Source organism: Corynebacterium sp. HMSC05D03 (assembly GCF_001807205.1).
Taxonomy (GTDB): domain Bacteria; phylum Actinomycetota; class Actinomycetes; order Mycobacteriales; family Mycobacteriaceae; genus Corynebacterium; species Corynebacterium aurimucosum.
On the sequence record NZ_KV788158.1, the window covers coordinates 56713 to 109187 of the forward strand.

General features: G+C 58.5%; 75 protein-coding genes and 1 tRNA gene (1 of these 76 running past the window's edge). 64 read left to right on the forward strand and 12 right to left on the reverse strand.

Translation table 11 applies throughout. From position 1 onward, the window contains the following. Positions 1–249, reverse strand: partial view of an oligoribonuclease gene (gene orn / locus HMPREF3147_RS00835; RefSeq protein WP_246815673.1) — the 5' end (the start) only. 384 nt of this gene lie to the left of the window's left edge; 249 of the gene's 633 nt are visible here — the first part of the coding sequence; it begins with the start codon at positions 247–249; its stop codon lies off the left edge, out of view. 269 nt (positions 250–518) lie between these two features. Between orn and HMPREF3147_RS00840 the strand changes: the two genes are divergently transcribed. Next, entirely contained in the window at positions 519–2063 is a 1545-nt protein-coding gene (locus HMPREF3147_RS00840; protein WP_070443432.1) for an alanine/glycine:cation symporter family protein, read from the forward strand. Positions 2064–2110: 47 nt separating this feature from the next. Here the strand turns inward: HMPREF3147_RS00840 and cmrA are convergent, their stop codons facing one another. After that, on the reverse strand, positions 2111–2923 hold the full coding sequence (cmrA, locus tag HMPREF3147_RS00845) for a mycolate reductase (RefSeq protein WP_070443433.1): 813 nt from the start codon (positions 2921–2923) through the stop codon (positions 2111–2113). A gap of 127 nt (positions 2924–3050) precedes the next feature. Here cmrA and HMPREF3147_RS00850 point away from each other — a divergent pair, with 127 nt between their 5' ends. Continuing rightward, positions 3051–3236 carry a PspC domain-containing protein gene (locus HMPREF3147_RS00850; protein WP_070443435.1) on the forward strand — a complete coding sequence of 62 codons (186 nt, stop codon included), beginning with the start codon at positions 3051–3053 and terminating at the stop codon, positions 3234–3236. Here HMPREF3147_RS00850 and HMPREF3147_RS00855 read toward each other — a convergent pair whose 3' ends face one another. The 5 genes from HMPREF3147_RS00855 to HMPREF3147_RS00875 form a co-directional block, all read right to left on the reverse strand. Then, on the reverse strand, positions 3237–3869 hold the full coding sequence (locus HMPREF3147_RS00855; RefSeq protein ID WP_070443437.1) for an alkaline phosphatase family protein: 633 nt from the start codon (positions 3867–3869) through the stop codon (positions 3237–3239). A 136-nt stretch (positions 3870–4005) separates the two neighbouring features. Next, positions 4006–5106, reverse strand: a complete 1101-nt coding sequence (locus tag HMPREF3147_RS00860; protein WP_070443439.1) for a tyrosine-type recombinase/integrase — start codon at positions 5104–5106, stop codon at positions 4006–4008. 104 nt (positions 5107–5210) lie between these two features. Next, entirely contained in the window at positions 5211–5681 is a 471-nt protein-coding gene (locus HMPREF3147_RS00865; RefSeq protein ID WP_070443441.1) for a hypothetical protein, read from the reverse strand. A gap of 72 nt (positions 5682–5753) precedes the next feature. Further along, positions 5754–6152, reverse strand: coding sequence for an ImmA/IrrE family metallo-endopeptidase (locus HMPREF3147_RS00870; RefSeq protein ID WP_246815675.1), 399 nt, complete (start codon positions 6150–6152; stop codon positions 5754–5756). After that, positions 6136–6687 (reverse strand): helix-turn-helix domain-containing protein, encoded by a 552-nt coding sequence (locus HMPREF3147_RS00875; protein ID WP_141740692.1) that lies wholly within the window; start codon positions 6685–6687, stop codon positions 6136–6138. The genes HMPREF3147_RS00870 and HMPREF3147_RS00875 overlap by 17 nt, the downstream gene beginning before the upstream one ends. Positions 6688–6828: 141 nt before the next feature. Between HMPREF3147_RS00875 and HMPREF3147_RS00880 the strand changes: the two genes are divergently transcribed. From HMPREF3147_RS00880 to HMPREF3147_RS01135, 57 genes are all read left to right on the forward strand, one after another. Continuing rightward, positions 6829–7089, forward strand: coding sequence for a helix-turn-helix domain-containing protein (locus HMPREF3147_RS00880; protein ID WP_070443447.1), 261 nt, complete (start codon positions 6829–6831; stop codon positions 7087–7089). Between the two features lie 51 nt (positions 7090–7140). Next, positions 7141–7935, forward strand: a complete 795-nt coding sequence (locus HMPREF3147_RS00885; RefSeq protein ID WP_070443449.1) for an antA/AntB antirepressor family protein — start codon at positions 7141–7143, stop codon at positions 7933–7935. A gap of 48 nt (positions 7936–7983) precedes the next feature. Further along, positions 7984–8208, forward strand: a complete 225-nt coding sequence (locus HMPREF3147_RS00890) for a hypothetical protein (RefSeq protein WP_070443451.1) — start codon at positions 7984–7986, stop codon at positions 8206–8208. A gap of 523 nt (positions 8209–8731) precedes the next feature. Continuing rightward, the gene (locus HMPREF3147_RS12390; RefSeq protein ID WP_083276396.1) at positions 8732–8908 is read left to right on the forward strand and encodes a helix-turn-helix domain-containing protein; all 177 of its coding nucleotides are present in this window, start codon (positions 8732–8734) and stop codon (positions 8906–8908) included. A gap of 255 nt (positions 8909–9163) precedes the next feature. Beyond that, the gene (locus HMPREF3147_RS12780) at positions 9164–9334 is read left to right on the forward strand and encodes a hypothetical protein (protein WP_168160889.1); all 171 of its coding nucleotides are present in this window, start codon (positions 9164–9166) and stop codon (positions 9332–9334) included. Positions 9335–9584: 250 nt separating this feature from the next. Then, positions 9585–9773, forward strand: a complete 189-nt coding sequence (locus HMPREF3147_RS00895) for a hypothetical protein (protein WP_070443453.1) — start codon at positions 9585–9587, stop codon at positions 9771–9773. After that, positions 9770–10663 (forward strand): YqaJ viral recombinase family protein, encoded by an 894-nt coding sequence (locus tag HMPREF3147_RS00900; protein WP_070443455.1) that lies wholly within the window; start codon positions 9770–9772, stop codon positions 10661–10663. Before HMPREF3147_RS00895 ends, HMPREF3147_RS00900 begins: the two co-directional genes overlap by 4 nt. After that, on the forward strand, positions 10664–10831 hold the full coding sequence (locus HMPREF3147_RS12785) for a hypothetical protein (RefSeq protein ID WP_168160890.1): 168 nt from the start codon (positions 10664–10666) through the stop codon (positions 10829–10831). A 2-nt stretch (positions 10832–10833) separates the two neighbouring features. Then, positions 10834–11661, forward strand: a complete 828-nt coding sequence (locus tag HMPREF3147_RS00905; RefSeq protein WP_070443456.1) for a hypothetical protein — start codon at positions 10834–10836, stop codon at positions 11659–11661. Beyond that, positions 11662–12135 (forward strand): single-stranded DNA-binding protein, encoded by a 474-nt coding sequence (locus HMPREF3147_RS00910; protein ID WP_070443458.1) that lies wholly within the window; start codon positions 11662–11664, stop codon positions 12133–12135. A gap of 9 nt (positions 12136–12144) precedes the next feature. Continuing rightward, the gene (locus HMPREF3147_RS00915; RefSeq protein ID WP_070443460.1) at positions 12145–12339 is read left to right on the forward strand and encodes a hypothetical protein; all 195 of its coding nucleotides are present in this window, start codon (positions 12145–12147) and stop codon (positions 12337–12339) included. Next, complete coding sequence (locus HMPREF3147_RS00920; protein ID WP_070443462.1) at positions 12339–12545, forward strand: hypothetical protein; 207 nt, start codon at positions 12339–12341, stop codon at positions 12543–12545. Before HMPREF3147_RS00915 ends, HMPREF3147_RS00920 begins: the two co-directional genes overlap by 1 nt. Before the next feature lie 8 nt (positions 12546–12553). Then, positions 12554–12988: a dUTP diphosphatase gene (gene dut / locus HMPREF3147_RS00925; RefSeq protein ID WP_070443464.1), complete on the forward strand. Its 435-nt coding sequence runs from the start codon at positions 12554–12556 to the stop codon at positions 12986–12988. Beyond that, entirely contained in the window at positions 12972–13733 is a 762-nt protein-coding gene (locus tag HMPREF3147_RS00930) for a DNA-methyltransferase (protein ID WP_070443466.1), read from the forward strand. The genes dut and HMPREF3147_RS00930 overlap by 17 nt, the downstream gene beginning before the upstream one ends. Next, on the forward strand, positions 13730–13882 hold the full coding sequence (locus HMPREF3147_RS12790) for a hypothetical protein (RefSeq protein WP_168160891.1): 153 nt from the start codon (positions 13730–13732) through the stop codon (positions 13880–13882). The genes HMPREF3147_RS00930 and HMPREF3147_RS12790 overlap by 4 nt, the downstream gene beginning before the upstream one ends. Further along, entirely contained in the window at positions 13860–15014 is a 1155-nt protein-coding gene (locus HMPREF3147_RS12795) for a hypothetical protein (RefSeq protein ID WP_070443469.1), read from the forward strand. Before HMPREF3147_RS12790 ends, HMPREF3147_RS12795 begins: the two co-directional genes overlap by 23 nt. Beyond that, on the forward strand, positions 15011–15412 hold the full coding sequence (locus tag HMPREF3147_RS00940) for a RusA family crossover junction endodeoxyribonuclease (RefSeq protein ID WP_168160892.1): 402 nt from the start codon (positions 15011–15013) through the stop codon (positions 15410–15412). Before HMPREF3147_RS12795 ends, HMPREF3147_RS00940 begins: the two co-directional genes overlap by 4 nt. Continuing rightward, positions 15409–15558, forward strand: a complete 150-nt coding sequence (locus HMPREF3147_RS12800) for a hypothetical protein (RefSeq protein ID WP_168160893.1) — start codon at positions 15409–15411, stop codon at positions 15556–15558. The genes HMPREF3147_RS00940 and HMPREF3147_RS12800 overlap by 4 nt, the downstream gene beginning before the upstream one ends. Next, the gene (locus tag HMPREF3147_RS00945; RefSeq protein ID WP_070443471.1) at positions 15555–15935 is read left to right on the forward strand and encodes a hypothetical protein; all 381 of its coding nucleotides are present in this window, start codon (positions 15555–15557) and stop codon (positions 15933–15935) included. The genes HMPREF3147_RS12800 and HMPREF3147_RS00945 overlap by 4 nt, the downstream gene beginning before the upstream one ends. After that, the gene (locus tag HMPREF3147_RS00950) at positions 15932–16282 is read left to right on the forward strand and encodes a hypothetical protein (protein ID WP_070443473.1); all 351 of its coding nucleotides are present in this window, start codon (positions 15932–15934) and stop codon (positions 16280–16282) included. Before HMPREF3147_RS00945 ends, HMPREF3147_RS00950 begins: the two co-directional genes overlap by 4 nt. Next, entirely contained in the window at positions 16275–16448 is a 174-nt protein-coding gene (locus tag HMPREF3147_RS12805) for a hypothetical protein (RefSeq protein WP_168160894.1), read from the forward strand. Before HMPREF3147_RS00950 ends, HMPREF3147_RS12805 begins: the two co-directional genes overlap by 8 nt. 368 nt (positions 16449–16816) lie before the next feature. Beyond that, positions 16817–17155 (forward strand): hypothetical protein, encoded by a 339-nt coding sequence (locus HMPREF3147_RS00960; protein ID WP_070443477.1) that lies wholly within the window; start codon positions 16817–16819, stop codon positions 17153–17155. Further along, positions 17148–17459, forward strand: coding sequence for a hypothetical protein (locus tag HMPREF3147_RS00965; protein WP_070443479.1), 312 nt, complete (start codon positions 17148–17150; stop codon positions 17457–17459). Before HMPREF3147_RS00960 ends, HMPREF3147_RS00965 begins: the two co-directional genes overlap by 8 nt. Beyond that, positions 17452–17802, forward strand: coding sequence for a hypothetical protein (locus tag HMPREF3147_RS00970; RefSeq protein WP_070443481.1), 351 nt, complete (start codon positions 17452–17454; stop codon positions 17800–17802). The genes HMPREF3147_RS00965 and HMPREF3147_RS00970 overlap by 8 nt, the downstream gene beginning before the upstream one ends. Continuing rightward, positions 17795–18142, forward strand: coding sequence for a hypothetical protein (locus HMPREF3147_RS00975; protein WP_246815677.1), 348 nt, complete (start codon positions 17795–17797; stop codon positions 18140–18142). Before HMPREF3147_RS00970 ends, HMPREF3147_RS00975 begins: the two co-directional genes overlap by 8 nt. Further along, a complete protein-coding gene (locus HMPREF3147_RS00980) occupies positions 18129–18371 on the forward strand; it encodes a hypothetical protein (protein ID WP_141740693.1) in 243 nt (80 codons plus the stop codon). The genes HMPREF3147_RS00975 and HMPREF3147_RS00980 overlap by 14 nt, the downstream gene beginning before the upstream one ends. Beyond that, positions 18368–18583, forward strand: a complete 216-nt coding sequence (locus HMPREF3147_RS00985; RefSeq protein WP_070443485.1) for a hypothetical protein — start codon at positions 18368–18370, stop codon at positions 18581–18583. The genes HMPREF3147_RS00980 and HMPREF3147_RS00985 overlap by 4 nt, the downstream gene beginning before the upstream one ends. Next, positions 18580–18996, forward strand: a complete 417-nt coding sequence (locus tag HMPREF3147_RS00990; RefSeq protein ID WP_070443487.1) for a hypothetical protein — start codon at positions 18580–18582, stop codon at positions 18994–18996. The genes HMPREF3147_RS00985 and HMPREF3147_RS00990 overlap by 4 nt, the downstream gene beginning before the upstream one ends. After that, positions 18993–19235: a hypothetical protein gene (locus HMPREF3147_RS00995; RefSeq protein ID WP_070443488.1), complete on the forward strand. Its 243-nt coding sequence runs from the start codon at positions 18993–18995 to the stop codon at positions 19233–19235. Before HMPREF3147_RS00990 ends, HMPREF3147_RS00995 begins: the two co-directional genes overlap by 4 nt. Beyond that, positions 19232–19534, forward strand: a complete 303-nt coding sequence (locus tag HMPREF3147_RS01000; RefSeq protein ID WP_070443490.1) for a hypothetical protein — start codon at positions 19232–19234, stop codon at positions 19532–19534. The genes HMPREF3147_RS00995 and HMPREF3147_RS01000 overlap by 4 nt, the downstream gene beginning before the upstream one ends. Next, the gene (locus HMPREF3147_RS01005; RefSeq protein WP_070443492.1) at positions 19531–19767 is read left to right on the forward strand and encodes a hypothetical protein; all 237 of its coding nucleotides are present in this window, start codon (positions 19531–19533) and stop codon (positions 19765–19767) included. The genes HMPREF3147_RS01000 and HMPREF3147_RS01005 overlap by 4 nt, the downstream gene beginning before the upstream one ends. Next, positions 19764–20216 carry a hypothetical protein gene (locus HMPREF3147_RS01010; RefSeq protein ID WP_070443494.1) on the forward strand — a complete coding sequence of 151 codons (453 nt, stop codon included), beginning with the start codon at positions 19764–19766 and terminating at the stop codon, positions 20214–20216. The genes HMPREF3147_RS01005 and HMPREF3147_RS01010 overlap by 4 nt, the downstream gene beginning before the upstream one ends. Positions 20217–20448: 232 nt before the next feature. After that, positions 20449–21168, forward strand: a complete 720-nt coding sequence (locus HMPREF3147_RS01015) for an AAA family ATPase (protein ID WP_070443496.1) — start codon at positions 20449–20451, stop codon at positions 21166–21168. Between the two features lie 158 nt (positions 21169–21326). Continuing rightward, positions 21327–21650: a P27 family phage terminase small subunit gene (locus HMPREF3147_RS01020; RefSeq protein ID WP_070443498.1), complete on the forward strand. Its 324-nt coding sequence runs from the start codon at positions 21327–21329 to the stop codon at positions 21648–21650. A 16-nt stretch (positions 21651–21666) separates the two neighbouring features. Continuing rightward, positions 21667–23220 carry a hypothetical protein gene (locus tag HMPREF3147_RS01025; RefSeq protein ID WP_141740694.1) on the forward strand — a complete coding sequence of 518 codons (1554 nt, stop codon included), beginning with the start codon at positions 21667–21669 and terminating at the stop codon, positions 23218–23220. Positions 23221–23233: 13 nt separating this feature from the next. Continuing rightward, positions 23234–24565 carry a phage portal protein family protein gene (locus tag HMPREF3147_RS01030; RefSeq protein WP_070443501.1) on the forward strand — a complete coding sequence of 444 codons (1332 nt, stop codon included), beginning with the start codon at positions 23234–23236 and terminating at the stop codon, positions 24563–24565. Beyond that, positions 24562–25986, forward strand: a complete 1425-nt coding sequence (locus tag HMPREF3147_RS01035; protein WP_070443503.1) for a head maturation protease, ClpP-related — start codon at positions 24562–24564, stop codon at positions 25984–25986. The genes HMPREF3147_RS01030 and HMPREF3147_RS01035 overlap by 4 nt, the downstream gene beginning before the upstream one ends. Before the next feature lie 9 nt (positions 25987–25995). Further along, a complete protein-coding gene (locus HMPREF3147_RS01040) occupies positions 25996–26412 on the forward strand; it encodes a hypothetical protein (RefSeq protein WP_070443505.1) in 417 nt (138 codons plus the stop codon). A 31-nt stretch (positions 26413–26443) separates the two neighbouring features. Further along, entirely contained in the window at positions 26444–27391 is a 948-nt protein-coding gene (locus tag HMPREF3147_RS01045) for a phage major capsid protein (protein WP_070443507.1), read from the forward strand. Further along, entirely contained in the window at positions 27391–27723 is a 333-nt protein-coding gene (locus tag HMPREF3147_RS01050) for a DUF7302 family protein (RefSeq protein ID WP_070443509.1), read from the forward strand. Before HMPREF3147_RS01045 ends, HMPREF3147_RS01050 begins: the two co-directional genes overlap by 1 nt. A gap of 15 nt (positions 27724–27738) precedes the next feature. Then, entirely contained in the window at positions 27739–28176 is a 438-nt protein-coding gene (locus tag HMPREF3147_RS01055) for a Gp19/Gp15/Gp42 family protein (RefSeq protein WP_070443511.1), read from the forward strand. Then, positions 28161–28493 carry a hypothetical protein gene (locus HMPREF3147_RS01060; RefSeq protein WP_070443513.1) on the forward strand — a complete coding sequence of 111 codons (333 nt, stop codon included), beginning with the start codon at positions 28161–28163 and terminating at the stop codon, positions 28491–28493. Before HMPREF3147_RS01055 ends, HMPREF3147_RS01060 begins: the two co-directional genes overlap by 16 nt. After that, the gene (locus HMPREF3147_RS01065; protein ID WP_246815678.1) at positions 28493–28777 is read left to right on the forward strand and encodes a hypothetical protein; all 285 of its coding nucleotides are present in this window, start codon (positions 28493–28495) and stop codon (positions 28775–28777) included. Before HMPREF3147_RS01060 ends, HMPREF3147_RS01065 begins: the two co-directional genes overlap by 1 nt. Positions 28778–28783: 6 nt before the next feature. Further along, positions 28784–29173 (forward strand): hypothetical protein, encoded by a 390-nt coding sequence (locus HMPREF3147_RS01070; RefSeq protein WP_070443515.1) that lies wholly within the window; start codon positions 28784–28786, stop codon positions 29171–29173. Continuing rightward, positions 29170–29874: a hypothetical protein gene (locus tag HMPREF3147_RS01075; RefSeq protein ID WP_070443517.1), complete on the forward strand. Its 705-nt coding sequence runs from the start codon at positions 29170–29172 to the stop codon at positions 29872–29874. The genes HMPREF3147_RS01070 and HMPREF3147_RS01075 overlap by 4 nt, the downstream gene beginning before the upstream one ends. 104 nt (positions 29875–29978) lie before the next feature. After that, complete coding sequence (locus tag HMPREF3147_RS01080) at positions 29979–30335, forward strand: hypothetical protein (protein WP_070443519.1); 357 nt, start codon at positions 29979–29981, stop codon at positions 30333–30335. Between the two features lie 32 nt (positions 30336–30367). Continuing rightward, a complete protein-coding gene (locus HMPREF3147_RS01085; protein WP_070443521.1) occupies positions 30368–30691 on the forward strand; it encodes a hypothetical protein in 324 nt (107 codons plus the stop codon). 37 nt (positions 30692–30728) lie between these two features. After that, positions 30729–35891 (forward strand): phage tail tape measure protein, encoded by a 5163-nt coding sequence (locus HMPREF3147_RS01090; protein WP_070443523.1) that lies wholly within the window; start codon positions 30729–30731, stop codon positions 35889–35891. Further along, the gene (locus HMPREF3147_RS01095) at positions 35891–36739 is read left to right on the forward strand and encodes a hypothetical protein (RefSeq protein ID WP_070443524.1); all 849 of its coding nucleotides are present in this window, start codon (positions 35891–35893) and stop codon (positions 36737–36739) included. The genes HMPREF3147_RS01090 and HMPREF3147_RS01095 overlap by 1 nt, the downstream gene beginning before the upstream one ends. A 3-nt stretch (positions 36740–36742) precedes the next feature. Continuing rightward, positions 36743–38377 (forward strand): Gp37-like protein, encoded by a 1635-nt coding sequence (locus HMPREF3147_RS01100; RefSeq protein WP_070443526.1) that lies wholly within the window; start codon positions 36743–36745, stop codon positions 38375–38377. A 2-nt stretch (positions 38378–38379) separates the two neighbouring features. Then, the gene (locus HMPREF3147_RS01105; protein WP_070443528.1) at positions 38380–38973 is read left to right on the forward strand and encodes a hypothetical protein; all 594 of its coding nucleotides are present in this window, start codon (positions 38380–38382) and stop codon (positions 38971–38973) included. Next, complete coding sequence (locus HMPREF3147_RS01110; protein WP_070443530.1) at positions 38963–39445, forward strand: hypothetical protein; 483 nt, start codon at positions 38963–38965, stop codon at positions 39443–39445. Before HMPREF3147_RS01105 ends, HMPREF3147_RS01110 begins: the two co-directional genes overlap by 11 nt. A 17-nt stretch (positions 39446–39462) precedes the next feature. After that, complete coding sequence (locus HMPREF3147_RS01115; RefSeq protein ID WP_141740695.1) at positions 39463–41298, forward strand: polysaccharide deacetylase family protein; 1836 nt, start codon at positions 39463–39465, stop codon at positions 41296–41298. A gap of 72 nt (positions 41299–41370) precedes the next feature. Beyond that, positions 41371–42819, forward strand: coding sequence for a GH25 family lysozyme (locus HMPREF3147_RS01120; RefSeq protein WP_070443645.1), 1449 nt, complete (start codon positions 41371–41373; stop codon positions 42817–42819). After that, positions 42816–43181 carry a hypothetical protein gene (locus HMPREF3147_RS01125; RefSeq protein WP_070443535.1) on the forward strand — a complete coding sequence of 122 codons (366 nt, stop codon included), beginning with the start codon at positions 42816–42818 and terminating at the stop codon, positions 43179–43181. The genes HMPREF3147_RS01120 and HMPREF3147_RS01125 overlap by 4 nt, the downstream gene beginning before the upstream one ends. Further along, positions 43178–43606, forward strand: a complete 429-nt coding sequence (locus tag HMPREF3147_RS01130; RefSeq protein ID WP_070443537.1) for a hypothetical protein — start codon at positions 43178–43180, stop codon at positions 43604–43606. The genes HMPREF3147_RS01125 and HMPREF3147_RS01130 overlap by 4 nt, the downstream gene beginning before the upstream one ends. Before the next feature lie 4 nt (positions 43607–43610). Next, positions 43611–43967, forward strand: a complete 357-nt coding sequence (locus HMPREF3147_RS01135) for a hypothetical protein (protein ID WP_070443540.1) — start codon at positions 43611–43613, stop codon at positions 43965–43967. Between the two features lie 54 nt (positions 43968–44021). Here the strand turns inward: HMPREF3147_RS01135 and HMPREF3147_RS13095 are convergent, their stop codons facing one another. The 5 genes from HMPREF3147_RS13095 to HMPREF3147_RS01160 form a co-directional block, all read right to left on the reverse strand. Next, on the reverse strand, positions 44022–44618 hold the full coding sequence (locus tag HMPREF3147_RS13095) for a MucR family transcriptional regulator (RefSeq protein WP_070443543.1): 597 nt from the start codon (positions 44616–44618) through the stop codon (positions 44022–44024). Continuing rightward, positions 44618–45283: a hypothetical protein gene (locus HMPREF3147_RS01145; protein WP_070443544.1), complete on the reverse strand. Its 666-nt coding sequence runs from the start codon at positions 45281–45283 to the stop codon at positions 44618–44620. The genes HMPREF3147_RS13095 and HMPREF3147_RS01145 overlap by 1 nt, the downstream gene beginning before the upstream one ends. Before the next feature lie 83 nt (positions 45284–45366). Continuing rightward, complete coding sequence (locus HMPREF3147_RS01150) at positions 45367–45555, reverse strand: hypothetical protein (protein WP_070443546.1); 189 nt, start codon at positions 45553–45555, stop codon at positions 45367–45369. Positions 45556–45830: 275 nt separating this feature from the next. Continuing rightward, positions 45831–45904 (reverse strand) — tRNA-Arg (locus HMPREF3147_RS01155). A 60-nt stretch (positions 45905–45964) separates the two neighbouring features. Then, positions 45965–46246, reverse strand: coding sequence for a LysR family transcriptional regulator (locus HMPREF3147_RS01160; protein ID WP_070443549.1), 282 nt, complete (start codon positions 46244–46246; stop codon positions 45965–45967). A gap of 76 nt (positions 46247–46322) precedes the next feature. Between HMPREF3147_RS01160 and HMPREF3147_RS01165 the strand changes: the two genes are divergently transcribed. From HMPREF3147_RS01165 to HMPREF3147_RS01185, 5 genes are all read left to right on the forward strand, one after another. After that, positions 46323–48395, forward strand: coding sequence for a bifunctional copper resistance protein CopD/cytochrome c oxidase assembly protein (locus HMPREF3147_RS01165; protein ID WP_070443551.1), 2073 nt, complete (start codon positions 46323–46325; stop codon positions 48393–48395). 221 nt (positions 48396–48616) lie between these two features. Beyond that, the gene (locus HMPREF3147_RS01170) at positions 48617–49261 is read left to right on the forward strand and encodes a single-stranded DNA-binding protein (RefSeq protein WP_070443557.1); all 645 of its coding nucleotides are present in this window, start codon (positions 48617–48619) and stop codon (positions 49259–49261) included. An 80-nt stretch (positions 49262–49341) separates the two neighbouring features. Continuing rightward, positions 49342–51012, forward strand: coding sequence for an energy-dependent translational throttle protein EttA (gene ettA / locus HMPREF3147_RS01175; protein WP_070443559.1), 1671 nt, complete (start codon positions 49342–49344; stop codon positions 51010–51012). A gap of 49 nt (positions 51013–51061) precedes the next feature. Beyond that, the gene (locus HMPREF3147_RS01180; RefSeq protein ID WP_070443562.1) at positions 51062–51520 is read left to right on the forward strand and encodes an acyl-CoA thioesterase; all 459 of its coding nucleotides are present in this window, start codon (positions 51062–51064) and stop codon (positions 51518–51520) included. Further along, a complete protein-coding gene (locus tag HMPREF3147_RS01185) occupies positions 51520–52176 on the forward strand; it encodes a DUF8185 domain-containing protein (RefSeq protein WP_070443584.1) in 657 nt (218 codons plus the stop codon). The genes HMPREF3147_RS01180 and HMPREF3147_RS01185 overlap by 1 nt, the downstream gene beginning before the upstream one ends. Positions 52177–52475: the final 299 nt, after the last annotated feature.

The window sequence follows — 52475 nt, forward strand, 5'->3', positions numbered from 1 at the left end:
GATTGCAGATTCCCGAATCTCCTTGTCCAGCCCAGACTTCGCGTGCATCTCGGTGACGAAGTCATCCATCTGCGCGAGTTCTTCCTCCGTGGCGTGGACGACGAGGTCAATGCCCTCGTCGAGAATGTTCAGTTCGGCGTCGGTAATCACGGCGGCAACTTCCACGATCACGTGGCGCTTCGGATCAAGCCCGGTCATCTCCAGGTCGATCCAGACGAGGCGGTCGTTCTTAGCGGGGATATCACTCATGTCTTCCACCATAGTTTCTCTTGGGGCGTGGTCGGGAACGCGCGCTCTTGGCTCGGTGGGGGTAAGTGGGGGTGGGGGAAGAGTGTGCTTATCGAAATCGGTCTCTTAATCGATATGTGCTGGGGATTTGTGCTGGATGTCAATGTTGAGGGTGGCGCCTTCTCAACTTTTTTATGATTTCACGCACGAAAGTCGTCGTGGAAGGGGCATTATTAGGTCAGCCTTTAACGTGACGGCACTCACATATTGCGAAGGACGGTAACCTACCGATGTCAGCCTTTCTCGACACCCTCAACTCTTTGATTTGGTCACCAGCACTAGTCTTCCTGTGTCTTGGCGCGGGAATCTATTTCACCGTGGCCACCAAGTTCTTGCAGGTACGCTGCATTCCGGACATGATTAAGCAGCTGAAGGATGGTGAAAGCTCCGATTCGGGTGTCTCCTCCTTCCAGTCGCTGATGATTTCGCTAGCGGGCCGTGTCGGCGTGGGCAATATCGCTGGTGTAGCGACGGCTATTGCCTTCGGTGGACCAGGTGCGGTGTTCTGGATGTGGGCCGTGGCCCTGCTGGGATCTGCCACCTCGTTTGTGGAATGTACTCTGGCGCAGGTTTATAAGGAGAAGGACCAGGACACCGGTGAGTACCGTGGTGGCCCGGCTTATTACATCGAGAAGGCCTACAAGCACACTAAGGCCGGACCATTCATGGTGGTTTATGGCATCGTCTTCGCCATTGCGATGATCCTGGCCACCAGCTACTTCCTGCCTGGTATCCAGGCGAACGGCGTGGCCGCTGCAGTCCAGAACGCTTGGGGTATTGAAGTCGGCTGGTCTGCCCTGGTTCTGGGCGGGATTCTAGCCATCATCATTATCGGTGGTGTCAAGCGCATCGCGAACTTCGCGTCCCTCGTGGTTCCGTTCATGGCGGCTGCCTACATTCTCTTTGCCATCATCATTCTGATCATGAACTTTAACCAGATTCCCGAAGTCTTCGGCATGATCTTTAAGTCTGCTTTCGGCGCCGAGCAGGCCTTCTCCGGCCTGTTGGGCTCGGCCATCATGTGGGGAGTCAAGCGCGGTATTTACTCCAACGAGGCTGGTCAGGGTACCGGTCCGCAGTCTGCTGCGGCCGCGGAGGTGTCCCACCCAGCTAAGCAGGGGTTCGTTCAGGCTTTCGCGGTGTACATCGATACCCTCTTCGTATGCTCCGCAACCGCCTTCATCATCATCTCTACCGACATGTACAAGGTCTTCGAGGGCGAATCTGAGGACGGTCCCGTGCGTTATGCCGGCTCTATCCCGGATGGTGTTGAGGTGGGCCCGGGCTTTGTCCAGCACGGTCTAGACACCCTGTTGGCAGGTTTCGGACCGAGCTTCATTGCCATCGCCATCGCGTTCTTTGCCTTTACTACCGTCTTGGCCTACTACTACATGGCAGAGGTCAACCTGACCTACTTCAACCGCTGGATCAGCAACAAGACCACCCGTCGCGCGCTGGTGTGGCTCCTGCGCATTCTCCTCGTGGTCTCCGTGATTGTCGGAGCTACCACGACTCCGGGTGCAGCCTGGGCGCTGGGTGATATCGGCGTTGGCGCGACTGCATGGCTTAACATCATCGCCATCCTCTTCCTGCAGGTCCCGGCTCTCAAGTGCCTCAAGGACTACAGCGCACAGAAGGCTGCTGGCAAGGACCCGCAGTTTGACCCAGAGGCGTTGGGAATCAAGAACGCAGAGTTCTGGGTAGAGCGCAAGGCTGCCCGGCAGGAAGCCGCGCAGAAAGCTATCGCGGAGCAATCGCCGCTCCAAGGTAAGTAAAGCAATGCCCGCTCTCTTTAAAACAGGAGAGCGGGCATTGTGGTGTTCTAAGCCATCTTCGAATAGAAGCTACCGATGAGCGGTGCAGCAATTGGGGTGGGCACAATCTTACCCAGCGCGTTCATTGCTTTCGAAAGTGGCCCGGGGACCACGCGGCGCTGGTTGCGGGCCATGGCCTCCAGAGTTTCTTCAGAGCAAGACTCGTAGGTGGTCCACAAGAAATCCGGGACGACCTTGTCCACGATCGATTGCTCTTCTTCGGGGATGACGGCATCGCGCACCGGGCCAGGGGCAAGCAGCGTGCAGGTCACGCCGGAGCCCTTGAGCTCGTAGTGCAGGGCCTCAGTAAAGGCGTTGACGCCGGCCTTGGTGAAAACATAGGTGGCGTTGTTTGGAATGGAAACGTTGCCCGCCGCCGAGCCCACGTTACAAATAGCGCCGCTGCGCCGCGGCAGCATTTGCTCCAGAGCAGCGCGCGTCAGACGGTGAACGGCCTTGCCGTTGAGGTCGAACTGCCGGGTTTCATAGTCCCAGTCCTGATCCATGAACTTGCCAAAGCTGGCGATACCCGCTGAGTTGACGATGATGGAGATTTCCTTGCCCGCCATGAACTCGATGACGCGGTCCACGTCCGCTTCCTCGGAGAGGTCCGCTGCCAGCGCAATGGCGTCCACTTCGTGGCGTGAGCGCAGGTCCGCAGCAATGGATTCGAGGACGTCTTCGCGGCGTGCGACGAGGATGACGTTGTAGCCGCGGGCGGCCAGGTCCTTGGCCATCGCAGCGCCAATTCCCTGGCTAGCGCCGGTCAGCAGCGCATAGGAGGAGCGGGTAGGGGCGGGCAGCCCAGGGGAGTGAGCCATAAGCGGCATCCTTTCTCTCAGGGTGGGAAGTCTCCACCCAGCGTAGAGCAATCAGGGTTTAAATCAGGGTAAACACCGATGAATCCTCAGTCCCAACTCTGGATAATGGAAGGTGAAAGGAGAGATCATGAACAACCAACGTTTGACCCGTTCCACAACTGACACGATGCTCGGAGGTGTGTGCGGCGGCATCGCACACACCTACAACCTTGATCCGACCCTGGTGCGCATTCTCTTCGTTGTTGCGACCCTACTGGGCTTCTCAGGCATTCTGCTCTACCTCATACTCTGGGTTGTCATCCCAGTGGAGTAGTTACTGCAGCGGGCCCAGAGCCATGAACCGCTTCCACGTTTCCCACTCTTCGCGCAAGCGTGGCAAGGCGCTGGGTGGGGTGGCGGAGTCGTCGACAAGCACGGCGTCCTGCATGCGCACGCCGTTGTCGAAGAAGAGAGCCGCGTGCCCGGATGCCCCGTAGCGGAGGACCGGCACCAAGTTGAGCCCATCGAAAGACAGCGGGGCGTTGGGGCGCACATCGAGCCCCGCGATCGCCGCGAGCGTGGGTGCCAAGTCGAGCGGGGAGACGAGCTCTGTGCACTCTCCGGATTCTGCAACCCCGGGCCACAGGAGGGACATGGCGGCCTTATCTCCCTGCAGGGAAGACACCGCCACCACACCATCGAGGGTGTCCAGTAGCTGGGGGTTCGGCTGTTCGAGAAGACGAAAGACCTGCGAAGAAGCTGGCTGGGTATCCTCCCGAACCTCGAAGCCAGCGGCCTTGAAAATCTCCGTGATGCGCGTTGTGGCTCCGCGCTGTGGATATTGTCCGGTGAGCACCGCGCGGCGTGATGCCGCATAGCTTGGTGCCGGTACCCACGCGTTAGCGAAGCGCATACCGCGCAGCGCTGATTCCGGGGCGTGGTCAAAAGTCGCGAGGGTGATGTCCATGGAAGAGAGTCCAATCTGTGCCCAAAGGCCACTTTCTGAGGCTTAGTGAAGCCCTAGAAAGTGGCCTTGACCTGCGTGCCCCCAGCAGGATTCGAACCCGCGACAAACACCCCATTGCCCAGCGTAAACTCCTCTTCTACGCCAATTTCCACGACAATTCCACGACCTCTGAAAAACTTTCATCCATACGGCCTGCCACCGCATCCAAATCGTCCTCCCACAAATCAGCATACGTATCCAACGTCATCGCCGCACTCGCGTGGCCAAGCTGACGCTGCACCACCTTCGGATGCGCCCCCGACGAAATCATCAACCCCGCCGCCACATGCCGCAAACCATGAGGCGTCACACGTGGGAAATCATCATCCCTCGCCATACACCGGCCAAGCGCGCAATAAAACCACGTATGATTCGACGGCACCCGCAACGGCGACCCATCAGACCTACACCACACCCAAGAATCCTGAGCCTTCCCGTCCATCAACGGCACCAGCATATCCATCACAAACCTAGGCACAGCTACCACCCGCGCCTCATGAGTCTTAGGCGTACCCACCTCCACCCCAGACCCCACAGTCACCGCGTTACGCCGCACAGTGATACGCCCACGCAGCACATCCACGTCCTGGACTTGCAGCCCAGCAAGCTCACCCCACCTCAGCCCCACGGTGCCTAGCAGCCACACGATTGGCGCATTGTCCCCACACTCGTCAGCGAACATGGCTAACTGCTCCCAACTCAGATACACCTTCCTCGCTTTCGCCTTCCTAGGAAGCGCCACACCCTTCGCCGCGTTAGTCTTCACAATCCCATCACGCACAGCCATATCAAGGATTTGCGACAGCATTGCATGATTCTTCCTCACGATTGATGCGGAACGATCCGTGCTTGATAGCCAGTGCTGAATCTCCGACGACAGCACGGCCCTGACTGGTGTGTCTCCCCATCGTGGTTCGACGTGGATACGCCAAGTCTGCTCCGTTGTCCGCATCGTGGATGGTTTCAGGTGTGTTTGCATCGCGAGCCAGCGCTCACCGAGTTCCTTAATTTTGACGCGCCCGGCATTGGGGTCTATCCAATCACCTTCGCGGATAGCGGTGGCGTTCTTATCGGCCCATGCTTGTGCCGCGCTTTTTGTTCTGAATCCTTGCTTTGTGCGGTTCTTACCGTCAGGGGAGCGGTATTGTACTCGCCACGCCCTGCCCTTCGCGGTCTTGTAGGGCTTAATCGATGCCATAAGATAGACACGTCCTTCCTGATTGTTGGTTGGATATTCCGGCTCCTGGTGCTCGCGACTTCCACATGTTGAGCGCCAAGGGCCGGTCTTGTTTTGTTGGGTGATTAGTCGGCGTAAACCACCTGTATTTCTGTGGTGACTGGACCAAAGTTCACGCCTACTCCAACCTTGCCGCCATGCTTTGGCTTCGTCTCTGTCGACTGGGAGAAGAGGTCAATGAGGTACTTCTCATTGCTTGTGAAGGTTCCGCCGCTGCCCTCGGTCATGCCCGCTTCACCGAGCTTGGTGTAAATGGCGTCACGCTCCGGGCCGTACTCCGCCTTGACGTACTTCTGGGCCAGATTGTTGAGGGTGGGGTCGACGGTGTACCCGTCCCTTTCCATGTTCTTGATGACAGCGGCCCGGACGCGCTGTTCGGGAGTGCTAGCGACACTCGTTGAGCTGGACTCGTTGGAGCTGCCGCCGGGAGCTGCTGAGATACCTGCGATGACGCCGATGATTGCGAGGATGGCGGCGACCGCTCCACCGATGGTTTGGAGGTCTATGCCTTTGAGCATGTTGTTGAAGTTTGGCATTGAGGGAGCCTTTCGGAGAGTTGAGGGTGGTCAAGTTTAGGGACGTTGGCGTGGGTGCTGTGGTCCAGCTGATTACGCGGCTTGTTTCTCGTGGAGAGATTGCCAGGTTCTTAGAATGTGTTTCGTTACTTCGAGCTCGTCCGCTATAGCGGGCAGGTGGCCTTGGTGCCACGCGGCTGCTGCTTCAAACTCATTGGGGGAGATTAGGAGCCGGGCGGCGTATTCGTCGGCGCGACGTTCTTGCCGTTGGTCATAGTGGCCGTTTCCGGTGGGGGTGTCTCCGTAGTGGGCGTGGCCGAGTTCGTGGGCGAGGACGCTTTTGTACTGGCCGATTGATTGGCCGCGCCGTGTGCTGATGATGCGCTGTTGGTGGTCGTACCAGCCGGGTGGCCCGCCGGTGTGGCGTTGTAGCTGCACGCCCATGCTTTCCGCTAGGAGGTGCAGCTGGGCCGCGTTAATCGTCATAGGCATCATTCCTTTCCGCATCCTCGTCGGGGCCGCTGTAGGCCACCGCGCTGAGTGGCATTGAATCATCCACTTCGGACACGGGGGTGAGATGCGGGGTGGAGCTGGCTGCGCAGGCCTCATTGAATTTCTTGTCTATTTCTTCCCAGTTGGAAAACCCTGAGGCCTGGATAGTCTCTCCCAGAACGTCCTTCACATAGGCGGCTTTGATGCTAGCCGCTGCATGTTCAGCAATTTCAGAAGCAGCGTTTAAGGCTAGTGCTTCTGCTTCAAAGGCGTGGATGGTTGCGTGGAGGCGCTCGCCCTTGTTGCTGCCGAGTGAGGCTTCTTCTTCGGTGATGAACTCGGCCTCTACGAGGGCTTCCAGGACGTTGAGATTGAAGGCGCGGGCGAATTTGACGACGAATTCGGGGTCTGCTTTTGCTCCGCCCTTCCATCGGGTAAAGGCGCTCTGATTGAAGCCGGCTTTCTTGGCGGCGTCGCGCATTGTCATGTTTCCGATTATGGGCTCGATGTAATCCCACCAGCGTGTTGAACTCATGCCCCTAACTATATTTGCGCACACGCAAAAGTGCAAGTGATAGCGACAAAGCAAACAAAACTTGCGCAGGAACAAACAGTGATGTAGTTTCATTTGTGTAAGCCCAAACAGGGTTTGCGAAAGAACAAACAAGGAGGTTGCATGACTTTCCTTCATACAGTTCGAGTCCGCAAAGAGTGGCTAGAGAACGCAGTCAATGAAGCAGGAGGCATCGCAGCCCTCGCAGAAAAACTTGATTGCGCACCATCCACAATTAGCCGCCAACTCAACGACAGGGCAGAAGCCGGGCCGCGCCTCATCGGCTCAATCCTCGCGAACTTCCCCGTCACATTTGAGGACGTATTCGACGTAACCGAAGAAGAAATGCGCATACGACGAGTCAGAGTCCGCTCCGTCGCATAAGAAAAGCCCCGCCGAAGCGGGGCATCCAAAACCTACTTAGGAGAATACACCATGAGTGAACTAATCCCCATTCAAGACCGCGACGGCATTCAGGCTGTCATGGGCCGCGACCTACACAAGTTCCTTGGAGTTTCGGAGCGATACACACAGTGGTTCGCCCGGATGGAGGAATACGGCTTTCTTACAGGTCAGGACTTTATCCGAGAAACCGGAAAAAGTACCGGCGGACGCCCTTCGGTTAACCACATCATCAACCTGGACATGGCTAAGGAAATTTCCATGATTCAGCGCACGGACAAAGGTAAGCAGGCCCGCCAGTACTTCATCGAATGCGAACGCCGAGCTAAGGAACCAGCGCAGCTATCACCAGAAGAGCTCATGGCACGCGCCATCAAGGTCGCAGACAGCACCATCAAGGAACTTGAAGCAAAGACGGCAGACCAAGCCCTTGCACTCGAAGCCGCGAAACCAAAAGTGGAGTACTACGACCACTGCGTATCCATCGAGTCGGACGTCATGACAGTCAAGGACTGGGGCGCACACTTCGGGCTTACGGAGCCACAAGCTCGCCAGAAGCTCCTGGACGCAAAGATGATTTACCGCAAGGTACAAACCCGCGAGTGGTCATCCCGCAAGGGTGATGTGGTTGACCGCAATGAGTACCGCGCTTATGCCGCCTACCGCAATCTGTTTGATTTACGCGCCCAGCACAATGCCCCGCGCTACCACAACGGTCAGGTTCGCCAAACCTTGTACGTGCGGGCCGGGTGGGCAATCACCGTAGCCAAAAATGCCGGCATCGAAGTAGACCGATCCATTTATGACATCTTGCCGGAGTCTGCCTAATGGGCATCTCAGACAGACGCTACAAGTAGCCCGAAAGAAGGAACCAATATGCCCACCATCACTCGCACCCACTTCGAAGATGCAACTCCGATCACCGAAAGACTGCCGCACAACACTCTTGCGGAAGCAGTGGAAGCCACCCTTGCCCATGCCCGCGAGGAATACCGCCACGCACACGTGAAACGCATGGACAACACCAACGCAGACCTGTGGGCCTGCAATAACCCTGACTGGCCCTCCTTCGGTCAAGGGTTCTACCTCGAAACACTATAGCCCGACTTAGCAGGCAGGGGAGTGCAAGCCTCCCCACGGGCACCAGGTCGCCGAGGTCTTCCTGCCCAAGGGGATAGGGCAGGAGGTTGGCTGGCCGCGATGAATGAGAACTGAATTAGTGAAGAGCGCCGGATGATACTGGCCCCGTGAGCATGGTTCTTAGATTGCGATGACCGGGGCGAACCGTGAGGTAGGCACCCCAACGTGGTTGGGAGGGAACGAACGGCGCTGACATAAATACCAAGCCCAGAACGGAACACGAATTCATCACTTATTGCCTATATAGCGGGTGGCTGAATTCTTGCAAGCACTACCGGGGTTCGACTCCCCGGCTGGGCACTTGGGGTTGTTAAGCGCATTCTCCCTGTTCAAGGCGAAATGGAGCGTCAAGGCTGTAACCGGCGGGGTCGGACACTGCCCGCTTGGCACTGCACGCCTGCAACCCCCTTCACACACAAAAGACCCCCGCGACTGCTGTAACTACGCGGGGGTCTTGCTCTGTCCACCTGAAACGGAGACACCCATGAATACTACACCGGCCTGGCTCACCGTGAAGGACGCCGCCGAATACACCGGCCTGCATGCCGAAACAATCCGCACCCTTATGCGGCGCGGCGAGATTGAGGCCCGCAAACCAGGCAAGACCTGGCGCACAACACAATCCTGGCTCGACCAATACATGAACCAAGGAGCAGCATGAAACGCCTACTCAAACATTTCTTCCACCGCAGGCACCGCGCCTACACGCCGCGCTTCTACATGATGCGGAGGGGCTGACATGCGCGAAATCACCATCGACCAAGCCATCCGCATTTCAAAGACATTGAGGGCCGGTATCGCGCCCTGTACACCATGACCCGACTGCCGGAGAGCATCCGCCGCCGCGTCAAAGACAATGCGGCGCAGGCCAACCTGCTCGCCACACTGGCTGAGAAAGAGAAAAGGAAAACCCAATATGCACAGCGCTAACCGCACACCACGTTCTACACCAGACGCTCGCCGTATCGCCTACTGGCAGGACATCGCAGCAAAACGTACCCGCCTGTGCTGGGCCACCGGGCTGATGGGTGGTATCGCAGGCTTCATCCTGCACGCCTTCCTCTCAATGCCGCCGGTGTGGATGTAGACGATGCCGTGAGAGAACCACTTCCGCGCCCCGAATACTCAAACGGTGCCTGGTGGGCAGCAATCCCAACCCCTAAATCCTTCCGCACCCGCAAAGCAGCCTGCGACGCCCTACTCAAATTCAGACAGGAAAAAGGATGCCTCTACTACGGCTGTTGGGCTGAAGGAACCGACGACCTCGGATGGGGTAAAGGATTCCGTTTCTGCCCACGTCACGCTTATCACGCACGAAAAACACTTCAAAGGACAGCATGAATACACCGAATAAGATGCCGCCACATTTGACCAGAATCCACCCGTATTTCCAGTACATGGAGCCGTTGATTGAGGAGGCGGACGACGTGATGAACGCCTTCATGGACAGGGGCTATGACCCTGACATTGCGTGCACCCTGACTGATATGACCCTGGCCCGCTATGACGAGAGGAGGACGAAGTGAGACGCTACGAACCAGCAGACAATGAGGATTGGCTGGCGTTTCGTCAAGGAAAGTTGACCTCGACGGAGCTGGCCCGCCTGCACTGTAGTAGGAATGCGGCGACGTGGCACGAGGTACGCGACGCCAAAGAGAACGGCTCGAAGTTCCACGGCAACCAATGGACAGAGTGGGGCAGTGCCCGCGAACCCCTGTTGGCCCAGGTGCTGATTGACGAGGTGGATTCACGCCTCGTCTACAACGCGGAGCCGCAAACTATCTTCCTGCCCGATGATGAACGGCTCTCGTGCACACCTGACCTCTACGCCGAAGACCTTGAGGTGATTGGGGAGATTAAGACCAGCACCCAGCCCTTCCAAGGCGGTCGCTGGCATGACTGGTGCCCTGACCAGTACTACTGCCAAGTGCAGGCGAACATGCACTACACCGGGGCAGAAACCTGTGCCCTCATCGTTGAGGTGCATGAGGACTTCACACCGGTGGCGCTCGACCACCAAACCATCCTGTATGACCCCAAGTTTGCGGCGGAGCTGATGGACACCGCGGGGGAGTGGTTCGCATGGCTGGACGGCACAACACCGGACTGGATGGGCGAGGTCACCTCACTGGAGGCGGTGGATGAGGTGACTAACCTCGTCGCGCAGTACGCCATGCTCACCACCGAAATAGACGACCTCAAGAAGCGCATCGTGAATCTCAAGGCCGAAATCCTGGCGCTGACCGGCGACTCACACACCGGTGATTACGGCGGCTACCACGTAACGGTGTCCACCACGCAGCCCAGCAAGGTGTTCGACTCAGCAGCGTTCCGCAAAGAACACAAAGACCTCTACCAGCAGTACAAAACCAAGACCCGCGCAGGGTCAACACGCCTCGCCATCAAGGAGAACTAAATGCCTATCTGGGGAAAGCAACTACCAGAAGCAGACAGCGACACCCGACAACTGGCCGGAAACATGGCCTCCATGGTCTCCGCCTACATCGACGCCGGATTCACCCGCGAAGAAGCAATCCAAATCGTCACCACCATCTCCATCGCCTACTTCACCAAGGAGCAATAACCATGAGCAACCCGTACACCCTCGAACCCACCCCCACCCCATACTCCATCGAACCCACCATCAACACCTCTGAGGATGGCCTTGACCTCCTCACCCGCCAAGCCGAAGCTATGGGCGCAGCCCACAAACTCGCCACCGTCCTCTGCAACACGGCGATGGTACCGCAAACTTTCCGGGGCAAGCCTGATGATGGTGCCGCCGCCATCCTCTACGGCGCAGAGCTCGGGTTGAAGCCACAGCAGGCCCTACAGCAAGTGTTTGTTGTGCATGGTCAGCCCGCTATCTACGCCCGCACCATGGTCGCACTGCTGAAGGCGAAGGGGTACCGATTCCAGACCGTAGAAACCAGTGATGAGAAAGTCACGGTACGCGGCACCTCACCAGCGGGTGAGACTGAGGAATCCACCTGGACTATTGAGCGCGCTAAGAAGGCGGGCTATACCAGCAACAAGAAGTATCAGACTGACCCGCAGGCCATGCTGTACGCCAAAGCCGCATCTGAGGTGTCCCGCAAGCTCGCCCCTGATGTTCTGCTCGGTATCAAGTACGCCGCCGAAGACCTGGAACTGGAGCCGGTCAAGATGACCGCTACTCGTGAGGATGTGCGTGCGAAGGCAGAAAGCGCGCCGGTGCCAGCGTTGACCAAGAAGCCGGAGCCGGAGGTGGTGGATGATGACCTCATCGCAGACGTGAAGGAAACGTTGGAGAGTTTCACCACCAGCGAGCAGGTCAACGATTTCGCCGCTAACCTCAAGCAATCCGGTGAAGTACCAGACGCAGTGATCGACCTGTGCCGCGCCCGCTGGGCAGAGCTGGAAGGAGAAAAGTAAATGGCTATTAGCATCACTATCAGCGGAAACCTCATCAAAGACCCAGAGCAGCGCTTCACCCCAAACGGTAAATCTGTGGTCTCATTCACCGTTGCTCACAACATCCGCCAGTACAACCAGCAGTCACAACAGTGGGAGGATGGTGAACCCATATTCATGGATGTGGACTTCTGGGGCAAGAAGGGCGAGAACTTCCTGCACGACTACACGCAGAACGGGAAGCGCCCCGTGGTGGTCATCGGAACCCTGAAGCAGGACCGCTGGGTGGATAAGAGCACTGGTGATAAGCGCTCCAAGTACAAGGTGAACGCCGATGAGGTCTCATTCATCCCACGCGGACAAGGCGGCGGGCAGCAGCAGCAGTCTTCGGCTCAGCAGCAGTGGAATCAGGCCGCATCCCAGGGCCAGACCGCCACTACGGGGGCGTGGGGTGACCCCGCACCCGTAGGCCAGCAAGGCGAACCTCCCTTTTAGGTGACTGGTATGGATGCCGCCTACTACCAAGAAAAGCTGAAAGAGCTAGAGGGCAGGCTCCTCGCCTACGCTGACGGCATCGACCACCTCAAGCATTACAGCAACGATGATCCAACCCCCGCAGAATTACAAGACCTCGGGGCGGCAGACCTAGCCAAAGCAGCTGCACACGTCATAGCCCTCATCAGACGAGGCGAGTACTAATGCCCTACGTGGAGATGACAGCGGCAGACCTACCTCGATTCAAGGTTTGCCGCATCGTCCTCAACCTCGATTCTTATGACCCGCGCCTTGTGCCAGACCGCCTAGTCTACGCCTCCCAAGAAGGTGACTACGTGCACGGGGCAACCCGCGACGGACGCTTCACCATCGAAGCCACCGCACCAGTCCTTATAGACCCTGAATCCTAGGAACCTCAATGAACGTTGATTACAGTCTCGATGCTCATGCTTACCCGCCGCGTCGTGCTTATACGAATGATGCTGGCAGTGACCTGGCGTTGAATCATCCGGCGATTATTCCAGCAGGGCAGCACCGCCTCTGCCACACAGGGGTGCATGTAGCAATCCCCAAGGGCCATGTTGGCATGGTGTTCGTGCGCAGCTCAACGGGGGTTAAGAAACACCTCGTGTTGAGCAACGGCACCGGCATCATCGATAGCGGATACACCGGGGAAATCATGCTCTCGTTGCACAACACCGGACGCCACATGCAAACCATCCCCGAAGGCCACTACATCGCCCAGTTGGTCATCCTCCCCATCCCCGAAATCAGACTCAACCGCGTTGACGCCCTCGACACCACCCAGCGCGGCACCAACGGAATTGGAAGCACCGATGCATCTACAGCATGATCATTTTCAGAATTTTAAGCGCTATTCCATCCCAAAAGCACAGCTAATCATCGCAGACATTCCCTACAACCTAGGCACCAACGCCTATGGATCTAACCCCTCCTGGTACATCGGCGGAGACAACAAGAACGGGGAATCCGAGCTCGCTGGCAAGCAATTCTTCGACACAGACAAAGACTTTAACGTGCCGGAATTTATGCACTTCGCTAGCCGCATGCTACGCCCAGAACCCAAAGCAAAAGGCGAAGCCCCATGCATGATTGTGTTCTGTAGCTTCGAGCAGCAGTGGCCACTTATTGAAGCAGCGCGGAAAGCCGGGTTTAAGAACTACATCAATTTGGTGTTAAGGAAACGCACTAGCCCTCAGGTGCTTAAAGCGAACATGAGGGTGGTGGGAAACGCGGAATACGCATTAATCCTGTACCGCAATAAATTGCCCATGTTCAATAATCACGGCTCCATGGTCATGAACGTCATGGATTGGCCTCAAGACTACCGCGATGTTCCCAAAGTGCATCCCACACAAAAGCCAGTGAAGCTCATGGAAAAGCTCATAAGCCTTTTCACTAACCCTGGTGATGTGGTCATTGACCCATGCGCAGGATCAGGCTCCACATTGGTAGCTGCAGAAAATTTGAATCGGCGCGGGTATGGCTTCGAGATCAAAAAAGAATTCGTCCACGCCTTCGAAACGCAGATGAAACCATCCGTAACCCAAGGATTGCCGCTATTCGAGACCGCATGACCACCCATCAGCAGCGTGAGGACATGCGCGCATGGTTGGAATCCCAAGACGTGTACTGCGCCACGCCCATGTTCCTCGACGCACTCATCCAACTGTTCCAAAGCATAGAGAAAGGAGGAAAAGAAGATGAGGGATTTTGCTCAGATTAAGTTGTCTATCTGGAACGATGACGCGTTCCTCGACCTGAGTAACAATGCTCAGCTGTTGTACTTTGTGCTCATCTCGCACCCCACCATGAACCGCGCCGGCGTGGGAACGTGGCATGCGGGCCGCTTGTCTGGGATGTGCTCGACCTGGACACGGCAGGATGTTGAGCGTGCCGCCTGTGAACTTATTGACGGTCGTTTCATCGTGGTTGATGAGGACACTGACGAGTTCCTGGTGCGTACTTTCGTGCGGCATGACGGGTTGATGAAGCAGCGGAACCTGGCGACGACTATGGCGCGTGAGTTTGCTGCTGTGGGCTCTAGGGCGATTAAGGGTGTTGTTGTTTGGGAGCTTCAGAGGCTTCATGAGGAGCACCCAGAGTTTAAGGGTTGGGGGTCGGATGAGGCGTTGGCGTTGTTGAAGAAACGCGCAATTGACCCTTCCAGTGACCCCTCGGTTTACCCCTCCATTCACCCCTCCATTGACCCTAGCGTTGACCCCTCGGTTGACCCTTACGTTAAGGGTGCCGTTGACCCTAAGGTTGACCCTTCCATTGACCCTAGGGTTAAGGGTGAACCGAAGGGTTCGGTTGACCCTAGCGTTGACCCTAGCCCTACAACCACAACCACAACCACAACCTTTTCTAGACGTTCGCAGAGGGTGGAAACGCCGGAAGGGGTTGAGGGGGTTCGGGGGAGAAGGGGAAACCAAACCACCGCCAACGAAGGTGCGGAGTCGGACGCATCGAACCCCCCTCCTGAAAGTCTCGACGAGTTGGCGGCGGCTTACGCCGCACGCACTCGTTGCCCGAAGCATCGCCACATCCCGGATGGGGAGTGGGTGGATGAGCCGTGCCGTGAATGCCAAAAGCTGCGTGAGGGCACCGTGGCGGAGGAGGCCCGGGCCGCTGAGGCCGAGAAGGAGGCCCGCCGCGCCGCGATTGATGCTTGCGACCTGTGTGACGACAACGGCATGAGGTACGCGAACGGGATTGCCGAACGCTGCGACCACAACACCGCAACAGGCCCAATTCATGGGCCAGCAGCCCCACAGAGCAACAAGCAGCATATCGACGGGCAATCACCCCAAACCACAACTTCAAAGCCTCACAAGCGAAAGGAGGCCCCATTTTGAACATCCTCACTTTCCGTGTCCTTGGCGAACCCGCCCCGAAGGGGAGTAAACGCCACGTCGGAGGTGGCCGCATGATTGAGTCCTCAAAGAAACTCCCCGCGTGGATGCGGGCCGTCACCCAAGAAGCCGCCAAATACCGGCCCAGCGAGCCCGTAGACGCCCCCGTGAGTGTCTTCATGGACTTCTACCTACCTAGCCCGAAACGACCCCGCTATGACGTTCCAGCGGTCAAACCCGATGTGGACAAACTAGCCCGCGCCGTCCTTGACGCTCTCGAAGCCGCCGGCGTCATCACCAACGACAGCCGCGTCACCAAACTCAGAGCCACCAAACACTACGCCAACACCGCCACACCACCCGGCGCAGACATCACAATTTTTTGGAAGGAAAACAAATGACTATTCGCGAAAAATTCCATAAGTGGCTGGAGGAGGAACCTTTTGACATCATCCTCCTAGCCCTCACCAATGTCGCGTTCATACTGATCGGCATATTGACCCTATCTGTCATCATGCTTGCCACGGTCATAGGGGGTGCGCAGTGACCGAAGACGACTACTGGGAGCGGGTGCGTGACATCCGCAAAGACGACCAGATTCTGTACGACGAGCGTTTCACCCCGCCATCGGAGAACCCCAACAACTGGCGGCAGCGTGGCCCGATTCTGCTTGGCCCGCGTGACGAGTTCCTAGTCATCGGCGCGGTGCGCTACGCAAGGAGCCGCGCCACCTACACCGTCAAGGAAACCGTGGACTGGGTAATCAAACACTGGGATGACCTGAGTGACAACACCCGCCGTGTCATCGCCCGCGACGTGCGCGAAGAATGCGACTACCGACAGGCCACACCCCGCAGCGTCCTCAGCGAAATCGACGACCCCGACTGGCAACGCCTACTCAACCACATCAAGGAGAACCAATGACCAGCCCAACCCGTGAGCAAATCCTGGCTGCGCACTACGCCACAGAGCAGCTTGCACTCTTAGCAACCTCCATCACGGAAAGGCACGACGTGAAGGACTATCGGGAAATGATCCTCAAAGCCCTCCCACCCAAGCCACAACCCACAATGGCCGAGGTGGAATGGGACGACGATAAGCACTACCTCGCAGAAGCGGCGACTGTGGGCGGGGACAAGGTAATCATGCTCTGGGAGTCCACGATGGGGCGTATCTCCGTCATCGACGGCGGGATTGTGGGGACTTTAAGAGCCGAAGACCTCACCCCGACGGGTAAGCGCTACACCCTCACAGAGGTGCAGGATGACTGAGCCGCGCTACGTAGAGGTAGGGGACACCATCGGGGCATGGCGTGATTACGAGGTGACCATCCGATTTGAGGAGCACCCCGACCGGATGAAAGTCCTCACCATGAGCCGCGAAGAAGCGGCAGTGCTCCGCGACAAACTCACCCGATACCTAGGAGACCACCAATGATCGGCCCTTGGCAGAGGTGGTTCGCCTGGCACCCTATCCGCACCCAGCAGCACGGGTGGCGCTGGCTACGCACCGTAGAACGCGCACTGCACTACCCACCCGACATACCGTTCGCACCCGACCCGTTCTGGGTGTACCGCCCCACGCCTGACAACCGACACGAAACGGAGAACACCAAATGAGTGTAAATCAAATGGATGCATACTACGCCACCTGCGACTGGCGTGGCTGTCCCACAACTCTCGAAAACCTCACCGAAAGAGACATGCAAAAAGCCCTGGTTTATGGCGGGTGGGAGATTGACGGCGCACTTTTCAACGGTGCACACACCTACTGCCCTGAACACGCCGAGGTAGAGGGATAAACCAATGACTGACTTGAGTACCACCAACCTGAAACGGCTCCTGGCCGAGGAGCGGAGCAATCCCCCCGAGATGCAATGGACGTACAAGGGAGCCGCCGCCAGCAGTATCCACCACGACTACCCCAGTAAGCATGAAGAAATATATGGGTTGAAGGCAGAGATGGAGCTTAGCCAACTGGTCGCCCTAGACACCGAGATAGCCCGCGAAGCCCTACGGATGCGCGAGCAGGTTAAAGGCCTAATTCTGGCTATGGAAACCAAAGCGGCAAATAACGAGTGGCAAGACCCCGCAACCATCGCTAGCTACCTCAAAGAAATCGTCCTAGGAGACACCAATGACTGACTTGAGAACTAAGTACATTCAGCACCTACTCGCTGAGGCCACACCCGGCCCGTGGGAGCGCCACCCGGATAACCCACGAATGCTATGCAACCTAGAGCGAAAGTTCGCGGTACATGCTGAACTCACCAAGGGTAAAGGCGCGGCACCGCAGCCGGAGGATGTAGCTAACACTGAGCTAATCGCCCTGGCCCCAGACCTCGCGCAAGAAGTCCTACGGCTACGGCACGAGATGGACTCCATGCGTATTCACGTGAAGTACCTCCGAATGAAGCCCGACCAGCCCCTAGGAGACCACGATGACTAGCCAAGACCGGGCCGCAAAAGCGATTGAGCACGCAGTCAAACGCGGATACACCCCAGAGCAGACAGCCAGACTGCTAGACAAGTTCAATTTGCTCACACCAGACCTGCCAGAGCCATGCATCTACCCGGACACCGGGGAACACGAATGGCACATGGAAGACGGCTACGTGTCTGTGGAGGACGGCATTATTCACGTCATCCACGACGAAGCAGGGGATGACCGTGAGCCTGCGGAGCTAGACCCTGACCCTGGTGAGCTTCGCTTCTCGAACACCACCAAGGCCCGTGAGACTGCCTACTCGATTCTCGCCGCCTGCGACCTAAAGGACACGCAAGATGACTAACTATGACCGTGCCCTCCGCGTGCTCGAAGACGCCCGACGCCCCGGCGAGCACCGCATCCACCCGCACGACGCGGTAGAAGCACTCGCACAAGCCGGACTACTGGCAGAGGATTTGCCTAAGCCGTCTAGGGGCATGGGCACACACGGCGCAGTCTGGTACCTACCCGGGCCCATAGGCGATATCCGCCGCATGGGGGAGCACATCGTGGTCTTCGGCCATGACTGCCAAGAAAAGTCTTTCCGCTTGGTGCTCAACGAAGCGGAGGCAGTCGCCATTGGCCGAACGATACTCGCAGCAGCCAAGCACAAGGAGGGGGCGCAGTCCAATGGGAATGTATGACAGCTTCATCGACCGTGTAGGGCGCGAGTGGCAGACGAAAGAGCTGGACTGCACCCTGCGGGTGTGGCGACTCGGGGACAAGATCGAAAGCGAATACATACCTAGACAGGGAACCGTAACCATCCGGGTCTATGACTATGACGAATCAAAAAAGGGGCTGGTAGATGCGACCGTCAAGGTGGTCAACGGCGTTGTGAAATCAATCAGACCAGATAAGGAACAAGCATGAGACTGCACAGAATCAACATCAGTCCACGCGGCGTCACCCTCGACGGCATCCCACTCCTACACAGTGACGAAGCCCCAAGAGTCGAAACACTCCGCCCCAACCTCCACCGCGTGCACCTCGCTGTCTACGCGGACAGTGTTCAACTCGACGGCGACAGCCACCAACTCCCCGAAGCTACACCCATCTACGACCGCATCAAAGGACAAGCATGACTACTCTCGCAGACCTCACACCCGAAGAACGCGCCGAATGCATAGGTTTGTGGGGCAACCATACATTTTGGGGCCAAGTGCTCATTTCAATCACTGACGGCGTGCAATTTCGCGGCGTAAATGTGGAGATCATTTGCTTTGTTGACGGGCGACCCGTGCGCGAATGGGCAAGCACGAGTGAAGTCACCCCGCGCCCCGACCTGCCCCGCGCCTGGGCACCAGACGGCACACCACCAGAAGGGGAATGGGAGTATGTACCAGAAATCTGGAACCCGTGGCTTGACGATTGGCGCCCCATCGACGACGCCACCACAAACGAGATAGCAGCCGAAGCGTGGATGGGGATGGAGCAGTTCAATGACGAAGGGGGTCGCGTTCGGAAACGCTGGGTAGGAAGTTGGGAAGAGGCATGAATCAGGTAGTCCCGGCCTACGTGTTCCAGGCCAAGCTACGTAAGGCCACCGCACGGGAGCGGTTCGAGGAGGAAAACCAACGCCTTGAAGCGAACACGCGAGCCACCAGGTGCTGTGAGTTCATCACCACCGGCGCGCACCCGGAGCACGACACTCACCTGTGCCTCCGCAAAAAGGAGCACGCGGGCTACCACCAAGACAAAAACACCGGGCTCAGCTGGAAATGGGAGGAAGCATGAAACGCTGGAAAGTTACTAAAGGGGGCGGCAAATGGTACGCAGTCGAACACGGTTTGGTGCGCGTTAAACCATGCCCCACCTGGGCCGAGGCCATGGAATACGCAGACCGTAAATCTCGACTAGCCCCAGGCATCACCATCGAAGACCCCAGCGGCCAATTCTGTGACCTCACCGCCACCAACAAACGAGAGTATATTCACCTCAAATCATGCGGCGACACCTTTAACCTCGCACCACACGAATGGAAACCACTAGCGCTCTTCCTACTCGATGTAGACCACCTGGTGGGGAAAGCATGAGTCGCTGGAAGGTCTACAAAGACAACGAGGATAGGGCATGGCGGTGGATAGCGGCACCCGATCACGCCAGCTGGTGGGAGGAACCCCAAGGCCGCCGCTTCCCACAATGGGACATGGCAATCAGGTACGCCGACCGAATGGCTCACCACCCACTACCCAGACCCACCTGGAACGGCAAAGAAGTAGCGGAGGCGCTGCAAGCCCTCGGCTTCAAACAGGAGGAACAAGAATGAGTGTTGACGAGCAACAATTCCGCGACACAGCACGACGCCTAGGCCGACTCTATGAGCAGCTGCATGAGCTGAAGCACGCCCGCCCTAAACCACCAGAAGTACGGGTGATGAGACCAGCGCCTGGCCCACAGTCCCCGGGTAACTGGTTGTACGTCGCCACCTACATCGACCAAGAACAACGGTTGCGTGAGGTTGCGTTCAACGCCTTCCACGACATCGGTGTACGCATTCACGACAACGATGCAGCAGCCCCACGACTCTGCCAACTCCTGGCCTTCCACGCACAAGCCGCCAGCGAACTCACCTGGGCCGCAGACCTACACGACGAACTCACCAACCAAACCCGAATCATTGATAGGAGATGCAACCCAACCACCAACGCCAAACAACTACTACGAAGCCAAAGAATCAAACGTCACTTAGTCAACAAATACGGTGACAACACTTGACTTCCCACACCCCAAAAGTGATACGCTAGCGCTAACGAAAGAACCCCGGCAACAGCTGGGGTTCTCGTCGTTTTACACCCCTGGCGCATTTCTGTGTTTCCAACCAGTAATTTTCGGGTTCAATCGCCAGGGGCACCAAGTCTTACCGCCTGCCCCACCACACGCACCCCAACGGGGCGAGGCCACCGGCCCACGACCGGAGTAAGACACAAAGAATGGGAGGGAGGTTGCTGTGGCTCTCATCATCGTCACCGGACCGCCTGCTGCTGGTAAGACCACCTATGTTACTGAGCATGCGAAGCCTGGTGATGTCCGCATCGACCTCGACCACATCGCCAACACACTCGCAGGCGAAGACCAAGGAAACCACGAGCACGCGGCGCACATCCTCACCGTCGCCAAGGCAGCACGCCAAGCCGCCATCGATAGCGCCATGAAACAGGACTGCACGGTATGGCTTATTCACACCAAGCCCACGCCTAAGCAACTCGACAACTACCGCAACCTGGGCGCGACCATCCACGTCGTCGACCCAGGCAAAGATGTGGTGATGAAACGCTGCAAAGCAGAGCGGTCCAAAGGCTCACTGTTTGCCGCCGCGAATTGGTACGACAACAAACCAGCAGCGAAGAAAAGCACCCATGAACGCGGCTACGGACACCAACACCAGCAACAACGTCGCAAACTCATGGCACAACTCAAAGACGGCACACCATGCCCAGAATGCGGCAGGCCAATGTTCAAAACCGCTGCCAAAAACTTCGACGGCGCAGCCCTCGAAGCCGACCACGGCCCAGGCAGCGCGCTGAAGTACGCGCAGGACAAACAACACACGAAAGCCACGCGGCTGCTACACCGCACCTGTAACCGCAGCGGCGGCGCATGGGACAAACCGCGTCCCGCCAAGCCTGCAAGTGGGAAAACCACAGGTCAGGGCTTCGTCTGGGCATGACCAACTTAATGAAACCCGCCACCGATAATCTTAGGCGGGTTGGTCGCCTGACTCCGCCCCGTCTGCCCTTGAGTCAGCCCGTCTCTCTCCCCACGTAACGCCGGATTTTTCGGGCCTGTGTGCGTGTCTGACGGCCTAACAGAGAGTGAGGTAAGGAAATGACCCTTGAGGATTTAGAGAAGGGCTTAGCGGACGGCAGGGAACTGTCGGAGTTCGACGCTCGTGCGGTCGCCATTGTGGCCCAGTTGATTGGTCGTGTGCGTGAGGCCCGCGAGATTATCGCTGCTGAGGGGCCTTTGGCAGCAAAGGAGTCGGGGGAGCCTATCGAGCACCCGGCGGTGAAGGTGGAGCGGATGGCCTCAGCTGAGATTCGGGGTTGGGTGAAGGAGCGACCTGACCTGTTTGGGCAGCGCTCTGGCTCGGCGGGGGCTGATTCAGCCTCGAAGGCGGATAAGTTCGGCGGTTTCAAGCTCGTGAAGTAGATAGTGGAGGTGTCTGGTGGGAAAACCTGAGTGGTTGATTGGGTGCCAGACACCGACTCGTCAGCATGTGCCGGTTGGTGACGCTGAGTTTGCCGATAAGGCTTGCGAGTTTGTCCGTTGGGCTGGCCTCAGCTTGTACCCGTGGCAGGAGAACCTGCTACATGATGCTTTATTGCAGACTGATGATGGCATGTGGGCTTCGCGTGAGGTCGTGGTGTCCCTGGCCCGCCAGAACGGCAAGGGCGAGGTGCTTGTAGCCCTAGAGTTGGTGGCTATCTACCTGTGTGGTGCGGAGCGCATCATGCATTCGGCGCACTTCCTGGATACTGCGATGGATGCGCGTGACCGCCTGTGGGATGTCATTGAGGCGAATCCTGCACTCATGGAGTGGTGGGAGGATGAGTACCCGGGCGAGTACCCGAAGCCGGTGCTTGGTAATGGCAAGGACGCTATCAAGTTCCCGAATAAGGCGAAGATTTACTATCGCACACGCACGAAGAAGACCGGTCGTGGTTTGTCGTTTGACTGGCTGATTTTCGATGAGTGCTTTGACCTCCCAAATGAGGTTTATGCGGCGATGAATAACACGACGAAGGCGCGGCCGAATGCGCAGAAGGTGTTTATCTCTTCGCCGGTGAATACTCGCGAGCACTTTCATGGGGCTATCTTCTCTGCGAAGCGTTGGGCTGCGTTGGATGGTGTGGACGGCATGCTATTTAAGGAGTGGTGCCGTGAGGAGGATGATGACCCATTTGATGAAGCTACGTGGGTGAAGGCTAATCCGTCGTTGGTGAATGAGCCGCGTCCTGGTGTGCAGTTGGATGAGGTTCGTGCCGAGGCTGCTTCGGCGCGGTCGTCGGAGGCGCTTCTTGAGCCGTTCCTAGTGGAAACATTGGGCCAGGGGGAATGGGTTCCGCGTGATGGTGACCTGGTTGATGACTTTGTCCCCGTCGTTGATTTTGAGGATTGGTCTGCTGCGTCGGCGTTGATGCCGTCGTCGTTGGGGGAGTCTTGTTTGGCGGTGGATGTGACGCCGGATGGTGAGTCTGTGGGTGTTGTGTCCGCAGCAGCGTGGGGAGACAAGGTGTTTCTGTCGCTGGCTCCGTATGAGGAGTTTGACCGTTCCCTTGTGGTTGAGAAGGTCGCTAGCACGGTGAAGCTGAATGACCCGTCGGCGGTGGTGTTGGACCCGTCGGGGCAGTGCTCAACACTGGTTGACCCTTTGCGGGGTATCGGGGTTGCCCCGGAGACGTTGAGTGGTTCGCAGGTGTCGAAGGCCTACGAGTTGTTTCTCCGCATGTGCGCAGAGAAGCGGATTGCGCATGATGGTTCGCCGCGTTGGCTGGATGCGCTTGGGGTGGCGCAGGAGCGTTCCAAGAATGGTCGGTATCGCAGCCTTGACCGCTACTCGGGGGACGTGACTGTGCTGGTAGCCGCGTCGCTTGCGGTGTGGGGGTTGCAAGAGTTCGGCATCGGAAACGTTGAGGTTGAGGTGAAGCGCACCCGGCATTATGTGAGCTCGGCGCGTGGTGTGAAGAAGCAGCGTCGTGTGTCTGAGATGAGTTTCTAAGGAGGTGGCCCGTGTGGCTGGTTTGAATGTGCGCGAGGTGGGCCATGCGAGGGCCACCCGTAACCATGCTTTGGCGGAAGATAATTGGGGGCTGCGGTTCCCGCATTCCGCGAAGGTGTTCGCGAAGATGGGGCGTGAGGATGCTCAGGTTACGTCGGTGCTGCGTGCGGTGACGTTGCCGATTCGGCGCGCTACCTGGTTTGTGGAGCCTAATGGTGCGCCGGATGAGATTGTCGCCGCCGTGTGTGAAGACCTGCGGCTTAGGGCTAAGGGTGAGGACCCTAATAAGCCTTTCGCCCCGCGTACCGGCAGGGTGTCGTGGGAGAAGCACCTTGAGCAGGCTCTGAAGGCTTTGCAATTTGGGCACATGTTCTTTGAGCAGGTGTACGAGCCTGGTTTGGATGGGCGTGAGCGATTGGTGAAGCTGGCGCCGCGGTGGCCGGGAACGATTGACCAAATCAATGTTGATGATGATGGTGGCCTGGCGTCGATTCGTCAGACCCCACTAGCGTCTGGCTCTCGTGTGGATGAGGCGCGTGTCATTCCGGTGGACCGGCTCGTGGCCTATGTCTTTGATGATGAGGGTTCGCAGTGGACTGGTAAGTCGGTGCTGCGCCCGGCATATAAGCATTGGAAGCTGCGGGATTCGCTGCTGCGTCTTGAGCTGAACACCCTAGACCGTAACGGCATGGGCGTTCCCGTGTATACGGGTTCGGATGTGGCGATTGACCCGGATAAAGACCTTGACGATGGCCAGGCCATCGTTGAGGGGTTCCGTGCTGGTGAGCATTCGGGGGCTTCTATCCCGACTGGGGCTAAGCTGCAGCTATTGGGGACGTCTGGCCAGTTGGTGAGTCCTCGTGAGGCGATTAACTACCACGATTCGATGATTGCCAAGTCGGTGCTGGCGCACTTCCTGAACCTGGAAGGCAAGGGCGGCAGTTATGCCCTGGCGGAAACCCAGTCAGACCTGTTTATCCAGTCGTTGCAGACCACAGCGGAGTGGCTCGCGGATGTGGCTACCCAGCACATTGTGGAGGACTTGGTGCGGGTTGCGTTCCCTGAGCACACCGGCCTAGTGCCGCGTATCGCGTTCGACCCGATTGCGTCGAAGAAGGAAATCAGCGCCGCTGACCTCGCGGGGCTGAAGAATGCCGGCCTGATTCTTGGTGACAAAGACCTTGAGGAAGACCTGCGTCGCCGGTACACGCTGCCGCCGAAGCAGAAGCTAACCGATGCACTTGAGTCGAAGAAGCAGCGGCAGCAGTTGGAGGAGCAGATAGGCGTCACGCTTTCGAGTGATGCCGATACGGCTACGAGTAGTGAGGAAGGAGGCCCGGCATGAGCGAGATTCTTTTGTATGGGCCGATTGGGCCGGATTTTTGGGAGCCTGAGAACGCTATTACGGCGAAGTCGGTGATGGCTGAACTCTCCGAAATCTCCGGTGATGTCACGGTACGTATTTCATCCGGTGGTGGTGATGTCTACGAAGGCATCGACATCATGCAGGCCTTGAAGAACCACGACGGTGAGGTCACTGTGATTGTGGAATCACTGGCCGCGTCTGCTGCGTCGTTCATCGCGGTCGGCGGTGCTGACCGTGTGCTGATGCGGGAGTCATCGGAATTGATGATCCATCGTGCGTGGACGTTTATCGACGGCAACGCGGATGATGTGCGCAAGACGTTGGAAGACCTGGAGCGGCAGGATAGCAAGCTTGCCCGCATCTACGCTGGTAAGGCCGGCGGTGAAATTCAGGACTGGTTGGATGCGATGAGCGCGGAGACCTGGTACACCGCCGAGGAGGCTGTGGCCGCTGGCCTGGCGGATGGGATTGTGGCTGAGAAGTCGTCCGCGCCGGCGCCATCGGCGTCGTTGGCAAAGCGGCGTTTCAAGTTCGCTAACCGGGCTGCGGCTCCGCCGCCGCCTGTCACCCGGTCGGAATCGGGGGACGAAACCACTACGCCCAGTGATGGGCAGATTGGAGACAAGATGAGTATCTTGAATCAGCTTGCCCAGGAGCTGGGCAAGAAGCCGGAGGATGTGCAGAACGCACTCTCCGGCTTTTTTAATGAGGAGGTTACGGTGACCGCCACTGTGGAGCTTGCCTACCCGGAGGATGCGGCTGTCGTGCCTACTGGCGCGGTTGAGGTTGCGCCGGTTGGTGAGGTGCCCGCTGGCGTGGCATTCGAGTTGACCGGTACGCCGGACGGTTGGTCTGGTGAGGTTGTCGAGGACACGGGTGTTCTTAAGGTGACCGCCCCGTCCAATGTGGAGCCGGACACGGATGTGGAGTTCACCGTGACCGCTAACGGTGGGGACGCCCCGGTGGAGCTGTCCGTGCCGGTCACGGTGAAGGCCGCAGCCAACACTGAGCATGAGGGGCCGGAAGAGGAGGCCCCGGCCCCAGTTTCGCCGGCACCGGCGGATGGCACTGTCACCTTGGACGCTGAGACCTACGCCGAGCTTAAGGCCGCTGCCCAGCACGGCTGGAAGGCCATGGAGCAGAAAAAGGAAGCCGACCTCGTTGCCGAGGTGGACGGCTGGATTAAGGAAGGCCGTATCTCCGCAGCACGCCGCACTAAGGCGATTGCGGCGATGAAGCGTGACCCTGAAGCCGCTCGTGACATCTACGGCTCTAATCCTGCTGGCACTATCCCGCGTGCGGAGATTGGCTACGGCAAGGACGTGGAGTCCGAGCCGTCGAAGAATCTGTCCGCGAAGGCCGACAAGGTTGGCTTTCTTTCCCGCAAGAACTTTCACTAAGGAGAAGTCATGTCGAACCCCACTTTCCGTTCCGGCCCGATTAGCTACAAGGCCGAGGAAGATATCACCAAGTTCCGACTCGTGCAGGTTGGCGAGAACGGTGTGAAGCACGCTGAGGCTGCTGGCCCCGTGTTCGGTGCTGTCACCGAGAACGCATTCGCGCCGAAGGATGAGCAGCCGGTCAACACCCTCGCGCTGGACGCGCCGGGCATCGTCGCGGTCCACATTGGCCCCGCTACTGTCCCGCTTGAGGTTGATGGTGACGCCACCGCGATTAAGCAGGGCGCGCCGGTGTACGCCGCCGTTGACGGCAAGGTGTCCGCCTCTGGCTCCCTGCTTGTTGGTGTTGCTGCCCGCCCTGGCGCTGGCAAGACCGTCAAGACCACCCTTGTCACCCCGGTTGTTGCCCCGGCAGCAGCGGGCTAAACCAACAATTTTTTGAGAAGGAGAATTAAGAATGAGTGAGCTCATTACTAGCGCCTACGACGGCCCGAAGCTGACCGTCTCCGAGATGCTGGAAGACCCGACGTTCATCCCCCAGCGCGTCATTGATGGTCTGCAGGGCCAGTTCCTGGAAGACCTGTTCTTCCGCCAGGCAGAAGACAACAAGGGCGTCGTGGCTTTCCATGAAGCCGCTGGCCTGTACCTTGCCGACGATGCTGAGGAAATCGCCGAGTTTGGTGAGATTCCGGTGTCCTCCCCAGAGTTTGGTGCTTTGCGTGCCGCCTACGGCATTAAGACCGGTGAGGCTATCCGCATCTCGTATGAAATGAAGAACGAGAACAAGGTCGACAAGGTTAATCGCCATATTCAGGCGCTGGAAAAGACCGTCATCCGCCACGGTATTAGCGCGGTCCTTGGGGTGTTTGAGGCGGCGAAGATTCCGTCCCTTCAGGCGTCTGCGCCGTGGACAGGTGGAGACCCATCAAAGGATGCTTTTGATGCGATTGAGCTGGTGCAGTCCGCTCACGAGGATGGTAATACTGACCGCCAGTTCGATTACGAGCCGAACACGATTCTGCTGCACCCAGCTTCTTATACGAAGATGATTCGTAATGAGCAGATTCAGAAGTACTACATCGGTGACGCCGCTCTGAATAACCCGATTTTCCTGGACCAGAATGGTGATTCCATCTTTGGTGGCCTGCGTGACACTGAGCTGTTTGGCACGCTGCGTGTGGCTACCTCGCGTCTGATTGAGGCTGGCACCGCGTACATCTTTGAGGCTCAGGGCGTGGGCTTCAAATCGGATACGATGCCGCTGACCGCGACGCCGCTGTACTCCGAGGGTGGTCAGTCTGAGCTGGGTGGCCCGACGATGTCGTGGCGCTCTGACCTTGTTCGCAAGCGTGCTATCGCGGTGGACAATCCGAAGGCTGTCGTCAAGCTGACGGGTATCGCCTAATGGTCAAGGTCACGTTGGCGAAGTATTGGAGCCCGGAGGATGTTGTGCATCCCCCGGGTTCTGTCGTTGAAGTGGACGAGGAGACCGCACGGTGGCTTAAGGCTTGTGGTGCGCTGGTTGATTCGTCCGCGAAGCCAGCGGCGAAGAAGCCTGATCCGAATCCAAAGCCCACGCCAGAGGCGAAGCCGGAGCCTAAGGCAGATGAGCATGCCGGTTCGGTGGAGCGCCCGGCTCGCGCCGCGTCGATTGATGATTGGCGCAAGTACGCCGAGTCCCTGGGGATTGTCACTAAGGGCTTGTCGAAGAAGGACATCATCGCCGCAACCCAATAGTGAGGGAGGTGCAGCATGCTTGAGATTAGTGCCGAGTATGTGGCTGAGCGTCTTCCCCAGTCGTTGACTGGTGAGGAGATGAAGCGCCTTGGCGTGTTCATCGAGGATGCCATTGACCTCATTGAGGTTGAGTTCATGCGCTGTGGTCGGGATTTTGACCAGGAGCTGGAAACGGTGCCGTGGTTGGGGCCTGTGGCGCGGCGCGTGATTCGTGAAATGGTGTCTGCGGCGATTCTCGTTGGCCCTAATGCTGGCGTGCGGTCGGTGTCTTCCACCACGGGGCAGGAGTCGGACAGCATCACCTATGCCGATGTGGACAGCGTGAGTTTCGGCGGTGTGCGTCTGACTGATGCGCAGCGTGCCCAGCTTGGCTTGTGTATGCCGGGTGGCGCTCGTGGGCATTTCCCGCCGCCGAGGTGTTGGCCGGAGGTGTACGCGTGGCCGAAACGATAATCGTTCATGGTGCCGCTGGTGGTGTGGATGACGATGGGTACCCCGTGGCCGGCGGGCCTAACCGTGAGGTTGTGGTGAAGTCGGTGCAGCCATTGTCTCTGACGGAGATGTCGGATGAGGACAAGCAGGGTACGAAGGACATTCTGCGTGTGTGGGCACCTGCTGGCACTGAGGTCGCTGATGGTGATGAGGTCACTGTTCGGGGTAAGCGGTACCAGGTGCGTATCACGGCGTGGGATTGGTCTAAGCATCGTCGCCCTGTGTACCGGCGGCATCGCCCATCGATGGTTTTTGATTGCGTGAGGGGTGAGGGCTAGTGGCGAAGGTTGGTAAGCCTCGTTTGGATATTCCGGATGAGTGGTACAAGGACAATCTGACTAGTCTTGCGCCGCAGCTCGCGGCGAAGGCGCAGGCGGTCGCTTCTGCTGTTGAGGGTGATGTTCCGGTGACGGTGACGATGAAGACTGACCGTCATGGGCGTCCTGTCGCGCTGGTGACGTTGGCTCATGCGAAGGGTCTGGCGATGCAGGCTAAGCGTGGCACGTTGACGCGTGCTGCTGCGTCGCAGGGGCTGGATGTGCACCGCTATAGCCAGGGGTGACGCGCTATGGATTATTTTGTGCAGCGTAATGCCCCTGAGGTCATTCGTCGTGCTTTGCGTGGCGTGATGGCGAAGCCGATTAGGGTCGTCGCGGCTATCCCGCAGGGGTGGTCGGTTGATGATGGCCCGGTAGTCACGGTGTCGAGTGATGGTTCTCCACGCTCGGGCCGTGCTACATCGACTGAGAATGTTCGTGTCAACGTTTATGGCAAGTATGAGCCAGAGGTTCGGCGGGTTGCCGCTGAGATTGATGCCTGGCTTCTTAACCCCCACAGTGTTGGGGGTTTTCGCATATCTCCTGGCCCGTTTCTCATCGTGAAGGATGAGGACGTTAAGGGCTGGGTTGCGGCTGTCACGGTTGTGGCCGCGTCTACTAAGAAAGGATTTAGAGGATGACTTCCCCTAACACTGACCAGGGCACTCAGACCCTGGAAACGGATCGCGCCCGGATGATTGATGTTTGGAAGGACGCGGAGGTCTACATCTCCACTGATGACGATCCGAAGATTGGCAATGATGGGTCGTTTGACCCGAAGGTGTGGAGCTTCATCGGATTGCTCAATGATGGTTCCGGCATTACGCAGGAGCCGGAGGTTGACCGCACTGAAATCAGCTCGTTCGGCGGCGTGCTGCAGCTGATTAATAACAAGTTCAAGAAGGACGTTCGTGGTTTCGATGCCCTTGAGATGAATGATGTGACGTTCCCGCTGCTGTGGCCGGGCTCTGTGTTCAAGGAGGGTAAGCCTGGTGTTCTTGTGGCGCCGGAGAACCCTGCTGAGGTGTTCATTGCGTTTAAGACCACTAATAGCTTCGGTGATGTCTACATTGATGTATCTCGTCGTCGTGCTCTGGTGTACGCAGAATCCGGTAATGAGCGTAACGATGATGGCGCTTCGGTAACTCAGTTTAAGGCTGAGATTCGTAAGGACCAGTACCGAGCTCTGTATGACTACCTGCGTCTGCGTGGTGACGATACTCCGGATGAGCTGCCGGATGTTATTCGTTTCTCGGCTGAGAAGAATGATTCTGGTGACGCTGCGGAGGAGGCTCCTTCTCTCGGCGCTGATGCTGACACTGAGGCTAGCGCTACTCAGTAATGCGATGGGGTAGGGGAGATTTTTGGCAGACCGCCCCTACCCCTCACCAACAATGGTCTGCCCAATTTTCCTGATTCAACAATTTCAATGTGAAAGGGTCTGCCATGACTACTCGCAAGAAGAAAACCGACGACACTATCGACCCGAAGGACGCCACCGGCGCGCAGGCTGAGGTCATCGAAGAAACCACCGGCGAAGCGGATGAGGTGGTGGAGTACCCCACGTTCACCATCGAGGTCAACGGTGAGGATATTGAGATTGAAGACCGTTGGACTCGTGAAGCAGCCCCCGGCGGAATGATGTTCGTATTCCATGAGCGCTACGCGCAAAAGTACATTCCGAGTGTGCTTGAGCAGCTCATTGGTGAGGACCAAGTGTTTAAGCTGATGGACCTTGGCCTGTCGGTTGATGAGTTCCGTGACGTGTTTTCGGCGTGGGGTGAGCGCCGCCAGGGAAAATAGATCTCCTGTACCTCATCGCTCAACATGAGGAATTGGTAGAGGTCGATTTTCAGCGCTTCTACCACCTGGATTACCGGGATTTCTACCGTGAGGATGGGGGAGCCTCGCGTATGACGCTGCGGCGCATGCTGTTGCTTGCGGAGCATTTGCCGCCGGAGTCGCTGTTTCATTCCATGATTTCCGACCGGCCACCGGTGAGTGAAGTGTCGTCAGTGCTGATGGATATTTGGTCAAGTCTGAACGGTCAGAAGCATCCGCGTTGGGAGCAGTTGAAGCGTGAGCGTCGCGCTAAGGAGCGTGAGCTTGCGATGCAGCGGGCGCGTGAGAAGGCCCGAAAGTTTAACGCCGCCAGGTGATTGCCTGTGCGGCCTTTTTTGATGGAGGTGTTCGCTCATGGCCGGTGCTGCTGGCTACGCTGTCCTGCCCACTACGATTTCGCTGGCGGGTATCGGCAAGGAACTGCAGGATAAGCTGCTTGCCCCCACCTCTAAGGCGGCGAAGAAGGCCGGCGACTCCATCGAGAAGGGCATCACTAAGGGCACTGATGATGCTGCGAAGCGGGTTGAGAAGGCCAACTATCGTGTGAAGAAGTCCTCGGAGGAGTTGGCTGATGCTGAGGCGAAGCGTAACTCTGAGGTTTTGAAGTCTCAGGCGGCGGCGAAGCAGTTGGAGGCTGCGGAGTCGAAGCTGTCTGAGATGAAGAAGTCCGGTAAGGCCAGCTCGGAGCAGTTGGCTAAGGCTGAGGGTGACGTGTTCGCCAAGCGTGCCCGGGTTGAGACTGCCGCGCAGAATGTTGAGAAGGCGGAGCGCGGCGTCGAGAAGGCCATGGCTGAATCGAAGCGGGCTTCTGATTCCCTCGCGGCGGCGCAGAAAGACCTCGAGAATGCCACGGATGAAGCCACCAGTGCGACCAAGGAGTTTGGTGACGCTGCGGCTGATGCTGACGGTAAGGGCCAGGGCTTTGAGGTCTCTCTGGGCAAGATTGCCGCTACCGGCGCGGTTGTTGTTGGTGCTGTGGGTGCTGCTGGTAAGGCTGCGTATGACATTGGTGCCCAGTTTGATGATGCGTATGACACGATTCGTGCTGGTACTGGTGCTAGTGGTGCTGCGTTTGAGGAGCTGCAGGATTCGATGCGCAAGGTCGCTGGCGAGTCCATTGGCGTTGGCTCCGATATGGGGGCTATCGGTACCACCCTAGCGGATCTGAATACGCGCCTGGGGCTGACTGGTGCGCCGCTTGAGGAGATGACGGCGCAGTTCATGCAACTGCAGAATCTCGGCGTGGATGCCGACATCAACGAGGTATCGAAGGCTATGAGCGGCTTCGGTATCGAGGCGAAGGACATGCCGGGTGCGCTGGATGAGCTGTTCCAAGTCTCGCAGGCTACCGGGTTGACAATTACTGAGTTGTCGCAGTCAGCGGTGAAGGCCGGCCCCGTGTTGCGTGGGTTCGGTTTCTCGATGTCTGATTCTGCTGCGCTTGTGGGCCAGATGGATAAGGCTGGTCTGGATGCGGATAAGACGTTGCAGTCGATGCAGCGTGCGTTGGCGGAGTTTGCGTCTGAGGGGCGTGACGCGCCGGAAGCGCTTAAGGAAACCATTGGGTCGATTGAGGACCTTATTAGTGCGGGTGATGATGCTGCGGCTATTGATATGGCGTCCGGCATTTTTGGTACTCGTGGTGCTGCCCAGTTTGTGGATGCGGTGAAGACCGGCACGTTGTCTGTGGATGATTTCATGGATGCGACCGGTGCCACGTCGGACACGATTGGGGGACTGGCGGAGGAGACTGCTGATTTCTCCGAGCGGTGGGACCAGTTTAAGAATCAGGCGATGTTGGCGCTGGAGCCTATTGCGGCGGCGGTTTTTGATTCTTTGGTTCCGGCTTTGGAGATTGCTCAGGGTGCGGTGTCTGGTGTTGCTGATGCTCTGAAGTTGCTAGGCGAGCATAAGGGCCCTGTGCTGGGCGTCGTGGGCGCTCTTGGCGCGCTGACGGCTGGCATGGCTGCTTATAACGCGGTGCAGAGCTTTAAGGCTGCTGGCGGATTTGTCGGCGTTATGAAGTCGATGAAGACCGCGATTATGGAGACCACTGTCGCGCAGAATCTTCTGAATACGGCGATGTGGAAGTCGCCGATTACGTGGATTACGGCGGCGATTGTTGCGGTCGGTGTGGCGCTGTGGGCGTTCTTCACGAAGACGGAGACGGGCCGCAAGATGTGGGAGTCCTTTACGGAGGCTCTTGGCGCTGGCTGGGATTGGGTGGTTGAGAAGTTTAAGGCTAGCCTGGATTGGGCGAAGTCTACTTTCGGCCCGGTGTTTTCCCAGATTGGTGACACTGTTTCCGGTGCGTGGGATACCACGGTGGAGAAAGTCACTGGCGCTATCGACAAGGTGAAGGAAATTGTTTCCGGCGCTTTGGAGTTCTGGAAGTCCGGCGATTCCACTGACTACGCCGAAGCTCTGGGCATGAATCCAGATTCCCCAATCTTCACGTATCTTGAGCTCTTCCGCGACAAGCTGGTCGCGCTGAAGGACTTCGCTGTTGAGGCATGGGGCTTCATGTCCGAGAAGTGGGGCGAGTTCACCACTGGTTTTGGGCAGTTCTACGAGACGTGGATCGCCCCGATTGTGTCCTTCATGGGGGATGCGTTCCAGGTGCTGGGCACTGTTGTGGTTGGCGCGTTTAAGGGGATTTGGTCGGCGATTGAGCTCGTCGGCTCGATTATCTCAACGGTGTGGTCGTCGGTGATTCAGCCCACCCTGTCGGTGTTTATGTCGGTGGTGCAGGGCGTGGCGTCGTTCGTCGCCCCGATTTTCACCGCGGTGATTGGTGGCGCGTTCCGCACTCTGGGCACTCTCATTTCTGATATCTGGAGTGGGATTATTAAGCCGACGTGGGATTTCTTCCGCAACGCGGCTGGCCTGCTGGCGGACGTTCTCACCGGGAACTTCTCGAACATTGGGAATCGTTTCTCGTCGATGGGTGATGCCATTTCTAATGTGGTGCGCGGCGCTATCAATGCGGCGATGAATCTCTTCAAGTCGATTTTCGACAATGCGAAGGGTGTTGTGTCCGCGTTTGCTGACTCTGTCGGCAACATGGTGTCCGCTGTGCGCGGCAAGATTGGCGAGATGATGAGCCTGTTCGGGCAGATTCCGAGCAAGATTCAGGGCGTCTTCGCCTCCGCCGGCACGTGGCTGGTCAATGCCGGTAAGAACATCATCAGCGGCTTAATTAATGGTATTAAGTCGATGTTTGGCCAGGTGGGTAATGCTATCGGGTCGATTATGCCGGACAAGATTCGCGGCATGATGGGCTTCGCTAGTGGTGGCCTCGTCCTCGTCGACGGTGGCATCACCCGCGCATACATTGACGGCGGTATCGACAAGCTGGAGCGCTACGCCAACGGCGGCACCAGGGAGGACCACCGGGCGCAGATTGCTCGCGGCGGCGAGTGGCGTGTGTGGGCGGAGCCGGAAACCGGCGGAGAGTCCTACATCCCCCTCGCCAAGTCGAAGCGCAAGCGCTCCACCCAGATTCTTGCCAAGACCGCGGACATCTTCGGCCTGACTGTCCTGGACAAGGACGGCCAGCGGATTACCCCGGCCCCGTACTCTGCGGTGGCACCGATGCGTGCCCACTATTTCGCTAATGGTGGCGTCGTATCCTCCAAGGAACTGCTGGCGTTCGCTAGTGGTCAGAATGTGAAGGGCAAGCAGGCTCCCGCTTCGCTCGAGGGGTACCCCTACACCTGGGGCGGTGGACTGCTAGGCAACTGGGGTGACTGCTCGGGCATGATTTCCGGCCTGGCGGCCTTCATCGTCGGCCTGAACATTGCCGGTCGAAAGTTTGCGACGGGTAATGAGGGCCAGGTGCTTTCGCAGATGGGCTTCTCGTCGGGCCTGTCGCCCGGCAAGTCCGCGTTCGAGGTCGGGTTCTTCAACGGTGGCCCCTACGGTGGCCACACCTCCGGCACAATCTATGACGCGAATGGTCGTGCGACGAATGTGGAGATGGGTGGCGGTCGCGGTAACGGACAGATTGGCGGTGCTGCTGCCGGTGCTCGTCACTCCCAGTACACGGATCGGTATTGGATTGGTCTGAAGGATAAGCCTCCGGTGCCGCCGAAGATGAATGAGATTCTTCCGATGGCGGAGACCGGTGAGATTGACACTTCTCTGGTCACGGGTGAGTCCACATCATCGGGTTCTGCGTCGCAGACGGTGAAGCTGTCGCCTGAGGAGGCGGCTATCGCGACGGCTGCGAACGAGCTGGGCGATAAGTCCGTTGTGGAGCACCTTACTGAGGGTCTGCTGGATATGGCGGGTCTTGGTGGTGGCCTGCTGGCGAAGATTCTTCTGGGTAAGCCGGGGGATTGGTTGCCGTCGGGTGACGCCATCATCACTGAGAAGCAGGTTCAGGTTCCGACTTCTGCGAAGCAGGAGGAGCCGAAGGTCGATGTGGATAAGTCGGTGGCTCCGGCTGTTGTTACTCCGGATGAGGCTCGGAAGGCTAAGACTGCGGAGTGGGGTCAGGAGTTCTTCGTGAGTGAGATTGCGGAGGCGGCGAAGCGTCTTGGTGTGGGTGCTAAGGGCGCGAAGATTGGTGTGGCGACGGCGCTTGTTGAGTCGGGTAATCCGATGAAGATGTGGGCTAACCGTGCTGTGCCTGAGTCGCTCAAGTATCGTCACGACGCTATCGGCTCTGACTACGATTCCGTGGGCCTGTTCCAGCAGCGTGATAACGGCGCTTGGGGAGAAGTCTGGCAGCGCATGGACCCGTACGAGAGTGCTGCGATGTTCTTCCGCCAGCTGCACACCTTCAAGTGGCAGGACATGGAGCCTGGCGCCGCGGCGCAGAAGGTTCAGGTGTCCGCTTTCCCTGGCCGCTATGCGCAGCAGATGGGCCTTGCCGAGGAGCTGGTCAATAAGACCGGTGTCTTCGGTGGTGGTTCGTCTGCTACGAAGCCGGAGGTTCAGCTGAAGGGCGCGTTCCAGGAGTTCTCTTCTGCGTGGGATGGTGCCGATGCTGGCCTGGTGGATACCTCCCTGCTCTTGCGTAGTGAGGATGCTGCTAAGGCGATTCTCAACCTGATTGAGGAGCGCGGTAAGGCGAAGACCGGTGTCGCCGCTAAGGACGCCTCGCCGGTGGCCTCCTACAAGCACCTGATGACGACGGGTGACTACGACGGGCGCATGGCCCAGATTGGTATCCATGAGGATGATGACCTCGTCGGTGCTGTCATTGATGCTCGCCGTGCTGGTGCGGTGTACGACCAGGGCGGCTGGTTGAAGCCGGGCGGTATTGCGGTGAATCTGTCGAATGAGCCGGAGCCTGTGTTTAACGGTGACCAGTGGCGTGAGATTAAGCGCGGTGGCCTGAATGGTGAGCAGGGTATGACCCTTGTGGTCAATCTTGAGGGCCAGGAGGTTCTGCGTAAGCGCGTGGACAAGGTTGAGGGTGAGGTCACTATCAACACCGAGGAAATCAGCAAGCTGCGTCGTCGTACTGGTGTGGCTGTGGCTGCGACTACTAGGGGAGGTGCGATGTAATGGTTCATCCCGTGAGGTTTGGTTCCGGTTTCTCGGGATACGAGTTGCCGGACCCGCCGGGCTACAAAGTGGTGTATACCGCGCCGCACCATCCTGGTGAGCAGTTCATCCTGCACTCCATGCTTGACGCGGAGGCTGATGAGCAGCGCGTCGTCCTCAAAGAGGGTGGTTTCGGGGATGGTGTTGGCGGGGTGGAGTTCGCTTCGGCGGAGTCCGTTACTCGATATGGTTCCCGTGTGCTTGGGATGAAGGTGCCGGCGTTTACCGGCTCTCTGGATGTGGTTGTGCGTCCTGGTCCTGATGGGTCTGTGATGGAGACTCTGCGTGATTGGCGTAACTCGTGGTCCTATTTTGAGGATGGCCTGTTGAAGGTTGTTGCTCGGGATGGTGGTGACCGTGAGGCGCGGGTCAGGTTGGTGGAGTTTGGGGAGGTTGAGGTTGATCCGTCCGGTGTGACCCTTATTGAGGATAGTGTTCAATATCGTTGCCTTGATGGGTACTGGACGGGTGGTGTTACCACATACACGGGTAACGTCACTGTGACGACTCCCGGCGACCTTCCCCCGAAACTTCGGCTGCGCTGGGATGGGCAAGCCACCGCCTTCTCCCTACCAAGTGGACTGAGCTTGAGTCTGGCTACTGGGCCGGGTGTGCGGTGGATTGACCTTGAGCGCGGCATGCAAGGACAGGTGACGGATGAGGACGGCAACGTCGATACCGGAACCTGGTCCTCACTGCGCGGTGTGCTTGTGGGGGAGACGCTGCAGCCGCATACGAAGAATAATTTCCAACTGGGCGCGGGGCTGACTCTTGAAGTCACCCCGCGTTACTTATCTCCGTGGAGGTGACCTGTGGTTGACTGGCAACAGCATAAAGCCCACCGTGAAGCGGTCATGCAAGCCCACGGCCAGTATGTCGGACTGTACGACAAGAATTGGGAGCCGGTGCTCGATATTGAGGATTGGCTGGAAGCGGAGTGGGGTGGCATTTTCGCTGACGTGGGCAATATGTCCATGACCCTGCCGGGTGAGGTATCACCTGGTGTGGTCAACCCCGTGGTGGATTATCTTTTGCGCGATGATTTGCGCAACCTCGATAAGGGCGGCAGCCTTGATGCACTCATCCATGGCGCGGTGCATGTCGTGGTGGAGCGCCCCGGCCTACGTCGCCGTTGCTACCGCATCCTAGAGATTAGCCCGCACGGTGGCGACCCGGAGGGCAACCCCGCCGAGGTGGAACTGTCCGGCGTGGACTCGATGGAGCATTTGAAGCATTTGCCGTTGTGGGCGGACCCGTCGAACCGCTCGAAGGTGGTTCAGGCTCAGTGGGAGGACCGTCAGAACGGTAGTGCTGAGAAGGTTAGTCGTAAGCTGATTGGGCGCAACCTGATTGGCTACCAGCAGCCCTCGCTGCTGGGCACGATGTTCTCGTGGACGGACAAGTACACCACCCCTGAGCAGTGGAAGGACTTCAACCCTACGATGCACCCGGTGGTGTGCTCGCCCGTCATGTCGGGCAACCGCTCTGAGTGGTGTGTGGTGTCCGCGAGGTGGGATAACGCGTGGGATTTGCTTAAGGCTACGTGGGCGGCGGCTGGTGTGCAGCCTTTCGCGTGGCTGTGGCTACCCGGCGACCCCCAGCCCTTCCCTGAGTACACAACACTGTCTCTGCCGACGACGATTATCGACTTCGCCCCCAGGGCTACAGTCACCGGCGCTGCTGGCATCGTTGGGCAAGCGTTCCGTCAGTTGAAGCGGACGATTAGCAGTGATGACTTCATAACCTCTGTGACGGAGTTTGCGGACGTTGATGTACGCAATGCGGACGGGCGTAAGCCGTGGGTGGTGTACACGCTGATGGATGCGCCGAGCGTGCAGGTTCGTAAGTCCACTGACCATAGGTTTCTTGTTGGTGGTAAGTCTCCGGGCATGGTGAACAAGGTCGTCAACATTGGTATTAAGTCGGCTATCGCGGCGGCTGTGTCAGCTGTGCCGGTGATTGGTGGGCCTGCTGCTGAGGCGATTAAGGGAGCGGGTGAGCTGGCGGCGGAGATGTCCGCAGACCGCCTGTTTGTCCTCAACGAGTACGTGGACAAGAACCGCCAGTTCCACTATGGCCGCTCGCGTTTCACCGCGGTGTCCAAGCCGGGTGAGGCCAACACGGTCGACTCGCTTCAGAAGGCGTGGCAGGCGAAGCAGGAGACCGAGGGTGGCATCAGTGCCGAGTTCTCCATCGACAGCCCTGACCCGTATTTGCCTGGGCGTGATTTTGACCTGGGCGACACGATTGGTGTTACCGCATGGGGCGTCGTCTGGGCCGCATACGTGTCTGGCCTGACGTGGACCTCGAAGCCAGGGCAGGAGGTCGGCTGGCAACTGCGTATCGGTGACTACGCTTCGCTCGCGTCGCCGGGCGAGTTGTACCAGGCCAACAAGGAAAACATCCGCGCCGTCATCGGCAGGCTGGCCGTGACAAAGGGAGGATAGAGATGGATTACCGCTACATCGTGCCAACGGAAGTACCAGAGTCGGAGCATCCGTATGCGGGCCTGTTCCTCGGCATCGTGCCCGAGGGCTACGAAACGAGAGCAGCGCGCCACATCTTTGATGAGCTTGGTGCGCGCTTCGAGGTGGGGGAGCCGGAGACCATCACCATGAGCTGGGCGGTGGACTTCGATACCGATAGTGACCGCACCCGCGCCAACGTTGGGGACATCATGGACATGGTGGTTCCTGGTGCGGATAGGCGCGGTGTGCGCATCGTGGAGGGTCATCTACCACCCGGTATTAGGTTGGAGCGCCACACCGGCAAACTCGTCGGCGTGTTCTCCCGCCCCGGCCTGTACGACGTGACCCTCATGCTCGGCCCCGCGGTGAAACTCGACCCACTCGGCGGCAACGGAACACCAGGCGAAGCTGTGGCGTGGATACCCATCAATCAGCAGAGGGCTAGGGCTGAATCATCGACGCCCGCGCCTAAGACACTCGCAGACCTAACCGCTCTAGAGCTCTCCCAGCTAGCCGCCGAGGCCATGCGCCTAGAGCGTCTCAAAGCGATGGAGGAGCTAGACGATGGGGATTAGGCCAAACCAGGGCGACGAGGTTGAGCGTAATTACCGTGTCGATGGCAGCACCGAAGCCCAGCAACTAATCCACGAAGCGGAGCACACCGGCAACGAAGCAGGCAAAGTCTTCGCAGAGATTGACGCACAAGCTAGCTCCTCCAACAAGGGTATGAGCGAGCTTTCAAAAAGGGTCGCAGCACTGGAAGACAAGACCATCACTAGCGCTGTTCTCACCACCGGCGATAAGACGGGTTCATGGGCACCGTGGGATAAGTCTACGTGCCCGCCATGGCTCACCATCGGCGCAAGTTCCCTCACCATTCCGGAAGGCCGCTGGCGAATCGAAGTACTTAAAGGCCAAGTTGTCATCTACGAGAACGGGGCACTGAAAGACCGAGCTCCTGCCGGGTGGGATGGGGTGATTCTTGGTTCCTCCCAGGTCTATGACGGCACCGGAAACGCCACCCTCATCGTGACCAAGCTATATTAATCCAAAGGAGACAAGTCATGGCAGTAAAACTTCAAGGTAGACTTACCGACATCACCACGAGGCCGGTGGAGGATGTCACGTCGGTGTACGTGAAAACCCCGGTTATTCGGCCCGGGGATAAGGGGGCTATTTCCACTACACAGCCCCGGAAAGTGGATGTAGACCAGTCTGGGGAGTTCACGCTCACCACTGTGGCCGGCAAAGGCTGGCTGTATATTGAAGGCCCTGGCTGGTCTGACTCTATCCCGTTCGTCGCCGCCGAAGGCATGAAACTGTTCATTGAGGCCTGGGCGAATGCGTCTAGCTCGGGTGGCGTGTATGCCATCATTAAGGAACTTATCGATGCGATGGGTGGCGCCACCGAGCAGGAACTCCAAGACCTAGTGCAGCAGGCGAAGATGTATGCAGATGCAGCTTCTCGTGCTTCTGCTGCAGAATCGGTGTGGGATAAGGGGATGATTTCCGCAAAGACGGATATTCTCTCGCTTGCGCCGGGCCGCTATGGGCTTACGTCTGGTGCTGTGGCATCTTCGATGGGCCTGCCGGGTAACGCGCCGGGTGTGCTCATTGTGGATTATTTGGATGGGCCAAACGGGCGTTTGTATGGGCGTTTCTGGTGGGAGCACAAGGACAATACGTATGGGCGTATCCGCTACTCCGCGACGTCTTACAACGGATCGTTTAGTGGGTGGCTGGCAGATAATACGTGGCATAAGATGCCTTTGACCACCTCCGATAAGCTGGTTGAATTGCCGCCTGGGCGCTACCCGGTCGTGTCGGAGGACGTGGCTAAGGCACAGGGCCTGCCGTGGAGCGGTATGGGCTATTTAGAGATGGAGTGGCTGGGCACGAGCGCATTCCAGCGCGTGGACTGGTGGACAGGTGTTAACCCAACTCACCATTGGCGTATCTCCATCTACAACAAGTCTATGAGTGCGGCTACGTGGGAGCACCTGCACGGTGCAGACACCGGCGAAGATGAGGCAAATGCCTACCAGCTGGCTGGTGCGGACGCAGCTATTGAAGCCATGATCACCACCCACGACCCCACCAACTCCTACGTGGCTGACCATGCCGCCCTCGTGGGGGACTTGAAGCGCCGTATCGGGCCGGTCAATGTGGGTGAGGCCGGCGCGCTCGCGTTGGTCTTTGACCACGGCACCACTGCGTTCCGTGATTGGGTATGGCCAGAGCTGAAAAAGCGTAATTTGGTGGGCACTATGGCGCTCTGCCCCGAAGTCCACCTCGACGGCAAGGGCGATTCTCGACACCGCGCCACCAACGACGAAATCAAAGCGTGGATAGGTGAAGGCCTTGCTATCGCCTCACACTCCGGCGACCACGGCGGGGCGAAGACCACAACGGATCTTTACCGCCAGATTGTCGTTTCCAAGCAAGCACTCGAAACCAAGCTGGATACGAAGGTGGATTGTTGGGTACAGCCCGGTTACTCACTTGAGGGCGGAAACTACAAGGGCTTTGGCACAGGGCAGCTAGCCACTGACTACACCGACACCATGGCAGGCCGTCTTTTGCAGCAAACCTACCCGGTCATCACCGGATACGTGGGGGATGATTACCTTTACCCGATGCAGGAACTGCCGGTAGGTGTGCAGCGCTCCCTCATGGAGCGAAAAGACTCCGTTGCGCAGGTGCGTGACTACGTGCAGCAGGCAGCAGACCAAGGGCTAAAACACATCAGCTTCATCCACCCCTACGTCTTGGTCGATGAGTCTGACACCTACGCCACCAAGCAGGATTATATTGACCTTCTTGACCTCGTAGTACAGCTACGGGACACAGGGAAACTGAAAGTCCTCACGCTCCCGCAGTTAGCAATCGCAGAAAAATAACACACAAGCCCCGTTGACCGCACTGGTCACGGGGCTTCAATCATGCCCAAAAGGAGGGACAAAATGGTCACAATGCCAGTACCCAAGGGCTTCGTGGTCACAAGCCCATACGGCCCTAGGTGGGGCACGATTCATTACGGTGTGGACTACGGCGTCGCTGGCGGCTCAGGCGGCAAACCAATCTACGCGATTAAGGACGGCACCGTCATTCAGGCCGGGGCGGCGTCGGGTTTCGGGCAGTGGATTCGTATTGACCACCCCGCAAGCGTTGGGGGTAATGAGTCAGTCTACGGGCACATTATCCCTGAGGTGACCACGGGACAGCAGGTGCGCGAGGGGCAGCGCATCGGGCGGATTAACCCCAACTCGGCCACTAACGGCGGTGTGGCACCTCATCTGCATATCGAAGTGTACAAGTACTCGTGGGTGCCGCCTGCTCGTCGTGTTCTTGGGCAGACGATTCTTGACCCGCAGGAAGTCCTACGCGGGGCGAAGTGGCCGGGGGAGGCTCAGCCCACCAATCAGACCAAGTTGAAACCGGAGGCCGGAACATTGTTTGGCGTTGACGTTAGTGAGCACCAGGACGGAATGAGCCTCAAGCACGCGAATCTCGAGGGTATCGACTTCGCCATCATCCGCACCACGGACGGAACCTACAAGGACAGGTGTTACCGCTCGCATCTGGATGATGCTGAGGGCGCGGGGATGCTTACCGCTGCGTATCACTACCTCCGTAATCCCAGCGAGGGCACCGGCGTGGCGCAGCAGGTGCAGGCCTCCCTGGAAGTCATGGGCGACAAGAAACGCCCGATGTGGATTGACGTTGAGACCAACGCCGGTCTGCACGTTGACCACATCCGCCAGTGCAAGCGCGAGTTCGAGAAGCACGGCGTGCGCGTCATCGGCTGCTACTCCTACGTCCCGTATTGGGAGGGGCGCATCGCCCCGCGTGAGCCAGACAGCCACGAGTTCGGCGCGTTCTGGGTCGCCGCCTACGGCACCAACCCCCGTGGCAAGCCCCACGACATTTACCCCGGCGACCAGCACCGCCAATGGGACTACCCGCTCGGCAACCAGAAACCGGCGCTCTGGCAGTTCGGCAGCAACGCCCTAGTCGCCGGGCACAGTGTAGACATCAACGCTTTCAGGGGCAGCAGGGCACAGCTGGAAGCACTATTCACAGGCAAACAGAAGGAGGAGCTAAGCATGGCCGATATTCAAAGAATCCTCGACCACATAGACCGCAAAACCGAGGAGACCAAGCGGTACGTTGATATTCGAATCACCGGCCCCATCGGCTCGGATGTGAAGGACATTCGCCAGCAAATCACAGGCGGGCGCGACAAGATTGTCCGCGAGGACGGCACCGTAGACATTGAGGCCTCGTACCCCGGCTGGAAGCACCTAGGGGTGAATGAGAAGGGCAAGGGGATTACCCCGGTTGACGCCCTGGCCCTCATGACTCAGATTCTTGTCCGTATTGAGCGCAAGCTCGACCAGCTCCTAGGAGGCAAGCGATGACCCGACCCTCACCAATGCTCACTGAGGTGGGCGAGTACGTCGCTGGCGCGGTGGCTGCGGAGCTGGTGGCTCAGCCGTGGTGGCTACGCCGCAAAGCCACGATAATGCTCATTTTGCAGGCGGCGTCATGGCTATCCGGCGCGTTACCCGTGTATTTTGCTGGTGCCCCTGTGTGGTTCATCCTCGTCACAGGCTTCATCGGTACTACCCTCACCACGCTCATCAACGCCCTCACCGTTGACGGTGTCACCCCAAGCATGGAGGGCCGCCTTGCCGAGCAGGCCCAGGCCGCAGAAGCCGAGGCTACGGCCCCACCCTTGCCGGTCTACACCGGGCCAACCACAGCAGGGGAGCAGTCGTGAGATGGGAGAGCGCTAAACGCCGCGCCGCACGGTGGCTCGTCTCCGACGCCGCTGGCCTCCTAGCCCTCGGAAGTATCTCCATTGCACGCGGCATGTCCTACACGCCGGTGCTGGTTGACCCTGAGCGCAAGCCGACGCATTTCATGGAGAGTGTGCTTAACCCCCCGGCGTGGGCAGTGGTGTGGATCCTCATGGGGCTACTCTGCCTGTGCGCCACGCGGGTACCGAAGCTCGTACCCTCTGCTGTTGGCGCGGTGGTGGGGCTGCACTCCATGTGGGCCTTGAGCTTTATCTTCGCCACGGTATTCGACGACCTCCCCCGGGCCTGGGTGTCCTCCCTCGGATACATCGGAATCGCCACCATGACCCTCTACGCGTACGGGCGGGGGCAGACTAGTCAGGTCACAGTCACAGATGGGAGATGATGGTATGCCAGTAGACGGGCCGCTGGCAACAGTTATCGTCGGCGTGATTGGTGTCATCGGCACACTTATTGGTACTCACCTGACGGAGAAAAGCCAGAAGAAAAAGACGGAAATCGAGGCCAGAGGCCCAGAATGGGAGTCATTCACTAATAGTATTCGTGCGTGGACGAATGAGCAGCTGAAAGAACGCGACAAGTCGATTGCGGAGATGCGGGGCGAGATTGCGGAGCTGCGTGACAAATTGGAGGTGTGGAAAAGCCGCTACTTTGTCGCCGTGAATCATATCCGCCAGTGGCGACTGCGCCACCCGGAGAGCGTTGACGAGCTGCCTATCCCAGACGAGCTAGAAAACGACTTTTGAAAGTCTTTGAAGTTTTAGCCCTCACCCTGTACGGGTGGGGGTCTTTTCTGCGTTTTAGGGGGTTTCTGCCACAGGGAAGAAATTCCCCGAACCTCGGGATTCCCACCCAGGAGGCCTATACCGCTTAAGACGCTGATGGGCGGTTACGCGCTTCATTCCCAATGACTCCGCCAGTGAGCGGAGGGACACTGATGAATCCTCTAGGATTTTGTGCGCAAGCTCGGACCACTCAGGTATCCCAGGGGCAGCATTCAATACGTCGATTTCCTGCTGCGTGAGAGGCCTACCCCGCCGCGATTTAAGAGCAGCCACACGTCCCGCTTTCGCCCCCGCAGACCGATTCCGACTAATCTCACGCGACGCCTCCACCGCTTTAAGTGGGTTGCGGTGGGCGTCCAAGTCCGCGAGATGCTTACTGGAGTGCTTTTCCCACGAGGTGCGCATATTACCACGCACCTGCCGGGATACAAGAGGCTTTTGGGCATGTAGACCGTGACGCTCGCGATAGTCGGCAACCTTGATTTTATGGCCCAGGCTGACATGGGTAGAGAGGTGCTTGAATCGCTTGCCGTACTCATGGCATAGGAGGCCGTCGGGGTTTTCGTCGATTATGCCGTATTGGCCGTGTCCGTCTTTGTCGCCGACTTTCATTAGCGGCTCATTTTGCTAATCGCTTGTGGGGAGACGTTGGCGGCGCGGGCCACGCTGGCTTTGCTGGCACCGGCGGCAATGGCGGCGCGGATAGCTTTGTCACGCTCCTGGCGGAGCGCCTCAGCGGTGTCCGCAGCGTGCTGATATGCGAAGGCGGCTTCCTCCACGTCGGCGAGCTGGAGTTCCCCCAAATCCCCGGCGGCGCGGGCGGACTTCACAGCACCGATGAGGAAGTCTGCGTCGGCTTCGCTGATAGCGTCCTCGTCAATGTCGCGGTCGTCCAGCTCTTCGATTTGGGTGATGTAGGTGCGGAGTACGTCTGCGGCGGCGTCGGTGTCCATATCGAGCATGTAGTGCAGGGTTTCAGCAAGGTTGTTGATGGTGGTGCCCTCCTCCTCGCGGAGGTTGACGGTGGGCACGTCCCAGACGTGGCAGGCGAGGCCTTCTAGGATGTCGGCGGTCAGGGGGCGTGGCTCCGTGGGGACTTCGTCCTCGTCCAGCTCGGATTCGTCTAGTGGGTAGACCGCTTCGAATTGGTCTTGGTAGTCGCCGTATTGTGGGTCGCGGCGGTTGTCCTCGTGGTAGTCGATGAGTTGACGGCGAAGGTCTTCGAGGGTTTCGCCGGTCAGAGTGCGTTCTTTGTTGATAGTGGTGAGGGTGTACATGGTGGTGGTTCCTTTCTGGTGGGGTAATGGTCTGGTGCCCGGCGGGGGAGTCGAACCCCTGCTGCGACCTTCCGGGCTGCTTCTTAGAGGGCGTTGTTGGCGACTACGCCCCAGAAGTCGGCGTCCTGGTCAATGTGGAAGCCGTTGTCGCCGACGATGATGAGTTCATCTGCGATGGTGTCCACGTCGTGCTCTGCGGCCCATTCGCCGAGCGGCTCAATGATTTCGCGGAGGACGGCTTCGTTCTTGGTGGTGTAGGTGATGGTGGTCATTGTGTTTTCCTTTTCTCTGCGGCTCTCTGCCTTACACCTATAACTATACACCACCGGGTTTAGGTGTCAACCGGGTTGATATGTGTTTGCGGTCACATGCTGGGGGTGATTGAGCCGCCGCCGTCGAGAGTCAAAACGGCCATGCAATCCCACGACAATCCCACGACACGCGCCGCTGTAAACCGCCGTAAACCACTGCAAAAGACTGTAATGGTCAAAACGTAGAAACTCCCTCCCACCAGCATATTTACTGACAGAAGGGGGTTTCTCAAAAGTGCCCCCAGCAGGATTCGAACCCGCGACACATGGGGTAGAAACCCACTGCTCTAATCCACTGAGCTATGGAGGCGTACCGAAAACATCATAACGCACCGCTGCGGACCACCTGATTATCGGGCTATCGCTGGTGTTAGTTCTGCGCTGGTGTTGAGGAAGCAAATTCGGCAAGGCGGGCGGTGGCGGTGGTGAGGAGGGAATCGATCGAGGTAGCCACGCCGTAGAGATAATCCCCAGCCTCCGTGGTGTGGACTCCGCCGCGTCCGCGGGAAAGTAGCTTCACATTGAGATCTTTTTCAAGCTTGCGGACGGTCAGGCTCAAAGAAGGTTGCGTGAGCTGTAGCGCTTCCGCAGCTTGCGTGAAAGAACCGTGATCTACGACGGCCCGAAAGTGGTGAAGCTGGCGAGAGTCCATGAGAGCAGACTACACGAATGCTGAGAATAATTTACCTTTTAGGTAAGAGAACGTCTGTGGCGGTAGACTGCCCACCATGCACACTGAGAAAGAAAATCCCAGTTCACAGCACTTTCGGGGGCTGGCGCACTCGGGGTCGGGAGCGCAGCCTTCCCGCTTGTTGAATTTTTCTTTCGTCGTCTTCGCGGGCCTCGTGGGAGGAATTATTTCCTTGTTCTTTCTCGCGGATTCGCTTGCCGCCCTGGGCATCCCCGACCCAGGCCGCATGACAACGTTCGGCCTTCCCTTCTTCCGTGCGGTTGCCTGGATGCTCATGGCGCTAGCCATCGGTTCATTTATGTCCAGCGCCTTCTTGATTTACCCGGCCGTGCCGGACAAGGACAACGAGCGTCTCATCGAGGCTGGCCTGACCGTCGATGGGCACATTGCGGCGCGCACCGGCGCGTGGGCCGCCGTGGGCGCTGCGGTGGTGTCGTTGATTGAGGTTCCCCTCGTGATGTCGGACCTCACCGGTACCCCGTTGGGCCAAGTCCTCAACCCAGAGCTGATGGGCATGGCGGTGGGGCAGATTGCCACGTCGCAAGTGTGGCTGCTCACCGCGGGAATCGCAGCGCTCGTTGCCATCATGGGCTTTGTTGCGCGCACCTGGGCGGGACAGGTTGCCACGTTCTTCCTGTCGCTGTTGTTGACGGTGCCCCTCGGCATGGAGGGTCACTCGGCCTCCGGCGGCGATCATGATTACGGCACGAACTCGCTGCTATTGCACCTTTTCTTCATCATGCTGTGGGTCGGCGGGCTCATGGGTCTCATTGCGCATGGCCGCCGCCTAGGCCCTGACATGGGCGTGGCGGTTCGCCGCTACTCTACGGTTGCGCTGCTGTCCATCTTGGGGCTGGCGGCGACCGGTGTGGTCAACGCGCTCATCCGCGTTGAGCTAGGGGATTTATTCACCACTCGCTATGGCTTGCTGGTGTTGAGCAAAACAGTGCTCACCGTGGTGCTCGCGGCCATCGGCTTTGTGCATCGCCGGGTCACCATTCCCCAGCTGCAACGCGCGCCGCGCCTGTTCATCCGGGTGGCCGTGGTGGAGGTTCTCATCATGGCGGCCACAGTCGGCGTGGCCATCTCGATGGGCCGTACACCGCCCCCGCCGCCGCGGGATCCGAACCTCAACGCCATGCAGATCCTCGTGGGCTACGAGCTTTTCGACGCCCCCACAGCCACCAACGTGTGGACCATGTTCCGCTTTGATCTCATGTTTGGCTCGCTCGGACTCGTGCTAGCCGGCTTCTACCTGTACGCGCTCTGGCGTCTGAAGCAGCGTGGGCTGACGTGGTCGGCGGTGCGTACTACCTGGTTCCTTGTGGGCTCACTGGGCCTGACGCTGATCCTGAGCAATGGCATCGGCCTATACATGCCGGCGCTGTACTCTATGCACATGTTGGTGCACATGATTCTGTCGATGGCAATTCCCCTGTGCCTCGTGTTGGGCGCCCCAGTGACGCTGGTGATGGAAGCCTTTGAGCCGGGTGAGCCGGGCAAGCCGACGCTTCACGACGCCGCCGTCGCCCTCACCAAATCCCGTACCCTGCGTGTGCTCACGCACCCAGCGGTCAATGTCCTGCAGTTCCTGGCCATCCTCTACGTGCTCTACCTCTTCCCGAGCTTCTATGAGGTCGCCATTTCGGAACATGCAGGGCACGTCATCATGAACTGGGTCTTCTTGATTTCCGGCTATATCTACTACTGGGAGGTCATCGGCCCGGATCCGCTGCCGTGGCGCGCGCCCACGGGCGTTCGCCTGTTGATTCTGTTTGTGTCGATGCCCCTGCACCTCTTCGCCGGTGTTTATCTCATGCAGATGCAGGTGATTCTTGGTTTGGACTTCTATGAATCCTTGAACCTGCCGTGGAACCCGGACTTTGTGAAGGACCAGCGGACCGGCGGCGGCATTTCTTGGGGATTCGGCCAATTCCCGCTGGTGATTGTGTTCGGCTCACTATTCCGGGACTGGCTGCGGGAAGATCGCGCGACTGCTCGGCGCTATGATGCTAAGGCAGACGTGGACGGCGATGCTGATCTGGAACGCTATAACGCGATGCTCAAGCAAATGGGGGAAGGCGACGAATCTAGCTTCCGCCAGCACTAGGGGTGCCAGCACGAGAGAGCTGGCGCGTCCAGGGTGATGGAAAGGGTACTTCTGCCTGGATAAACGGATTTTTTGTTGACGCTTGCAACAAGTTATCCACAGGTTGCTGGCGGAGTCATTGCGGGTGCTGTTCCTGGTGGCAAAGATGCGAGGTAAGGGAGGCGCATCGCTTCCTCAACCGCAAGAAAGCTACCAGCCATGACCAGCAAAGGAATCAAGCAATGTCTCAATACCCAATTTCCATTACAGGACGTCTGACTCACGACCCGCACCTGACCAAAATCAGCGACACCATGTATAAGGCCCGCATCCGTATCGCTTCTTCCCGCAGCGTTCCGGAGAAAGACGAGGAAGGCAAAACCGTATGGCGGGAGCTGGATCTCAACTTTATCGATGGAGAAGTGTGGGGGCAGTGCGCCATCAACGTGAAGAAGTCACTGTTTAAGGGCATGCCCGTCTTCGTTATGGGCTCCATCGTGACTGACCGGTGGGAAGATCAGCACGGTGCGAAGCGCTCTAGGACCTATATCAAAATCGCCCACGTGGGCCTGGACCTCAACCGCTTCTGCATCACCTCTACAAAGATCGGTACCTCCTATGGTGAGGAGGGCAGCGAAGCCCTCTGGCTAGGGGAGAATCCGCCGGTTTTGGACGTGGATTACACGGCGCCGCCGAGCGATTCACAAAACGCAAGGGATACGCAGAACACAGAGAGCACAGAAGGCTCGGAGAGTGCAACGGAAGAAGCAATGCCAGCTGCATTGCGGCCGGGAGATACTCCGCAGGACACCGCGGCGGACCGTCAGCAAGCGCAGTCCGGGGCTGAGCCATACCTTGAACCGGAGCCAGAAGAAGCGATGGTCTAAGGACAAAGGACTACCGCCGCCCATGTCATGTAGTCTTTGTACTGTTATTTACCAATCCTGACAGAAGCAAAGGGTGAAACATGGGCGAATTCATCTACACGATGAAAAACGTGCGTAAGGCCATCGGTGACAAGGTTATTTTGGACAACGTCACCATGGCTTTCTACCCGGGCGCCAAGATCGGCGTCGTGGGCCCCAACGGTGCAGGTAAGTCCTCGATCCTGAAGATTATGGCCGGACTGGATCAGCCTTCCAACGGTGAGGCCTTCATCGATCCGGGCAAGACCGTCGGCATCCTCCTCCAGGAGCCGCCGCTCAACGAGGAAAAGACGGTCCGTGAGAACGTCGAAGAGGGCCTTGGAGAAATTTTCCAGAAGAAGCAGCGCTTCGAAGAGATTGCCGAAGAGATGGCCACCAACTACTCCGATGAACTCATGGAGGAGATGGGCAAGCTCCAGGAGGAGCTGGATGCTGCCGATGCCTGGGAAGTGGATTCCAAGATCGAGCAGGCCATGGAAGCACTGCGCTGCCCGCCGTCCGATGACCCGGTGACCAACCTCTCCGGTGGTGAGCGCCGCCGCGTCGCGCTGGCCAAGCTGCTGCTGAGCGAGCCGGACCTGCTGCTGCTCGACGAGCCTACTAACCACCTTGACGCCGAGTCCGTCCAGTGGCTGGAGAAGCACCTCGAGTCCTACCCGGGTGCGGTCCTCGCAGTGACCCACGACCGCTACTTCCTCGACCACGTCGCGGGCTGGATCTGTGAGGTGGACCGCGGCAAGCTCTACCCCTACGAGGGCAACTACTCCACCTACCTGGAGAAGAAGGCCGAGCGTCTCGAGATTGCTGGCGCTAAGGACAAGAAGCTGCAAAAGCGCCTCAAGGACGAGCTCGCGTGGGTTCGCTCCGGTGCGAAGGCCCGCCAGGCCAAGAACAAGGCTCGTCTCCAGCGCTACGAGGAAATGGCTGCGGAGGCCGAGCAGTACAAGAAGCTCGACTTCGAAGAGATTCAGATTCCGACTCCGCCGCGCCTGGGCAACAAGGTCGTGGAGGTCAAGAACCTGACCAAGGGCTTCGACGGCCGTGTCCTCATCAAGGATCTTTCCTTCACCTTGCCGCGCAACGGCATCGTCGGTGTTATCGGGCCGAACGGTGTGGGTAAGTCCACCCTGTTCAAGACCATCGTGGGCTTGGAACAGCCGGATTCGGGTTCCGTTGACGTCGGCGAGACTGTCAAGCTGTCTTATGTTGACCAGGGCCGCGAGAACATCGACCCGGAGGCCACCGTGTGGGAGGTCGTCTCCGACGGGCTGGATTACATCCACGTCGGTCAGAACGAGATGCCGTCCCGCGCCTACCTCTCCGCTTTCGGTTTCAAGGGTGCTGACCAGCAAAAGCCTTCCAAGGTCCTCTCCGGTGGTGAGCGTAACCGCCTGAACCTGGCCTTGACCCTCAAGGAAGGCGGCAACCTGATCCTTCTCGATGAGCCGACCAACGACTTGGACGTGGAAACCCTGGGCTCCCTGGAAAACGCCCTGGAGAAGTTCCCTGGCTGCGCCGTGGTCATCTCCCACGATCGCTGGTTCCTCGACCGCACCTGTACTCACATCTTGGCGTGGGAGGGCAACGTCGCAGAAGGCCAGTGGTTCTGGTTCGAGGGCAACTTCGGCGACTACGAGAAGAACAAGGTCGAGCGTCTCGGCGAGGAGGCTGCACGCCCGTCCCGCGTTACCCACCGTAAGCTCAGCCGCTAGGGCCTTTAAGTCCCTAGCGTTAAAGCACGAACTCCGGAAGGAACCTGGAATGTCCGCTCAGAATGTTGTGTCGGAGGAGACCAAGGACAACGTCCACGCGCTTACTGTGGGCGTGCGCTGGTCGGACTTTGACATGTACGGCCACATGATGAATGCCAACTTCATTGAGCTGGCGCAGGAGGCGCGCTTGGCTTTTGCCATGCACCACTTCTACGCACGTGGCGTCAATATGGTGGCTTTCGTTCGTCACATCGAAGCGGACTATGTCCGCCCCATCAAGTGGGATGGACGCCATGGAACGGTGACGGTGGAAACCACGGTGGTGCGCCTCGGCACCACGTCTTTCACTACTCGCCAGACGATCAAGGATGCGCAGGGCCAAGTGGCCTGCGTCATTGATTGCGTGCAGGTCACCATTGACCCGGACACTCAGATGCCGCGAGAGGTCTCTGAGCAGGAGCGCAACATTATCCTGGAGCACGCTGTCGTCGAGCTTGAGCAGCAGTAATGGAGCGCGAAACTCTGACATTGCGCAGCGGTGGGGTAGGGCTGCGTGCCCTCCTCTCCCGCGCGACGGGGCTGGATGCATCCGCAGCGGTGCGCCTGCGTCAGTACGACACCAACCAGGCCGAGGTCTTTGTGACCACGCCGTTCGACGTCGTCGTGGCTCGGCGTTGCGAGGGGACTGTGGGCCGCGACGGTGCTGTGGTGTCGGCGCAGGCGCTTCTCGATGCCCTCCACACCGCCCCTGATTCCCTCGGCCACGAGGGAGGCGTGGAACTTGATTTAGGTCCAGCACGTGATCCGTCCTGGCCGGGGGCCTTGCCGCCGGCACAGGGTTTTAGGGAGATCGACTCGCTGCCGGTCGACGTTGTCCGTGAACTCGCGGACAAGGGCCGCCAGCTGGCCCGCCAATTCTCCGGGCCGATGGGACCTCCGAAGAGCCTGCTGAATCAGACGGTGCTCACCGTGAATGATGCGGAGACTCAGGTGGAGATTCCTATGCGGATGATTTTCGCCTGCACGAGCTTGGGGCTCATCCCGGGCTTTGCCGCCTCACTCGAGATCCCCCGCCACCTTCGCGTGGCGGGCAAGGGGCGCTGGGTGCGCCTTGATGCGCCTTATGGCAGCGTTTACCACTCGACGCGGCTGTCCTTGTTCTAAAGGTCTAAAGCAGTGCGTACCCCGCCAGTGCGGCGCCTACGGCGACCGTCCACGGCGGGGCTTTGCATAAGAGTGCTATTCCTGTGCCCACTGCGATGAGCGCCGAGGCCCACCCCGTAACTCCGTGAGTGATGATGGGGCTTACAGGACCGTACATCGCGCAGTGTGCTCATGCTCCGCATACTAACGTCTGACGGGGAGCCGTGCCTGCTGAGCAGGAACAACACATCTAAGGGGTGATCTGCGTTACCCTAAAGGGGTCGAATTCTTTTTCTTCAGCAAAAGGAGATGGCTCGAAG

Bases quoted from the DNA above. Each gene is read 5' to 3' on its own strand.
- HMPREF3147_RS00840 (WP_070443432.1), top strand. From the start codon at position 519: ATGTCAGCCTTTCTCGACACCCTCAACTCTTTGATTTGGTCACCAGCA.
- cmrA (WP_070443433.1), bottom strand. From the start codon at position 2,923: ATGGCTCACTCCCCTGGGCTGCCCGCCCCTACCCGCTCCTCCTATGCG.
- HMPREF3147_RS00850 (WP_070443435.1), top strand. From the start codon at position 3,051: ATGAACAACCAACGTTTGACCCGTTCCACAACTGACACGATGCTCGGA.
- HMPREF3147_RS00855 (WP_070443437.1), bottom strand. From the start codon at position 3,869: ATGGACATCACCCTCGCGACTTTTGACCACGCCCCGGAATCAGCGCTG.
- HMPREF3147_RS00860 (WP_070443439.1), bottom strand. From the start codon at position 5,106: ATGGCATCGATTAAGCCCTACAAGACCGCGAAGGGCAGGGCGTGGCGA.
- HMPREF3147_RS00865 (WP_070443441.1), bottom strand. From the start codon at position 5,681: ATGCCAAACTTCAACAACATGCTCAAAGGCATAGACCTCCAAACCATC.
- HMPREF3147_RS00870 (WP_246815675.1), bottom strand. From the start codon at position 6,152: ATGCCTATGACGATTAACGCGGCCCAGCTGCACCTCCTAGCGGAAAGC.
- HMPREF3147_RS00875 (WP_141740692.1), bottom strand. From the start codon at position 6,687: ATGAGTTCAACACGCTGGTGGGATTACATCGAGCCCATAATCGGAAAC.
- HMPREF3147_RS00880 (WP_070443447.1), top strand. From the start codon at position 6,829: ATGACTTTCCTTCATACAGTTCGAGTCCGCAAAGAGTGGCTAGAGAAC.
- HMPREF3147_RS00885 (WP_070443449.1), top strand. From the start codon at position 7,141: ATGAGTGAACTAATCCCCATTCAAGACCGCGACGGCATTCAGGCTGTC.
- HMPREF3147_RS00890 (WP_070443451.1), top strand. From the start codon at position 7,984: ATGCCCACCATCACTCGCACCCACTTCGAAGATGCAACTCCGATCACC.
- HMPREF3147_RS12390 (WP_083276396.1), top strand. From the start codon at position 8,732: ATGAATACTACACCGGCCTGGCTCACCGTGAAGGACGCCGCCGAATAC.
- HMPREF3147_RS12780 (WP_168160889.1), top strand. From the start codon at position 9,164: ATGCACAGCGCTAACCGCACACCACGTTCTACACCAGACGCTCGCCGT.
- HMPREF3147_RS00895 (WP_070443453.1), top strand. From the start codon at position 9,585: ATGAATACACCGAATAAGATGCCGCCACATTTGACCAGAATCCACCCG.
- HMPREF3147_RS12785 (WP_168160890.1), top strand. From the start codon at position 10,664: ATGCCTATCTGGGGAAAGCAACTACCAGAAGCAGACAGCGACACCCGA.
- HMPREF3147_RS00905 (WP_070443456.1), top strand. From the start codon at position 10,834: ATGAGCAACCCGTACACCCTCGAACCCACCCCCACCCCATACTCCATC.
- HMPREF3147_RS00910 (WP_070443458.1), top strand. From the start codon at position 11,662: ATGGCTATTAGCATCACTATCAGCGGAAACCTCATCAAAGACCCAGAG.
- HMPREF3147_RS00915 (WP_070443460.1), top strand. From the start codon at position 12,145: ATGGATGCCGCCTACTACCAAGAAAAGCTGAAAGAGCTAGAGGGCAGG.
- HMPREF3147_RS00920 (WP_070443462.1), top strand. From the start codon at position 12,339: ATGCCCTACGTGGAGATGACAGCGGCAGACCTACCTCGATTCAAGGTT.
- dut (WP_070443464.1), top strand. From the start codon at position 12,554: ATGAACGTTGATTACAGTCTCGATGCTCATGCTTACCCGCCGCGTCGT.
- HMPREF3147_RS00930 (WP_070443466.1), top strand. From the start codon at position 12,972: ATGCATCTACAGCATGATCATTTTCAGAATTTTAAGCGCTATTCCATC.
- HMPREF3147_RS12790 (WP_168160891.1), top strand. From the start codon at position 13,730: ATGACCACCCATCAGCAGCGTGAGGACATGCGCGCATGGTTGGAATCC.
- HMPREF3147_RS12795 (WP_070443469.1), top strand. From the start codon at position 13,860: ATGAGGGATTTTGCTCAGATTAAGTTGTCTATCTGGAACGATGACGCG.
- HMPREF3147_RS12800 (WP_168160893.1), top strand. From the start codon at position 15,409: ATGACTATTCGCGAAAAATTCCATAAGTGGCTGGAGGAGGAACCTTTT.
- HMPREF3147_RS00950 (WP_070443473.1), top strand. From the start codon at position 15,932: ATGACCAGCCCAACCCGTGAGCAAATCCTGGCTGCGCACTACGCCACA.
- HMPREF3147_RS12805 (WP_168160894.1), top strand. From the start codon at position 16,275: ATGACTGAGCCGCGCTACGTAGAGGTAGGGGACACCATCGGGGCATGG.
- HMPREF3147_RS00960 (WP_070443477.1), top strand. From the start codon at position 16,817: ATGACTGACTTGAGTACCACCAACCTGAAACGGCTCCTGGCCGAGGAG.
- HMPREF3147_RS00965 (WP_070443479.1), top strand. From the start codon at position 17,148: ATGACTGACTTGAGAACTAAGTACATTCAGCACCTACTCGCTGAGGCC.
- HMPREF3147_RS00970 (WP_070443481.1), top strand. From the start codon at position 17,452: ATGACTAGCCAAGACCGGGCCGCAAAAGCGATTGAGCACGCAGTCAAA.
- HMPREF3147_RS00975 (WP_246815677.1), top strand. From the start codon at position 17,795: ATGACTAACTATGACCGTGCCCTCCGCGTGCTCGAAGACGCCCGACGC.
- HMPREF3147_RS00980 (WP_141740693.1), top strand. From the start codon at position 18,129: ATGGGAATGTATGACAGCTTCATCGACCGTGTAGGGCGCGAGTGGCAG.
- HMPREF3147_RS00985 (WP_070443485.1), top strand. From the start codon at position 18,368: ATGAGACTGCACAGAATCAACATCAGTCCACGCGGCGTCACCCTCGAC.
- HMPREF3147_RS00990 (WP_070443487.1), top strand. From the start codon at position 18,580: ATGACTACTCTCGCAGACCTCACACCCGAAGAACGCGCCGAATGCATA.
- HMPREF3147_RS00995 (WP_070443488.1), top strand. From the start codon at position 18,993: ATGAATCAGGTAGTCCCGGCCTACGTGTTCCAGGCCAAGCTACGTAAG.
- HMPREF3147_RS01000 (WP_070443490.1), top strand. From the start codon at position 19,232: ATGAAACGCTGGAAAGTTACTAAAGGGGGCGGCAAATGGTACGCAGTC.
- HMPREF3147_RS01005 (WP_070443492.1), top strand. From the start codon at position 19,531: ATGAGTCGCTGGAAGGTCTACAAAGACAACGAGGATAGGGCATGGCGG.
- HMPREF3147_RS01010 (WP_070443494.1), top strand. From the start codon at position 19,764: ATGAGTGTTGACGAGCAACAATTCCGCGACACAGCACGACGCCTAGGC.
- HMPREF3147_RS01020 (WP_070443498.1), top strand. From the start codon at position 21,327: ATGACCCTTGAGGATTTAGAGAAGGGCTTAGCGGACGGCAGGGAACTG.
- HMPREF3147_RS01035 (WP_070443503.1), top strand. From the start codon at position 24,562: ATGAGCGAGATTCTTTTGTATGGGCCGATTGGGCCGGATTTTTGGGAG.
- HMPREF3147_RS01040 (WP_070443505.1), top strand. From the start codon at position 25,996: ATGTCGAACCCCACTTTCCGTTCCGGCCCGATTAGCTACAAGGCCGAG.
- HMPREF3147_RS01045 (WP_070443507.1), top strand. From the start codon at position 26,444: ATGAGTGAGCTCATTACTAGCGCCTACGACGGCCCGAAGCTGACCGTC.
- HMPREF3147_RS01050 (WP_070443509.1), top strand. From the start codon at position 27,391: ATGGTCAAGGTCACGTTGGCGAAGTATTGGAGCCCGGAGGATGTTGTG.
- HMPREF3147_RS01055 (WP_070443511.1), top strand. From the start codon at position 27,739: ATGCTTGAGATTAGTGCCGAGTATGTGGCTGAGCGTCTTCCCCAGTCG.
- HMPREF3147_RS01070 (WP_070443515.1), top strand. From the start codon at position 28,784: ATGGATTATTTTGTGCAGCGTAATGCCCCTGAGGTCATTCGTCGTGCT.
- HMPREF3147_RS01075 (WP_070443517.1), top strand. From the start codon at position 29,170: ATGACTTCCCCTAACACTGACCAGGGCACTCAGACCCTGGAAACGGAT.
- HMPREF3147_RS01080 (WP_070443519.1), top strand. From the start codon at position 29,979: ATGACTACTCGCAAGAAGAAAACCGACGACACTATCGACCCGAAGGAC.
- HMPREF3147_RS01090 (WP_070443523.1), top strand. From the start codon at position 30,729: ATGGCCGGTGCTGCTGGCTACGCTGTCCTGCCCACTACGATTTCGCTG.
- HMPREF3147_RS01095 (WP_070443524.1), top strand. From the start codon at position 35,891: ATGGTTCATCCCGTGAGGTTTGGTTCCGGTTTCTCGGGATACGAGTTG.
- HMPREF3147_RS01105 (WP_070443528.1), top strand. From the start codon at position 38,380: ATGGATTACCGCTACATCGTGCCAACGGAAGTACCAGAGTCGGAGCAT.
- HMPREF3147_RS01110 (WP_070443530.1), top strand. From the start codon at position 38,963: ATGGGGATTAGGCCAAACCAGGGCGACGAGGTTGAGCGTAATTACCGT.
- HMPREF3147_RS01115 (WP_141740695.1), top strand. From the start codon at position 39,463: ATGGCAGTAAAACTTCAAGGTAGACTTACCGACATCACCACGAGGCCG.
- HMPREF3147_RS01120 (WP_070443645.1), top strand. From the start codon at position 41,371: ATGCCAGTACCCAAGGGCTTCGTGGTCACAAGCCCATACGGCCCTAGG.
- HMPREF3147_RS01125 (WP_070443535.1), top strand. From the start codon at position 42,816: ATGACCCGACCCTCACCAATGCTCACTGAGGTGGGCGAGTACGTCGCT.
- HMPREF3147_RS01135 (WP_070443540.1), top strand. From the start codon at position 43,611: ATGCCAGTAGACGGGCCGCTGGCAACAGTTATCGTCGGCGTGATTGGT.
- HMPREF3147_RS13095 (WP_070443543.1), bottom strand. From the start codon at position 44,618: ATGAAAGTCGGCGACAAAGACGGACACGGCCAATACGGCATAATCGAC.
- HMPREF3147_RS01145 (WP_070443544.1), bottom strand. From the start codon at position 45,283: ATGTACACCCTCACCACTATCAACAAAGAACGCACTCTGACCGGCGAA.
- HMPREF3147_RS01150 (WP_070443546.1), bottom strand. From the start codon at position 45,555: ATGACCACCATCACCTACACCACCAAGAACGAAGCCGTCCTCCGCGAA.
- HMPREF3147_RS01160 (WP_070443549.1), bottom strand. From the start codon at position 46,246: ATGGACTCTCGCCAGCTTCACCACTTTCGGGCCGTCGTAGATCACGGT.
- HMPREF3147_RS01165 (WP_070443551.1), top strand. From the start codon at position 46,323: ATGCACACTGAGAAAGAAAATCCCAGTTCACAGCACTTTCGGGGGCTG.
- HMPREF3147_RS01170 (WP_070443557.1), top strand. From the start codon at position 48,617: ATGTCTCAATACCCAATTTCCATTACAGGACGTCTGACTCACGACCCG.
- ettA (WP_070443559.1), top strand. From the start codon at position 49,342: ATGGGCGAATTCATCTACACGATGAAAAACGTGCGTAAGGCCATCGGT.
- HMPREF3147_RS01180 (WP_070443562.1), top strand. From the start codon at position 51,062: ATGTCCGCTCAGAATGTTGTGTCGGAGGAGACCAAGGACAACGTCCAC.
- HMPREF3147_RS01185 (WP_070443584.1), top strand. From the start codon at position 51,520: ATGGAGCGCGAAACTCTGACATTGCGCAGCGGTGGGGTAGGGCTGCGT.